This is a genomic window from Neomegalonema perideroedes DSM 15528 (assembly GCF_000374145.1).
GTDB lineage: Bacteria > Pseudomonadota > Alphaproteobacteria > Rhodobacterales > Rhodobacteraceae > Neomegalonema > Neomegalonema perideroedes.
On record NZ_KB893653.1, the window covers coordinates 687439 to 743679 of the forward strand.

The 56241-nt window shown below is 68.4% G+C and carries 49 protein-coding genes and 1 tRNA gene (2 of these 50 cut by a window edge); 37 read left to right on the forward strand and 13 right to left on the reverse strand.

The window, feature by feature from the left end; all coding sequences use genetic code 11:
- From rsmH to B161_RS0103340, 17 genes are all read left to right on the forward strand, one after another.
- A protein-coding gene (gene rsmH / locus B161_RS0103260; RefSeq protein ID WP_018631926.1) for a 16S rRNA (cytosine(1402)-N(4))-methyltransferase RsmH crosses the window boundary here: on the forward strand, positions 1 to 22 show its end. Its footprint begins 1076 nt before the window's first position; 22 of the gene's 1098 nt are visible here — the last part of the coding sequence; the start codon falls outside the window, past its left edge; the stop codon is at positions 20 to 22.
- Complete coding sequence (gene ftsL, locus B161_RS0103265; protein ID WP_018631927.1) at positions 19 to 942, forward strand: cell division protein FtsL; 924 nt, start codon at positions 19 to 21, stop codon at positions 940 to 942. Before rsmH ends, ftsL begins: the two co-directional genes overlap by 4 nt.
- Entirely contained in the window at positions 939 to 2753 is a 1815-nt protein-coding gene (locus B161_RS16495; protein ID WP_018631928.1) for a peptidoglycan D,D-transpeptidase FtsI family protein, read from the forward strand. Before ftsL ends, B161_RS16495 begins: the two co-directional genes overlap by 4 nt.
- Before the next feature lie 10 nt (positions 2754 to 2763).
- Positions 2764 to 4344 (forward strand): UDP-N-acetylmuramoyl-L-alanyl-D-glutamate--2,6-diaminopimelate ligase, encoded by a 1581-nt coding sequence (locus B161_RS0103275; protein WP_018631929.1) that lies wholly within the window; start codon positions 2764 to 2766, stop codon positions 4342 to 4344.
- Positions 4341 to 5771: a UDP-N-acetylmuramoylalanyl-D-glutamyl-2,6-diaminopimelate--D-alanyl-D-alanine ligase gene (locus tag B161_RS0103280; RefSeq protein ID WP_018631930.1), complete on the forward strand. Its 1431-nt coding sequence runs from the start codon at positions 4341 to 4343 to the stop codon at positions 5769 to 5771. Before B161_RS0103275 ends, B161_RS0103280 begins: the two co-directional genes overlap by 4 nt.
- Positions 5772 to 5838: 67 nt before the next feature.
- Positions 5839 to 6918 carry a phospho-N-acetylmuramoyl-pentapeptide-transferase gene (mraY, locus tag B161_RS0103285; protein WP_018631931.1) on the forward strand — a complete coding sequence of 360 codons (1080 nt, stop codon included), beginning with the start codon at positions 5839 to 5841 and terminating at the stop codon, positions 6916 to 6918.
- A 4-nt stretch (positions 6919 to 6922) separates the two neighbouring features.
- On the forward strand, positions 6923 to 8437 hold the full coding sequence (gene murD / locus B161_RS16500) for a UDP-N-acetylmuramoyl-L-alanine--D-glutamate ligase (protein WP_018631932.1): 1515 nt from the start codon (positions 6923 to 6925) through the stop codon (positions 8435 to 8437).
- A complete protein-coding gene (locus B161_RS16505) occupies positions 8434 to 9627 on the forward strand; it encodes a peptidoglycan glycosyltransferase FtsW (protein WP_018631933.1) in 1194 nt (397 codons plus the stop codon). The genes murD and B161_RS16505 overlap by 4 nt, the downstream gene beginning before the upstream one ends.
- Positions 9624 to 10724 carry an undecaprenyldiphospho-muramoylpentapeptide beta-N-acetylglucosaminyltransferase gene (murG, locus tag B161_RS0103300; protein WP_018631934.1) on the forward strand — a complete coding sequence of 367 codons (1101 nt, stop codon included), beginning with the start codon at positions 9624 to 9626 and terminating at the stop codon, positions 10722 to 10724. Before B161_RS16505 ends, murG begins: the two co-directional genes overlap by 4 nt.
- 126 nt (positions 10725 to 10850) lie before the next feature.
- Positions 10851 to 11813, forward strand: coding sequence for a malate dehydrogenase (gene mdh, locus B161_RS0103305; protein ID WP_018631935.1), 963 nt, complete (start codon positions 10851 to 10853; stop codon positions 11811 to 11813).
- 141 nt (positions 11814 to 11954) lie between these two features.
- Complete coding sequence (gene sucC / locus B161_RS0103310) at positions 11955 to 13157, forward strand: ADP-forming succinate--CoA ligase subunit beta (RefSeq protein ID WP_018631936.1); 1203 nt, start codon at positions 11955 to 11957, stop codon at positions 13155 to 13157.
- 119 nt (positions 13158 to 13276) lie between these two features.
- Positions 13277 to 14152 carry a succinate--CoA ligase subunit alpha gene (gene sucD / locus B161_RS0103315; protein ID WP_018631937.1) on the forward strand — a complete coding sequence of 292 codons (876 nt, stop codon included), beginning with the start codon at positions 13277 to 13279 and terminating at the stop codon, positions 14150 to 14152.
- Positions 14153 to 14393: 241 nt separating this feature from the next.
- On the forward strand, positions 14394 to 17381 hold the full coding sequence (locus B161_RS0103320) for a 2-oxoglutarate dehydrogenase E1 component (RefSeq protein ID WP_026310158.1): 2988 nt from the start codon (positions 14394 to 14396) through the stop codon (positions 17379 to 17381).
- A 32-nt stretch (positions 17382 to 17413) separates the two neighbouring features.
- Positions 17414 to 18655, forward strand: coding sequence for a 2-oxoglutarate dehydrogenase complex dihydrolipoyllysine-residue succinyltransferase (gene odhB / locus B161_RS0103325; RefSeq protein WP_018631939.1), 1242 nt, complete (start codon positions 17414 to 17416; stop codon positions 18653 to 18655).
- A gap of 64 nt (positions 18656 to 18719) precedes the next feature.
- Complete coding sequence (gene lpdA, locus B161_RS0103330; RefSeq protein WP_018631940.1) at positions 18720 to 20129, forward strand: dihydrolipoyl dehydrogenase; 1410 nt, start codon at positions 18720 to 18722, stop codon at positions 20127 to 20129.
- 183 nt (positions 20130 to 20312) lie between these two features.
- Positions 20313 to 21371: a tryptophan--tRNA ligase gene (trpS, locus tag B161_RS0103335; RefSeq protein ID WP_018631941.1), complete on the forward strand. Its 1059-nt coding sequence runs from the start codon at positions 20313 to 20315 to the stop codon at positions 21369 to 21371.
- A 162-nt stretch (positions 21372 to 21533) separates the two neighbouring features.
- A complete protein-coding gene (locus B161_RS0103340) occupies positions 21534 to 22037 on the forward strand; it encodes a universal stress protein (protein WP_018631942.1) in 504 nt (167 codons plus the stop codon).
- A gap of 4 nt (positions 22038 to 22041) precedes the next feature.
- Here B161_RS0103340 and B161_RS0103345 read toward each other — a convergent pair whose 3' ends face one another.
- On the reverse strand, positions 22042 to 22965 hold the full coding sequence (locus B161_RS0103345) for a DMT family transporter (protein WP_018631943.1): 924 nt from the start codon (positions 22963 to 22965) through the stop codon (positions 22042 to 22044).
- 103 nt (positions 22966 to 23068) lie between these two features.
- Here B161_RS0103345 and B161_RS0103350 point away from each other — a divergent pair, with 103 nt between their 5' ends.
- Positions 23069 to 24481 carry an aminotransferase-like domain-containing protein gene (locus B161_RS0103350; protein ID WP_018631944.1) on the forward strand — a complete coding sequence of 471 codons (1413 nt, stop codon included), beginning with the start codon at positions 23069 to 23071 and terminating at the stop codon, positions 24479 to 24481.
- A 32-nt stretch (positions 24482 to 24513) separates the two neighbouring features.
- On the opposite strand, the gene B161_RS0103355 is transcribed toward B161_RS0103350, so the two are convergent.
- Complete coding sequence (locus B161_RS0103355; RefSeq protein ID WP_018631945.1) at positions 24514 to 26586, reverse strand: autotransporter domain-containing protein; 2073 nt, start codon at positions 26584 to 26586, stop codon at positions 24514 to 24516.
- Between the two features lie 309 nt (positions 26587 to 26895).
- Between B161_RS0103355 and B161_RS0103360 the strand changes: the two genes are divergently transcribed.
- Positions 26896 to 28110 carry an NADP-dependent isocitrate dehydrogenase gene (locus tag B161_RS0103360; protein WP_018631946.1) on the forward strand — a complete coding sequence of 405 codons (1215 nt, stop codon included), beginning with the start codon at positions 26896 to 26898 and terminating at the stop codon, positions 28108 to 28110.
- Between the two features lie 477 nt (positions 28111 to 28587).
- On the opposite strand, the gene B161_RS0103370 is transcribed toward B161_RS0103360, so the two are convergent.
- Positions 28588 to 30384, reverse strand: a complete 1797-nt coding sequence (locus B161_RS0103370) for a DUF5939 domain-containing protein (RefSeq protein WP_018631948.1) — start codon at positions 30382 to 30384, stop codon at positions 28588 to 28590.
- A gap of 402 nt (positions 30385 to 30786) precedes the next feature.
- On the opposite strand from B161_RS0103370, the gene B161_RS0103375 reads away from it, so the two are divergent.
- Positions 30787 to 32667, forward strand: a complete 1881-nt coding sequence (locus B161_RS0103375; protein WP_018631950.1) for a SurA N-terminal domain-containing protein — start codon at positions 30787 to 30789, stop codon at positions 32665 to 32667.
- A 129-nt stretch (positions 32668 to 32796) separates the two neighbouring features.
- Here B161_RS0103375 and B161_RS0103380 read toward each other — a convergent pair whose 3' ends face one another.
- Positions 32797 to 32994 carry a hypothetical protein gene (locus tag B161_RS0103380; protein WP_157755513.1) on the reverse strand — a complete coding sequence of 66 codons (198 nt, stop codon included), beginning with the start codon at positions 32992 to 32994 and terminating at the stop codon, positions 32797 to 32799.
- A gap of 194 nt (positions 32995 to 33188) precedes the next feature.
- Between B161_RS0103380 and B161_RS0103385 the strand changes: the two genes are divergently transcribed.
- The 8 genes from B161_RS0103385 to B161_RS0103425 all read left to right on the forward strand — a co-directional run bounded on the left by B161_RS0103385 (position 33189) and on the right by B161_RS0103425 (position 40814).
- Positions 33189 to 33692, forward strand: coding sequence for a (2Fe-2S)-binding protein (locus B161_RS0103385; RefSeq protein WP_018631956.1), 504 nt, complete (start codon positions 33189 to 33191; stop codon positions 33690 to 33692).
- 52 nt (positions 33693 to 33744) lie between these two features.
- The gene (locus B161_RS0103390; RefSeq protein WP_018631958.1) at positions 33745 to 34575 is read left to right on the forward strand and encodes an FAD binding domain-containing protein; all 831 of its coding nucleotides are present in this window, start codon (positions 33745 to 33747) and stop codon (positions 34573 to 34575) included.
- Between the two features lie 124 nt (positions 34576 to 34699).
- Positions 34700 to 35116 (forward strand): hypothetical protein, encoded by a 417-nt coding sequence (locus tag B161_RS0103395; protein ID WP_018631959.1) that lies wholly within the window; start codon positions 34700 to 34702, stop codon positions 35114 to 35116.
- 140 nt (positions 35117 to 35256) lie between these two features.
- Positions 35257 to 35811 carry a hypothetical protein gene (locus tag B161_RS18530; protein WP_083922907.1) on the forward strand — a complete coding sequence of 185 codons (555 nt, stop codon included), beginning with the start codon at positions 35257 to 35259 and terminating at the stop codon, positions 35809 to 35811.
- A 412-nt stretch (positions 35812 to 36223) separates the two neighbouring features.
- Positions 36224 to 37564: a hypothetical protein gene (locus B161_RS19775; RefSeq protein ID WP_018631962.1), complete on the forward strand. Its 1341-nt coding sequence runs from the start codon at positions 36224 to 36226 to the stop codon at positions 37562 to 37564.
- Positions 37565 to 37743: 179 nt separating this feature from the next.
- Positions 37744 to 38856: an NUDIX domain-containing protein gene (locus B161_RS0103415; RefSeq protein ID WP_018631964.1), complete on the forward strand. Its 1113-nt coding sequence runs from the start codon at positions 37744 to 37746 to the stop codon at positions 38854 to 38856.
- Between the two features lie 59 nt (positions 38857 to 38915).
- Complete coding sequence (locus B161_RS0103420) at positions 38916 to 40328, forward strand: nicotinate phosphoribosyltransferase (protein ID WP_018631965.1); 1413 nt, start codon at positions 38916 to 38918, stop codon at positions 40326 to 40328.
- Positions 40329 to 40430: 102 nt separating this feature from the next.
- Positions 40431 to 40814: a VOC family protein gene (locus tag B161_RS0103425; protein WP_018631967.1), complete on the forward strand. Its 384-nt coding sequence runs from the start codon at positions 40431 to 40433 to the stop codon at positions 40812 to 40814.
- Positions 40815 to 40822: 8 nt separating this feature from the next.
- On the opposite strand, the gene B161_RS0103430 is transcribed toward B161_RS0103425, so the two are convergent.
- On the reverse strand, positions 40823 to 42721 hold the full coding sequence (locus B161_RS0103430) for a transglycosylase domain-containing protein (protein WP_018631969.1): 1899 nt from the start codon (positions 42719 to 42721) through the stop codon (positions 40823 to 40825).
- A gap of 304 nt (positions 42722 to 43025) precedes the next feature.
- Here B161_RS0103430 and B161_RS0103435 point away from each other — a divergent pair, with 304 nt between their 5' ends.
- The 5 genes from B161_RS0103435 (at position 43026) to B161_RS0103455 (ending at position 46547) form a co-directional block, all read left to right on the forward strand.
- Positions 43026 to 43364, forward strand: coding sequence for a P-II family nitrogen regulator (locus B161_RS0103435; RefSeq protein ID WP_018631971.1), 339 nt, complete (start codon positions 43026 to 43028; stop codon positions 43362 to 43364).
- A gap of 77 nt (positions 43365 to 43441) precedes the next feature.
- Positions 43442 to 44866 carry an ammonium transporter gene (locus B161_RS0103440; RefSeq protein ID WP_083922908.1) on the forward strand — a complete coding sequence of 475 codons (1425 nt, stop codon included), beginning with the start codon at positions 43442 to 43444 and terminating at the stop codon, positions 44864 to 44866.
- Between the two features lie 150 nt (positions 44867 to 45016).
- A complete protein-coding gene (locus B161_RS0103445) occupies positions 45017 to 45748 on the forward strand; it encodes a heme ABC transporter permease (protein WP_026310162.1) in 732 nt (243 codons plus the stop codon).
- On the forward strand, positions 45745 to 45969 hold the full coding sequence (gene ccmD, locus B161_RS16520) for a heme exporter protein CcmD (RefSeq protein WP_018631974.1): 225 nt from the start codon (positions 45745 to 45747) through the stop codon (positions 45967 to 45969). Before B161_RS0103445 ends, ccmD begins: the two co-directional genes overlap by 4 nt.
- A complete protein-coding gene (locus B161_RS0103455) occupies positions 45966 to 46547 on the forward strand; it encodes a DsbE family thiol:disulfide interchange protein (RefSeq protein WP_018631976.1) in 582 nt (193 codons plus the stop codon). The genes ccmD and B161_RS0103455 overlap by 4 nt, the downstream gene beginning before the upstream one ends.
- 148 nt (positions 46548 to 46695) lie before the next feature.
- Here B161_RS0103455 and B161_RS16525 read toward each other — a convergent pair whose 3' ends face one another.
- From B161_RS16525 to B161_RS0103475, 4 genes are all read right to left on the reverse strand, one after another.
- Positions 46696 to 47163, reverse strand: a complete 468-nt coding sequence (locus tag B161_RS16525) for a MarR family winged helix-turn-helix transcriptional regulator (RefSeq protein ID WP_018631978.1) — start codon at positions 47161 to 47163, stop codon at positions 46696 to 46698.
- Between the two features lie 190 nt (positions 47164 to 47353).
- Complete coding sequence (locus B161_RS0103465; protein ID WP_018631979.1) at positions 47354 to 48001, reverse strand: septation protein A; 648 nt, start codon at positions 47999 to 48001, stop codon at positions 47354 to 47356.
- Between the two features lie 108 nt (positions 48002 to 48109).
- Complete coding sequence (ftsY, locus tag B161_RS0103470; protein WP_018631980.1) at positions 48110 to 49030, reverse strand: signal recognition particle-docking protein FtsY; 921 nt, start codon at positions 49028 to 49030, stop codon at positions 48110 to 48112.
- Positions 49031 to 49121: 91 nt separating this feature from the next.
- Complete coding sequence (locus B161_RS0103475; protein WP_018631981.1) at positions 49122 to 50162, reverse strand: HdeD family acid-resistance protein; 1041 nt, start codon at positions 50160 to 50162, stop codon at positions 49122 to 49124.
- A 269-nt stretch (positions 50163 to 50431) separates the two neighbouring features.
- On the opposite strand from B161_RS0103475, the gene B161_RS0103480 reads away from it, so the two are divergent.
- A complete protein-coding gene (locus B161_RS0103480) occupies positions 50432 to 51172 on the forward strand; it encodes a DUF1223 domain-containing protein (protein WP_018631982.1) in 741 nt (246 codons plus the stop codon).
- 95 nt (positions 51173 to 51267) lie between these two features.
- On the opposite strand, the gene B161_RS0103485 is transcribed toward B161_RS0103480, so the two are convergent.
- Positions 51268 to 51343, reverse strand: a tRNA-Val gene (locus B161_RS0103485).
- Between the two features lie 145 nt (positions 51344 to 51488).
- On the opposite strand from B161_RS0103485, the gene B161_RS0103490 reads away from it, so the two are divergent.
- A complete protein-coding gene (locus tag B161_RS0103490) occupies positions 51489 to 52262 on the forward strand; it encodes a DUF3108 domain-containing protein (protein WP_018631983.1) in 774 nt (257 codons plus the stop codon).
- 417 nt (positions 52263 to 52679) lie between these two features.
- Here the strand turns inward: B161_RS0103490 and B161_RS0103495 are convergent, their stop codons facing one another.
- Positions 52680 to 53102: a tellurite resistance TerB family protein gene (locus B161_RS0103495; protein ID WP_026310166.1), complete on the reverse strand. Its 423-nt coding sequence runs from the start codon at positions 53100 to 53102 to the stop codon at positions 52680 to 52682.
- A gap of 200 nt (positions 53103 to 53302) precedes the next feature.
- On the opposite strand from B161_RS0103495, the gene B161_RS0103500 reads away from it, so the two are divergent.
- The gene (locus B161_RS0103500; protein ID WP_018631987.1) at positions 53303 to 54151 is read left to right on the forward strand and encodes an MBL fold metallo-hydrolase; all 849 of its coding nucleotides are present in this window, start codon (positions 53303 to 53305) and stop codon (positions 54149 to 54151) included.
- A 444-nt stretch (positions 54152 to 54595) separates the two neighbouring features.
- Here the strand turns inward: B161_RS0103500 and B161_RS0103505 are convergent, their stop codons facing one another.
- Together B161_RS0103505 and ubiG are read right to left on the reverse strand one after the other, a co-directional pair.
- Complete coding sequence (locus B161_RS0103505) at positions 54596 to 55111, reverse strand: L,D-transpeptidase family protein (RefSeq protein WP_018631988.1); 516 nt, start codon at positions 55109 to 55111, stop codon at positions 54596 to 54598.
- Positions 55108 to 55911 carry a bifunctional 2-polyprenyl-6-hydroxyphenol methylase/3-demethylubiquinol 3-O-methyltransferase UbiG gene (ubiG, locus tag B161_RS0103510; protein WP_018631989.1) on the reverse strand — a complete coding sequence of 268 codons (804 nt, stop codon included), beginning with the start codon at positions 55909 to 55911 and terminating at the stop codon, positions 55108 to 55110. The genes B161_RS0103505 and ubiG overlap by 4 nt, the downstream gene beginning before the upstream one ends.
- 62 nt (positions 55912 to 55973) lie before the next feature.
- Here ubiG and pip point away from each other — a divergent pair, with 62 nt between their 5' ends.
- Positions 55974 to 56241 carry the beginning of a prolyl aminopeptidase gene (gene pip / locus B161_RS0103515; RefSeq protein ID WP_018631990.1) on the forward strand. The gene runs 695 nt beyond the window's last position, so 268 of the gene's 963 nt are visible here — the first part of the coding sequence; its start codon is at positions 55974 to 55976; its stop codon lies beyond the right edge, outside the window.

Below are 56241 nucleotides of genomic sequence, written 5' to 3' on the forward strand. Positions count from 1 at the left end.
TTCGGGCGGGAGGCGCGGATGAGACGGGCTTTGACTCTGGTTTCGGCTCTGGCGCTGATGCTGGCCGCGAGCTACGCCCATCGGGTGAAGATCGAGACGCGCGAGCTTGAAAAGCGCGTCGGGGCGATGACCGCCGAGGTGAAGAAGCGCCGGGCCGCCGTGGCCACGCTCAACGCCGAATGGGCTTATCTCAACCGCCCTGAGCGGCTGCTGCGTCTGGCGGCGGTCTATGGCGAGGAGATGGAGCTGAAGCCCCGCCGCCCGGACGCCTTCGCGCGTCTGGACGAAATCCCGATTCCCGGCGGACGCCTGATCTCGCGCGCGCCGACGCCTCTGGATCTCTCGGATCTCGACGCGCCGATCATGGGCGCGCTGAATCCGGAGGCCGCCGCGCCCGCCGTCGAGGCCCCCCCCGCCGAGCCCGCCTTCCCCGAATATGAAGAGGTCGCGACCGAGCCGGAATTCGTCGGCGAAGGGGTGGGGGAGGCTTGGGCCGAGGGCGCGCTCGATCCCTACGCCGCCGCGCTGGTGGAGAGCCAGCCTTTGCCGCCCCCTTCGCGCAGCGGTCCGGTGGCGGGGGCGGCGCCTCAGGCCGCGCCTTTCGCGCAGACGCCGGGGATTCAGATTCCGGCCGCGCCTCCGGGATACGCCCCGCAGCCCGGCGCGGGCTTCTCGCCGACGCCCGCCTTTTACGCGCCCGCGCCCGCCACGGCCCCCGCCTCGCCGACCGGCTACGCCTTGCCGCCGGGCGCCGTGGTCGTTCCGGCGCCGGGAGGGACGCCCGCCGCCTATCCGTCAGCGCCCGCCGGATTCGCCGCGCCCGCGCCGTATAACGGATCCGCTCCGACGCTCGCCCCGGCCGCGATGAGCGCCCCGCAGCCTGTCTTCGCGCCCAATCCGGCGCCGCCGCCCCGGATCGAGATTTGGGAGCCTTTGCCATGAATCGCCTCTTCGAGGAGAATCCCTTCGGCGCGCCGGATCCCGATTTCCGGCCTCCGGTCGCCGAACAGCCCGCGCCGCGCCGCAAGCCCCGGCGCGGCCCGAGCCGCTCCGCCTTGCTGATGGGCGCCTTCGTCGGCGGCTTTCTGCTGCTCGGCGGACGCATGGCCATGGTGGCCTGGCCCGAGGACGGCGCGGCTCAGGCTTCTCCGGCGGCGACCGGCTCGGGCGGCGGCGGCGCGAGCGTTCTGGCTCAGGCGGCGGCGCGGGACGAGCTGCTGCCCCGGCTGCGCGCCGATCTTCAGGACCGCGCGGGCCGCATCCTCGCGACCTCCCTGCCGATCTACGACATCTACGCCGACCGCGCCCGCATCCTCGATCCGACGGAGACCGCCACCCGCCTCGCCGAGGCGGCCAAGACCGATCCCATCGCGCTGCAGCAGCGTCTGACTCAATCGCCGCGCGGCACGATCACCATCATGCGCTCGGCCACGCCCGCGCAGCTTCAGCAGATCCACGACATGGGCCTGCCGGGAGTCTACGGCGCGGGGCGCCTGACGCGCTTTTATCCCGAGGGGCGTCTGGCGGCGCATATCCTCGGGGGCGTGAACGCCGAACAGCGCGGCGTCAGCGGCGTGGAGGCGGGGCTCGACGCCTATATCCGCGACCCGGCGCAGGTGGACAAACCCATCCCCCTCTCCATCGACGTGCGGGTGCAGGCGGGGCTGGAATCGGCTCTGCGCGAGGCCCGGGCGCGCTTCGCGGCCTATGGCGCGGCGGGAGTCATCATGGACGCCCGCACCGGCGAGATCATCGCCATGGCCTCCATCCCCGATTTCGACCCGAACCACCGCCCTTCGCCCCTCGCGCTGAAGCCCGACGAGGACAGCGCCCTCGATCCGCTCTTCGACCGCGCGGCTCAGGGCTCTTATGAGATGGGTTCGGTCTTCAAGATCTTCACCGCCGCCGCCGCTCTGGAGAGCGGCATGGTGGATCTCTCGACCATCCTCGACGCGCGCAATCCGATCTACCGGGCCGGGCACCGCATCACCGACTACCGCGGCCCCAACCGCATGGTGACGCTCACCGAGGGCGTGATGTTCAGCTCGAACCTCGCGCTGGGGCGTCTGGCCACGCTGATCGGCCATGAGCATATGTCGGAGTTCCTGCGCAAGCTCGGCTTCTACGAGCGCGTTCCGCTGCAATATCCGCAGGGCGTGCTCGCCATGCCCCAGACCCCCCGCAACTGGGGGCCTCTGGAGCTGATCACGGTGGGCTACGGCCATGGAATTTCGGTCTCGCCGCTGCATGTGGCGGCGGCCACGGCGACGCTGGTCAACGGCGGATGCCGCGTGCGCGCGACCCTCGTGCGTCTGGACGCGCCGCCGCCCTGCGAGCGGGTGGTGAATCCCGAGGTCTCGGTGGCGGCGCGCGGGCTGATGCGTCTGGTGGTGCAATACACCACCGGGCGCAACGCCGAGGTCAAAGGCTATGAGATGGGCGGCAAGACCGGCACCGCGCTCAAGGCGGTGAAGGGCGGCTACAGCCAGCGCGAGCGCATCGCGAACTTCCTGACCATCTTCCCCGCCCATGAGCCCAAATACGTCGCCATCGTCAGCCTCGACGACCCGAAGGTCATCGAGGGCAAGGAGCGCAACCTCTCGCCGACGGCGGGCCGGACCGCCGCTCCGGCCATGAAGGACGTGATCGAGCGCGTCGCGCCTTTGCTCGGGCTGGCGCCCGACGTCGCGGGCGAATGGAAGGCGGAGCAGATCGTGGGCGCCCGCTTCGGCGGCCTGAAATACCGGCCTTGAGGAGCGCGGCATGACCTCCCGACCCCTTTCCCTCGCCGAAGCCCTTGCGCGGGCGGGCGCCGATCTTCCGCTGGGCGCTTCGCCCGAGGCGCCCTTCGCGGGCGCCTCCGCCGACACGCGGCGCCTCAAGCCCGGCGCGGTCTTCGTGGCGCTGAAGGGCGCCGCGCGCGACGGAATCGACCTGCTCGGCGAGGCCAAGGCGAAAGGCGCCGTGGCGGCGGTCGCCTCTCTGGAGGGGGCGGCCAGAGCGTTTTCCAGCGCGGCCGGAACGGCTGCGCGTCGCGAAAACGCGACCAGCCAAGAAGCTTTCGCTCAGGGAGAGCCGCCGCTTCCGGTCTTCGTGGCGGCGGATCCGCGCCGGGCGGCGGCGATTCTGGCGGCTCTGGCCCAAGGCGAGTCGCAGCCTCCGGTTCTGGCGGCGGTGACCGGCACCAGCGGCAAAAGCTCCACGGTGGAGTTTCTGCGCCAGATCTGGGGCGGCTTGGGACGCAAGGCGGCGGCGCTCGGCACGGTGGGGGCGGCGGTGGCCAATCTTCCCGCCGAGCTGGCCGAGGCGGGGGGGCTCACCACCCCGGATCCCGAAACCCTCCATGAGATCCTCGCGCGCTTCGCGGCTGCGGGCGCCGAGCGCTTCGCCTTCGAGGCCTCTTCGCATGGGCTGGATCAGCGGCGCCTCGACGGGGCGCGTCTGGCGGGCGGCGCTCTGACCAATCTCGGGCGCGATCATCTGGATTACCATCCGACGACCGAAAATTATCTCGCGGCCAAGCTGCGGCTCTTCTCCGAGCTTCTGCCGCCCGGCGCCCCCGCCGTCCTCAACGCCGACGATCCGACTTACGAGATCGCCGCCCGCATCGCCAAAGCGCGGAGGCTGCGGCTTCTGCCCGTCGGCTTCGCGGCGGAGGCCGAGGCGGGGATCCGCATTCTGGAGGCCGCGCCCGAGGCGGCGGGCCTGCGTCTGCGCTTTCGCCATGAGGGCCGCGAACATGGCGCCTTCCTCGGATTGGTCGGCGGATTTCAGGCCCGCAACGCCCTGACCGCCGCCGCCCTCGCTTTGGGGACCGGAGAGGAGCCCGAAGCCGTCTTCGCGCGGATCGCCGGGCTGAAGGGCGTGCGGGGCCGCATGGAGCCCGTCGCGGCTCTGGCCAACGGCGCGCAGGTCTATGTGGATTACGCCCATAAGCCCGAGGCCCTCGCGGCGGCTCTGGCGGCTCTGCGCCCCCATACTTCGGGCCGGATTCATGTGGTCTTCGGCGCGGGCGGCGACCGCGACCGCGGCAAGCGGCCTTTGATGGGCGCGGCGGCCGCGGCGGGCGCCGGGGTCGTGATCGTGACCGACGACAATCCGCGCTCCGAGGAGCCCGCCGCCATCCGCGCGGCGATTCTGGCGGCGGCGCCTCAGGCCCGCGAGATCGGCGACCGGCGCGCGGCCATTCGGGCGGCCGTGGCGGGGCTCGGGCCGGGCGATTCCCTGCTCGTCGCGGGCAAGGGCCATGAGCCGGGCCAGATCGTCAAAGGCGTGACCCATCCCTTCGACGACGCCGAGGAGGTCCGCCGCGCCCTCGCCGATCCGACCGGAGCCTGCGCATGAATCCGATGAAACTCCCGCTCTGGACTCCTGAGGCGCTCGCCGCCGCGACGGGCGGCGCCTTGCTCGGGCGCTGGCGTTCGGTCGGCGGGATCGTCAACGACACCCGCGAATTGAAATCCTGCGATCTCTTCCTCGCTCTGGCGGGCGAGGCCCGCGACGGACATGACTTCGTGGGCGCGGCGCTGAAGGGAGGCGCGGCGGGAGCCTTGGTCTCGCGGATCCCCGAGGGCCTGCCGGAGGGCGCGCCGCTGCTGCTGGTCCCTGAGGTCATGCCCGCCCTTGAGGCTCTGGGCCGGGCGGGCCGGGCGCGGGCGAGCGGCATGACCGCTCTGGCCGTGACGGGCTCGGTGGGCAAGACCAGCGTCAAGGACGCCCTCGCGACGATCTTCGCGGCCCAAGGCGCGACCCACGCCTCGGAGAAATCCTTCAACAACCACTGGGGCGCGCCGATCACGCTGGCGCGGACTCCCGCCGCGACGCGTTGGGGCGTCTATGAGGCGGGGATGAACCATGCGGGCGAATTGGGCCCCATCTCGCGGCTGATCCGCCCCCATCTGGCGGTCGTCACCACGGTGGAGGCCGCCCATCTGGAGCATTTCGGCGGGCTCGAAGCCATCGCCGAGGCCAAGGCCGAGATCTTCGAGGGTCTGGAGCCCGGCGGCGCGGCGATCCTCAACCGCGACAATCCCTGGTTCGACCTGCTCGCCGAGCGGGCGCGGGCGGCGGGGGCGCGGGCGGTGGGCTTCGGGACTCATCGCGCCGCCGAGGCGCGGCTGATCTCCGTGCGGCTCGGCCCCGATCATGTCGAGGCCGAGGCCGAGATTCAGGGTCTGCGCCTGAGCTGGCGCGTCGGGGCTCCGGGGCGGCATCAGGCGCTGAATTCTCTGGCGGCGATCACGGCGGCGGCTCTGGCGGGCGCCGATCCGGGCAAGGCGGCGGCGGCTCTGGCGCGCTGGAGCCCCGGCGCGGGGCGCGGCGAGCGTCAGCGGGTGGAGTTCGGCCCGGAAGGCTCCGAGGGCGGCTTCCTGCTGATCGACGAAAGTTATAACGCCAATCCCGCCTCGGCGCGGGCGGCGCTGGACGTTTTATCCTCGGCGCCTCTGGGGCCGGGGGGGCGTCGTCTGGCCTTTTTCGGCGACATGCTGGAGCTGGGGCCGGAGGGTCCGGGGCTGCACGCCGCGCTGGCGAAAGAAGCTGCGCATGCGGCGGATCTCGTCTATACGGCGGGCCCTTTGATGCGGAATCTCCATGAGGCGCTTCCCCCGGAGCGCCGGGGCGGCTGGTTCGCCGATTCGACCGCTCTGGCGCAAGCCGCCGGAGCGGCGGTCAGGGCGGGCGACGCCGCCATGGTCAAAGGCTCCAAGGGCAGCCGCATGGGGCCCGTGGTGCGGGCGCTTCAGGCGCGGGGCGCCGCCTCTCCGGGCTGAGCCGAACGGGAACAACATGCAGGACCGGGAGCCGCGCGCTTCTCGGGCGCGAGGAGCGGACGACCGAATGATCTACCACCTGTTGAGCGGCTTCACCGACGGCCCGCTGAACGTGGCGCGCTACGCCACCTTCCGCGCCGGAGCCGCCTTGCTGACCGCGCTCGTCCTCTGCTGGATCTTCGGGCGTCCGCTCATCGACTGGCTGAGGCTCAAGCAGGGACGCGGCCAGCCCATTCGTCAGGACGGGCCTCAGACCCATCTGACCAAGGCGGGCACGCCCACCATGGGCGGGGTGATGATCCTCGGCGCCCTGACCATCTCGACGCTGCTCTGGGCGAATCTTGCGCAGCCCTATGTCTGGCTGGTGCTCTTCGTGACGCTCGGCTTCGGCGCCATCGGCTTCTGGGACGACTTCCTGAAGGTCAGCAAACGCAACCCGAAGGGCGCTTCGGGCAAGCTGCGGCTGGGGGCGGGCTTCGCCATCGCGCTGATCGCGGCGCTTTGGGCGGTCTGGCTGGAGCCGGAGCCTCTGCGCTGGCGTCTGGCGGTGCCGGTCTTCAAGGACGTGCTGATCAATCTGGGCTGGTTCTTCATCCCCTTCGCCATGTGCGTGATCGTCGGGACGGCCAACGCCGTGAACTTCACCGACGGCCTCGACGGCCTCGCCATCGTTCCGGCGATGATCGCGGGCAGCGCCTACGCCGCCATCGCCTATTTCGTGGGACACTCGGTCTTCTCGACTTACCTTCAGGTCCATTACGTGCCGGGGGTGGGCGAATTGACCGTGTTTTTCGCGGCTTTAGCGGGGGCGGGGCTTGGGTTTCTCTGGTATAACGCGCCGCCGGCGATGGTCTTCATGGGCGATACGGGGTCTTTGTCTCTGGGCGGAGGACTCGGCGCGGCGGCGGTGGCCACCAAGCATGAGATCGTCCTGCTGATCGTCGGCGGGCTCTTCGTGGTCGAAACGCTCTCGGTCATCATTCAGGTGGCGAGCTTCAAGCTCACGGGGAAGCGGGTCTTCCGCATGGCGCCGATCCATCACCATTTCGAGCAAAAGGGATGGAAGGAGCCGACCATCGTGATCCGCTTCTGGATCATTTCGGGCGTTCTGGCCCTCTTGGGCTTGGCGACCCTCAAGCTGAGGTGAGTCGATGATTCCCGTCACGGCGGCGGCGGGCCGCAAATTCGGCGTTCTGGGACTCGGGCGCTCCGGGCTGGCTTCGGCGCGGGCGATCCGGGCGGGCGGCGGCGAGGCGCTTTGTTGGGACGATTCCGAGCCCGCCCGCGCGGCGGCGGCGGCGGAAGGCTTCGCGCTGACCGATCTCACGAAGCCCGAATCCTGGATCGGCGTGGAGCGCCTGATCCTCAGCCCCGGCGTTCCGCATCACTGGCCTCATGCGCATCCGGCCGTGACGGCGGCTCTGGAGGCGGGGGCCTTGCTGGACAACGACTTCGGGCTGCTCTTCGGCGAGGCCGAGGCCTGGCGCCTCGCGGGGGATTTCGGCCCCGAAGCCGAGGATCAGGCCGCCCTCGCCGCCGAGATGGGGCTTTACGATCCGACGCCGGGTCCGAAATTCATCCTGATCACCGGCTCCAACGGGAAATCGACCACCACCGCCCTGACGGCCCATATCCTCCGCGCGGGCGGCCGTCCGACGCAGATGGGCGGCAATATCGGACGCGGCGTGCTGGATCTCGATCCGCCCCCGCCCGAGGGCTTCGTGGTGATGGAGATCTCGTCCTATCAGCTCGATTCCGCGCGGCGGCTCGACGCGGATCTGGGCGTCTGGATCAACATCTCGCCGGATCATCTGGATCGTCACGGCGGGATGGGCGGCTATGTGGCGGCCAAACGCCGGCTCTTCGAATTCGGACGCCCCCTCAGCGCGGTGATCGGCGTGGACGAGCCGGAGGGCCGTCTGATCGCCAATCAAACCCGCTATGAGGCGGGCGATTCCGCCCCCGTGCTGGAGGTCTCGGCGCGCAAGGCTCTGAAGGGCTCGGGCTGGTCGGTCTTCCTCGAAGGGGCGGATCTGGTCGAATGGCGCGAGGGCGCCGAGCAATTCCGTCATGACCTTTCCGACGCCAAAACTCTGCGCGGAAACCACAATGGGCAGAACGCCGCCGTGGCTTGGGGGATCTGCCGCCTGCTCGGCCTGACGCCCGAAGAGATCGCGCCGCATCTCGCGACCTATCCCGGCTTGCCGCATCGCATGGAGCTGATCGCGGAGATCGGGGGCGCGGCCTACGTCAACGATTCCAAGGCCACCAACGCCGACGCCGCCGAAAAGGCGCTGCTCTCCTATGACAAGATCCGCTGGATCGCCGGAGGCGCGCCGAAGGCCGGAGGAATCTCGCCTTTGAAGCCGCTCTTCGGGCGGATCGTCAAAAGCTACCTCATCGGCGAGGCGGCGCAGGATTTCGCCGCGACCTTGGGCGATCATCCGCATGAGATCGCCGGAACGCTGGAGGCGGCGCTCCGCCGCGCCCGCGCCGAGGCCCAGCCCGGCGAAACCGTGCTGCTTTCTCCGGCCTGCGCCAGCTTCGACCAGTTCAAAGACTATGAAGCCCGCGGCGCGGCCTTCCGCAAGATCGTGGAGGGCCTGCGCGACTCGGCTGAAGCTGCGGGCGAAGCTCGGGGCGCGGCCGCAGGAGGCCCCTCATGACCGCGACCCTGAACGATTTCCGCGAGGCCGAGGAGCTGGATTCTCGCCCCGGCTGGACTTGGGAGCGCTTGCAGGAGCGTTGGGCGCGAGTGGATCATTGGAGCTTCATGGCCGCGCTGATTCTGATCGGCGTGGGCTTCGTGCTCTCGATGTCGGCGGGCCCGACTCTGGCGGCGCGTCATGGCGTGGATCCGTTCTACTACGTGACCCGTCAGATGATCTATGCGGTTCCGGCTCTGGCGGCCATCGTCTTCTGCTCGGTGCTGAGTCTGCGCGACGCCCGCAGAATCGGCGTGATGATCTTCCTCGCGGCGATCCTCATGCTGATCCTCCTGCCTTTTCTGGGCATCGAGCGCGGCGGCGCGGTGCGCTGGTTCTCTCTGGCGGGGGTGAGCGTCCAGCCTTCGGAGTTCCTCAAGCCGGGGCTGATCGTGGCTTGCGGCTGGATGATGACCGTCAAGCCCGAGCCGGGGGCGCCTCCGGGCATGCCGACGGCGGTGGGTCTGCTGATCCTCTCCTGCGGCCTGCTGGCCAGCCAGCCCGACTGGGGCCAGACGGCTCTGAGCCTCTCGGCCTGGTCGGCGATGTTCTTTCTGACCGGCGCCAGCGTGATCTGGGCCGCCTCGGGCGCCATGGCGGTGGCGGTGGTGGCGATCGGCGCCTACGCCGGGTCCAGCCATTTCCGGGGCCGCATCGACCGCTTCCTCCATTCCGACGGCGAATTGAGCTTTCAGATGGAGATGACCCTCGCCGCCATCAAGCAAGGCGGCGTCTGGGGCATGGGGCCGGGCGAGGGCGTGCGCAAGCTGGCTCTGCCCGACGCCCATTCGGACTTCATCATCGCCGTGGCGGCGGAGGAATACGGCCTCACGCTGACTTTGGCGATCATCGCGCTCTTCGCCTTCATCACGCTGAGATCCCTCCTGCGGGCGGCGGCCTCGAAAGACCCCTTCGTGCGGGTGGCGGGCGGGGGTCTGGCCTGTCTGATCGGGTTTCAGGCGGCGATTCACGTCGGGGTGGCGGTGCATCTGCTGCCGACCAAAGGCATGACTCTGCCTTTCGTCTCCTATGGCGGCAGCTCCATGCTGGCCTCGGGCCTGACCATGGGCCTGCTGCTGGCTCTGACGCGCAAGCCGGACCCCGAGCCGGAGCCGATCCGCGATCCTTGGGACGAAGGGCTTGAAAGATGAGCGGGAGAGGGAAGGGGCGGCTTCTGGTCGTCGCGGCGGGGGGCACGGGCGGACATATGTTCCCCGCTCAGGCCTTCGCCGAGGAGATGCTCGGACGCGGCTGGCGGGCGGTTCTGGCCTCGGACGAACGCGGCCTGCGCTACGCCGGAGGCTTCCCGCCCGAAGTGGAGCGCCGCGAATTGCGCGCGGCGACCTTCGCGCGGGGCGGCCTCGCGGCCAAGGCGCGGGCGCCCTTCGAGATCCTCGCCGGAATCCGCGAGGCGGCGCGCTGGATGAAGGCTGAAAAGCCCGCGCTCGCGGCGGGCTTCGGGGGCTATCCTTCGCTCCCGACCATCGGCGGCGCCCTCCTGACGGGGACGCCCCGGCTGCTGCATGAGCAAAACGCGATCCTCGGCCGGGTGAACCGGCTTTTCGCCAAAAGGGCGGACCTCGTGGCTTTGGGGACGCCCCTCGCGGCCTCCGCGCCCAAGGGGACGCGGACCGAGCTGGTGGGCAATCCGCTGCGGGCGGGGGCTCTGGCCTTCGCCGGGACGCCCTACGCCGCGCCGCGTCCGGAGGGTCCGGTCAAGCTGCTGGTCTTCGGCGGCTCTCAGGGCGCGCGGATCTTCGGGAGTCTGATTCCGGCGGCTCTGGCGCTTCTGCCGGAGGATCTGCGCGGACGTCTGCGCGTGACGCAGCAGATTCCCGAATCCGACCATGCGGCGGCCATGGCGGCCTTCGCGCGGGCGGGCCTGACGCCCGAAGCCGCGCCCTTCTTCGCCGACATGCCCCGACGCATCGCCGAGTCGCATCTCGTGATCGCGCGGGCGGGAGCTTCGTCTCTGGCGGAGCTGGCGGCCATAGGGCGTCCTTCGGTTCTGATTCCCTTGCCTGAAGCCATGTCGGATCATCAGAGCTTCAACGCCCGCGCCTTCTCCGAGGCGGGCGCCGCGCTCCATGCGCCGCAAAAAGATCTGACGCCCGAATCCCTCGCGAAGATTCTGGCGGATCTCCTCGCCGATCCGGCCCGTCTGGAGGCCATGGCCAAGGCGGCGCGGGGGCTTGGACGCCCCGATGCGGCGAAGCGTTTGGCGGATCTGGCCGAAAGTCTCATTTGACAGCCCTCAGCAATTTTTCCGACTTCACAGGACTTCGCTTCTTTCGTCCGTTGCGCCTTGCGGGACACATTCTTTCGCGCTATTCACCGAGCCACTGCGCAAAAACAGCATTGGAGTGAGTGCGCCATGGCGAGAGCGAAAATCGCGCTGATCGGGGCCGGAATGATCGGCGGAACGCTTGCCCACCTCATCGGTCTGAAGGAGCTTGGGGACGTCGTCCTCTTCGACATCGCCGAGGGCACGCCCCAGGGCAAGGCGCTCGACATCGCCCAATCCGCCCCCGTGGAGGGCTTCGACGCCCGCCTCAAGGGCGCGAATTCCTACGCCGACATCGCGGGCGCCGACGTCTGCATCGTCACGGCGGGCGTGCCGCGCAAGCCGGGCATGAGCCGCGACGACCTTTTGGGAATCAACCTCAAGGTGATGAAGGCCGTCGGCGAGGGCATCAAAGCCAACGCTCCGAACGCCTTCGTGATCTGCATCACCAATCCGCTCGACGCCATGGTCTGGGCGCTGCGCCAGTTCTCGGGCCTGCCCGCGAATAAGGTGGTCGGCATGGCGGGCGTGCTGGATTCGGCGCGCTTCCGTCATTTCCTCGCCGAGGAGTTCGACGTCTCGGTCGAGGACGTCACGGCCTTCGTGCTGGGCGGCCATGGCGACACCATGGTTCCCTTGGCGCGCTACTCCACCGTGGCGGGCATTCCGCTGCCGGATCTGGTCAAGATGGGCTGGACCACGCAGGAGAAGCTCGACAGCATCATCCAGCGCACCCGCGACGGCGGCGCCGAGATCGTCGGCCTGCTCAAGACCGGCTCGGCCTATTACGCTCCGGCGGCTTCGGGCGTGCTGATGGCCGAGAGCTATCTCAAGGACAAGAAGCGCGTTCTTCCCTGCGCGGCCCATCTGACCGGCCAATACGGCCAGCCGGATCTCTACGTCGGCGTGCCGACGGTGATCGGCGCGGGCGGCGTGGAGCGCATCGTCGAGATCGAGCTGAGCGCCGAAGAGCAGGCCGCCTTCAATAAATCCGCCGATGCGGTGAAGGGCCTCGTGGCCGCGTGCAAGACCATCGAGCCGAGCCTCGCCTGAGGCCGCCCCTCCGGGTTGCGGCGCGGCGAAGGCTGGTCTAAGGAGGGGGCGCTTTCGGCGCCCTCGTCCGACCGCCTCCCTCCGCGCCGGAGCCCATCCGCGACGCAGGCCGCACCAAGGCGGCGAGCAGGGACATGCGATATGAACATTCATGAATATCAGGCCAAGGCGCTGCTGCGCCAGTATGGGGCGCCGGTCTCCGAGGGGCGCCCGGTGCTGCGGCCCGAAGAGGCGCGGGTGGCCGCGCAGTCGTTGGGCGGCCCGCTTTGGGTCGTGAAGTCCCAGATCCACGCGGGCGGCCGCGGCAAGGGCAAGTTCCTCGGCGCGCCCGCCGACGCCAAGGGCGGCGTGCGTCTCGCGAAATCGGTGGACGAGGTCGAAGAGAACGTCAAGCAGATGCTCGGCGCGACCCTCGTGACCATCCAGACCGGCCCGGCGGGCAAGCAGGTCAACCGCATCTACGTCGAAGCCGGTTCGGACATCAAACGCGAGCTTTACCTCTCGCTGCTGGTCGACCGCGCGACCTCCCGGGTGGCCTTCATCGCCTCCACCGAGGGCGGCATGGACATCGAAGAGGTGGCCCATAACACCCCCGAGAAGATCAAGACCATCACCGTCGATCCGGCTGCGGGCATCCAAGCCCATCACGGCCGCGAGATCGCCTTCGCTCTGGGCCTGAACGGCGCGCAGCAGAAGCAATGCGTCAAGCTGATCAACACGCTCTACAAGTTCTTCATCGAGAAGGACGTGGCGATGCTGGAGATCAATCCGCTGATCATCGACGGCGACGACAACCTGAAATGCCTCGACGCCAAGGTCAGCTTCGACTCCAACGCGCTCTACCGCCATCCTGAGCTGGCCGAGCTGCGCGACGAGACCGAAGAAGACCCGAAAGAGCTGGCCGCCTCGAAGTTCGATCTGAACTACATCGCCCTCGACGGCGAGATCGGCTGCATGGTGAACGGCGCGGGCCTCGCCATGGCGACCATGGACATCATCAAGCTCTATGGCTCCGAGCCGGCGAACTTCCTCGACGTGGGCGGCGGCGCGACCGAAGAGAAGGTCACCGAGGCCTTCAAGATCATCCTCTCCGATCCGAACGTGAAGGGCATCCTCGTCAACATCTTCGGCGGGATCATGCGCTGCGACATCATCGCCAACGGCGTGATCGCGGCGGCCAAGGCGGTGAATCTCAACGTGCCGCTCGTGGTGCGCCTCGAAGGCACCAACGTCGAGCTGGGCAAGGAGATCCTCGCCAATTCCGGCCTGCCGATCGTCTCGGGCGACAATCTCGCCGACGCCGCCGAGAAGATCGTGGCGGCGGTCAAGGCCCGCAAGGCCTGAAGCCCTTGAGGCGCCCCCGACGGGAGGCGCCCCCATCAGGATCGGACGCCGCGCGACGACGCCCCGCTGAAGCGGAGAGCGCCGCGCGGTTCGGGAAATTCCATCAAGGAGAGATCGGCATGGCCGTTCTTGTCGATAAAAACACCAAGGTGATCTGTCAGGGCTTCACCGGCGCGCAGGGCACCTTCCACTCCGAGCAGGCGATCGCCTACGGAACCAAGATGGTCGGCGGCGTGACCCCCGGCAAAGGCGGAACCCAGCATCTGGGCCTGCCGGTCTTCGACACCGTCGCGCAGGCCCGCGAGGCCACCGGCGCCGACGCCACCGTGATCTACGTGCCGCCTCCCTTCGCCGCCGACGCGATTCTGGAAGCCATCTCCGCCGAGGTGCCGCTGATCGTCACCATCACCGAGGGCATTCCGGTCCTCGACATGATGAAGGTCAAGCGCGCGCTTTGCGGCTCGAATTCGCGCCTGATCGGGCCGAACTGCCCCGGCGTCATCACCCCCGACGCCTGCAAGATCGGCATCATGCCCGGCCATATCCATCGGCGCGGCAAGGTGGGCGTGGTCTCGCGCTCGGGCACCCTGACCTATGAGGCCGTGGCTCAGACCACGGCGGCGGGCCTCGGCCAGTCGACTTGCGTCGGCATCGGCGGCGACCCGATCAAGGGCACCGAATTCATCGAAGTGCTGGAGCTCTTCCTCAACGATCCCGAGACCGAGTCGATCATCATGATCGGCGAGATCGGCGGATCGGCCGAAGAAGACGCCGCCGCCTTCTATAAGGCTCAGAAGAACCGCAAGCCCATCGCGGGCTTCATCGCGGGCCGCACGGCGCCTCCGGGCCGCCGCATGGGCCATGCGGGCGCGATCATCTCGGGCGGCAAGGGCGGCGCCGAGGATAAGATCGAAGCCATGCGTTCGGCGGGCTTCGCCATCGCCGACAGCCCCGCCCATCTGGGCGAGGCCGTGCTCAAGGCCATGGGCCGCTAAGGCGGCCTGTCGTCTGAAAGCCGCGCGGCGCGCGGAAGGCGTCTTCAGGGGCTTGCCTTCCGCGCGCCGGACGCATAGGTGCAGGGCGGCGCTTTTCGGCGGATGCGACTCCTCGTCGCGTCGCGGCGCGGCGCCCCGGACCCAGCGGCGTCAGCCGCCTTCCTCAGCGAGGCGAAGCGGTCCCGCGACGCCCATCAACAAACGTCAAGGGAGAGCGTGGGGGCGACCCTGCGAAAGCGCGATGAGCAACCCAAACGGCGGTCAAAACCAGAATTTCGCAAGTTTGTCCTTCCTCCAGGGAGCCAACGCCGTCTACGTCGAACGGCTCTACGGAGAATACGCCAAGGATCCCGCCGCGGTGGATCCGACCTGGCGGGCCTTCTTCGAGGCGCTGGGCGATTCGCCTCAGGCGGTCGAAGCCGAGGTGGAGGGCGCGCCTTGGGGCCGCGCCGACTGGCCGCCCGTCGCTTCGGGCGAATGGGTGTCCGCTTCGGACGGGCAATGGCCCGCTCCGGCGGCTCTGGACCGCTCGCCCAAGGCGATCGCCGATAAGCTGAAGGCCAAGGCGCCCGCGGGATCTCCGGCGGCCGATCCGGCCGCGATCCGCTCGGCGGCGCTGGATTCGATCCGCGCGCTGATGCTCATCCGCGCCTATCGCATCGTGGGGCATCTGGCGGCGAATCTCGACCCGCTGGGCCTCGTGACCCAGCCGCCGCATCCCGAGCTTGAGCCTTCCCATTACGGCTTCGCCGAGGCCGATCTCGACCGCCCGATCTTCATCGACAAGGTTCTGGGCCTTGAGACCGCCAGCATGCGCGAGATCGTCAAGATCCTGAAGCGCACCTATTGCGGCACCTTCGCGCTGCAATACATGCACATCACCAACGGCGAGGAAGTCGCTTGGCTGAAGGACCGCATCGAGGGCCGCGATAAAGAGATCGCCTTCACGCCGGAAGGCCGCAAGGCCATCCTGAACAAGCTCGTCGAGGCCGAGGGCTTCGAGCGCTTCCTCAACGTGAAGTTCACCGGCACCAAGCGTTTCGGTCTGGACGGCGGCGAGGCGCTCATCCCCGCCATGGAGCAGATCATCAAGCGCGGCGGCAATCTGGGCCTGAAGGACATCGTGGTGGGCATGCCCCATCGCGGACGTCTGAACGTGCTCGCCAACGTGCTGGCGAAGCCCTATCGCGCGATCTTCCACGAATTCCAAGGCGGCTCGGTCAATCCCGACGACGTGGGCGGCTCGGGCGACGTGAAATATCACCTCGGCGCCTCCTCCGACCGCAGCTTCGACGGCAACAGCGTCCATCTCTCGCTGACCGCCAACCCCTCGCATCTTGAGGCGGTGAATCCGGTGGTCCTCGGCAAGGTGCGCGCCAAGCAGACCCAGCTCAGCGATAAGGAGCGCACTCAAGCCGCGGCCGTGCTGCTCCATGGCGACGCCGCCTTCGCCGGACAGGGCGTGGTGGCCGAATGCCTCGGCATGTCGGGCCTCGTGGGGCACCGCACCGGCGGCGCGATCCACATCATCGTGAATAATCAGATCGGCTTCACCACGGCGCCGCGCTTCTCGCGCTCTTCGCCTTACCCCTCGGACATCGCCCTGATGGTCGAGCCGCCGATCTTCCACGTCAACGGCGACGACCCCGAAGCGGTGGTCCACGCCGCCAAGGTGGCCATCGAATACCGGCAGAAGTTCCATAAGGACGTCGTTCTGGACATCTTCTGCTACCGGCGCTTCGGGCATAACGAGGGCGACGAGCCCATGTTCACCCAGCCCAAGATGTATAAGCTCATCAAGGGCCACCCGACCACGCTGGAGCTTTACGCCAAGCGGCTCGTCGAGGAAGGCGCGGTCACCGAGGCCGAAGTCGCGCAGATGAAGACGGATTTCCAGAACCGTCTCCAGACCGATTTCGACATGGCGAAAGACTATCTGCCCAATAAGGCCGATTGGCTGGACGGACGCTGGTCGGGCTTCGGCTCCGACCGCGGCGAGGACGAATCCGCCTATCAGCGCGGCGACACGGCGGCCCCGCTGGAGCAGGTGCAGGCCATCGGCAAGGCGCTGACCACGCCGCCCGAAGGCTTCAACATCCACCGCACGCTGGAGCGCTTCGTCGCGGCCCGCAAGAAGATGTTCGAAACCGGCGAGGGCTTCGACTGGGCCACCGGCGAGGCTCTGGCTTTCGGCTCGCTGGTCCAGCAGGGCTATCCGGTGCGTCTGGCGGGTCAGGACTGCATTCGCGGCACCTTCAGCCAGCGCCATTCGGCCTTCATCGACCAAGAGACCGAAGATCGTTATTTCCCGCTGCGCAACCTCTCGCCGGAGCAGGCGGATTTCGAAGTCATCGATTCGATGCTCTCGGAATATGCGGTGCTCGGCTTCGAATACGGCTATTCGCTCAGCGAGCCCAAGGCTCTGACGCTCTGGGAGGCGCAGTTCGGCGACTTCACCAACGGCGCCCAGATCATGATCGATCAGTTCATCTCCTCGGGCGAGAGCAAATGGCTGCGCATGTCGGGCCTCGTGATGCTCCTGCCGCATGGCATGGAGGGCGCCGGGCCGGAGCATAGTTCGGGCCGTCCGGAGCGCTTCCTCCAGAATTCGGCGGAAAACAACTGGATCATCGCCAATTGCTCCACTCCGGCGAATTACTTCCACATCCTGCGCCGCCAGCTGATGCGCAACTTCCGCAAGCCGCTGGTGCTCTTCACGCCGAAGTCGCTGCTGCGTCATAAGCGCTGCGTCTCGAAGATCACGGACTTCACGCAGGGCTCGAGCTTCCACCGTCTGCTCTGGGACGGCGCGCAGGTCGGCGAATCCAGCACCGTGCTGAAGCCCGACGACCAGATCCGGCGCGTGGTCCTCTGCACGGGCAAGGTCTATTACGATCTGCTCGAAACCCGCGAGGCTCAGGGGATCGACGACGTTTATCTGCTGCGCGTCGAGCAGATGTATCCCTTCCCGGCCCAGTCCGTCTTGCGCGAGCTGAAGCGTTTCCCCAACGCCGACGTGGTCTGGTGTCAGGAGGAGCCCAAGAACCAGGGCGCCTGGTTCTTCATGGAGCCGAATCTCGAATGGGCGCTCGGCCGCGTCGAGGGCAAGGCTCAGCGCGCGCGCTACGTCGGCCGCAAGGCCGCCGCCGCTCCGGCGACGGGTCTGGCCTCGCGCCATGCGCAGGAACAGGCGGCGCTGGTCGCCGAAGCCCTAGCCCTTCAGGCTTAAGGCGCGGAACATAGAGAAGAGGGATCAAGAGAATGGCGACTGAAGTCTCCGTGCCGGCGCTGGGCGAATCCGTCAGCGAAGCCACCGTGGCGAAATGGTTCAAGAAGCTCGGCGACCTTGTGAAGGCCGACGAGCCGCTCTGCGAGCTGGAGACCGACAAGGTGTCGGTCGAGGCTCCGGCGCCGGTCTCCGGCGTGCTGGTCGAGATCCGCGTCCCGGAAGGCGACGTGGTTCAGCCCAACGGGATTCTGGCCGTGATCGACGAGACCGCCACGGCCGGCGTCTCCGCGACGCCGCCGGCGCCCAAGGCCGAGCCCGCGCCCAATCCGGCCGCCGGACCTTCCTCCAGCGTCTCCGAGCCGCCCCCGGCGACTCAGCGCCGCGACGTGGCGGACGCGCCTTCGGCTCAGAAGCTCATGGCCGAGGCGGGGCTTGCCGCCGGTCAGGTGCAGGGCTCCGGCCGCGACGGCCGCGTGATGAAGGAGGACGTGCTCAAGGCCGTCCAGAGCGGCGCTGCGGCTCCTGCGGCCGCCCCGGCCCCGGCGCCCCGTCCGGCCTCGGCCCCCGACGACGCCAGCCGCGAGAAGCGCGTGCGCATGACGCGTCTGCGTCAGACCATCGCGCGCCGCCTCAAGGACGCCCAGAACACCGCGGCCATGCTCACCACCTTCAACGAGGTGGACATGACCAATATTCTGGCTCTGCGCGCGGCCCATAAGGACGCCTTCGAGAAGAAGCACGGCGTGAAGCTCGGCTTCATGTCCTTCTTCACCAAGGCGGTGGTCCATGCGCTGAAGGAGATCCCGAGCGTCAACGCCGAGATCGACGGCAATGATCTGGTCTATAAGAACTACTACCACATCGGCGTCGCGGTGGGCACGCCGACGGGTCTGGTGGTTCCGGTGGTCCGCGACGCCGACCAGCTCTCCTTCGCCGAGGTCGAGAAGAAGATCGGCGAATTCGGCCTGCGCGCCCGCGACGGCAAGCTCACCATCGACGAGATGCAGGGCGGCACCTTCACCATCTCCAACGGCGGCGTCTACGGCTCGCTGATGTCGACGCCGATCCTGAATCCGCCGCAGGCGGGCATTCTGGGCATGCATAAGACTCAGGAGCGTCCGATGGTCGTCAACGGCCAGATCGTCATCCGCCCGATGATGTATCTCGCGCTGAGCTACGACCACCGCATCATCGACGGCAAGGAGGCCGTGACCTTCCTCGTCCGCGTCAAGGACGGGCTGGAGGATCCTCAGCGTCTGCTGCTCGACATCTGAGCCAAGAGGACGCGGCCCCTCCCGCGCGGGGAGGGGCCTTTTTCACAAGACAAGCGAGGCGGGGATGTCCGAGACTTATGACGTGGTGTTCATCGGCGGCGGCCCGGGCGGCTACGTCGGCGCGATCAAGGCGGCGCAGCTGGGCCTGAAGGTCGCCTGCGTCGAGGGGCGCGGGGCTCTGGGCGGCACCTGCCTGAACGTGGGCTGCATTCCCTCCAAGGCGCTGCTCCACGCCTCGCATCTGGCCCATGAGGCCGAGACGAATTTCGCCGCCATGGGTCTGAACGCGGGTCCGCTCTCGGTGGACGTGGCGAAGATGCTCGGCTTCAAGGAAAGCGTCATCAAATCCAACACCCAAGGCATCGAGTTCCTCTTCAAGAAGAACAAGGTGGCTTACGTCAAGGGTTGGGGCTCCATCGCGGCGCCGGGCTCGGTGAAGGTCAAGGGCGAAGACGGCTCCGAAACCACCCTTGCGGCGAAGAACATCGTCATCGCGACGGGCTCCGAATCCACGCCGCTGAAGGGCGTGACGGTGGATGAGAAGCGCGTGGTCACCTCCACCGGCGCGCTGGAGCTTCCGGCGGTTCCGAAGCGTCTCGTGGTGATCGGCGCGGGCGTGATCGGGCTGGAGCTGGGTTCGGTCTGGAAGCGCCTCGGTTCGGAAGTCACCGTCGTCGAGTTCCTCGACCACGTCACCCCCGGCATGGACGGCGAGATCCAGAAGCAGTTCCAGCGCTCGCTGGAGAAGCAGGGGATTAAATTCATCCTCGGCGCGGCGGTTTCGGGCGTCGACGCCTCGGGCGCCGATCTGAAGGTGAACTACACGCTCCGCAAGGACAGCTCGACCGCCAGCCTCGACGCCGACGTGGTGCTGCTGGCCGTGGGCCGCCGCCCCTATGTCTCGGGCCTCGGGCTTGAGGCGGTCGGCGTGGCGCTGGACGAGCGCGGCCGCGTCAAGACCGACGGCCATGGCCGCACCAACGTTCCGGGGATCTGGGCCATCGGCGACGTCATCGCCGGGCCGATGCTGGCGCATAAGGCCGAAGAGGAAGGCGTCTCCGTCGCCGAAACCCTCGCCGGACAAAAGGGCCATGTGAATTACGACGTCATCCCCGGCGTGATCTACACGGATCCCGAAGTGGCGACCGTAGGCAAGACCGAGGAGCAGCTTAAGCAAGAGGGCCGCGCCTATAAGGTCGGGAAATTCGCCTATGTCGCGAACGGCCGCGCCAAGGCGATTCTCGCCACGGAAGGCTTCGTGAAGGTTCTCGCCGACGCGACCACCGACCGGATCTTGGGCGTGCATATCCTCGGGCCTCAGGCGGGCGAGACGATCCACGAATATTGCGTCGCCATGGAGTTCGGCGCCGCCGCCGAGGACGTGGCCCGCACCTGCCACGCCCACCCGACGCTTTCGGAGGCTCTGCGCGAGGCCGCCATGGCCGCCGCCTTCGGCAAGCCGATCCACAGCTGATCTCTCCGCGCTTCGGCGCGGAGCGGAGTTCGGGAGGCCCCGTCCGGGTTCGGGCGGGGCCTTTTCGTCTTGACGGCGCCGTCTTGACGCCCCTCTGCGGCGGCGCGATAACCTCCCGCGACTCCTCACGCCCTGCGGCTCTCCGGCCCTTTCGGGCGCATTCCCGCCAGAAGGGCCGCCGCCATGACCGAATCCCCCCAAACCCCCAAAGCCCCGAGCCATCCCCGCCGGATCTTCTCCGGCATGCAGCCGACGGGCTCGCTGCATCTGGGGAATTACCTCGGGGCGCTGCGCTATTTCGTGTCGCTTCAGGAAGGCGAGGGCGAGCGGATTTATTGCGTGGTGGATCTCCATGCGATCACCATGCGTCAGGAGCCGGGCGCCGTCCGCGCCGCGACGCGCCATGTGGCGGCGGCCTATCTGGCGGCGGGAATCGATCCCGCGCGCTCGATTCTCTTCAATCAGAGCCAGGTCTCCGAACACGCCGAACTCGCTTGGATCTTCAATTGCGTCGCGCGGATCGGCTGGATGAACCGCATGACCCAGTTCAAGGACAAGGCGGGCAAGGATCGCGAGGCGGCTTCGGTGGGGCTTTACGTCTATCCGACCCTCATGGCCGCCGACATCCTCGCCTATAAGGCGACGCATGTTCCGGTCGGCGAGGATCAGAAGCAGCATCTCGAACTCACCCGCGACGTGGCGACGAAATTCAACCTCGACTTCAACGCTCCGGATTTCTTCCCTCTGCCCGAGCCGATCATCCCCGCCGAGGCGGCGCGCATCATGAGTCTGCGCGACGGCAAGAAGAAGATGTCCAAATCCGATCCCTCGGATTATTCGCGGATCAACCTCGCCGACGACGCCGACGCCATAGCTCAGAAGATCCGCAAGGCGACCACCGATCCGGCGCCTTTGCCGGAGACGGTCGAGGAGCTGAAGGATCGCCCGGAGGCCGATAATCTCGTGGCGATCTACGCCGCCATCGCCGAAACCGAGAAAGAGGCGGTGCTGCGGGAGTTCGCCGGGCAAGGCTTCGGCGCCTTCAAGCCCAAGCTCGCGGAGCTGGCCGTGGAGCGCTTCGGCAAGATCTCCGCCGAGATGCGCCGCTATGAGGCCGACCCCGCCGAGATCGACCGCATCCTCAGCGCGGGCGCGGATCGGGCGCGGGCGCTCACGGCGCCGGTGCTGGATCAGGTCTACGACGTTCTGGGCTTCGTGCGGGGGCGGGCGCGGCCTTTCTGATTCCTTGCGCCTTTCCCGATCGAATTGGATCGCCAAAGGCGCAAGTCTTTGAGTCGGTCGCGCAATTCATCCGAAAACCCCGGCGAAAAATCCGGCGATTTTTCGGATTGCGCTCCGGGCAAAACTCTTGCGTCGGTCCTCGGGCTGGCGCAGGATTCCGCCATGACCTCGATTGAAGAGACCAGCGCGCCGCCGCCCCGCGAGGCGCGGCGCAAATTCATGGTGGTGGTGGATTCCACCCCCGAATGCCTGACCGCGCTGCGCTACGCCGCGCGTCGCGCCGAGCATACGCGCGGCGGCGTGGCCATGCTCTACGTCATCGAGCCGGAGGACGGCCAGATCTGGCGCAGCGTCGGCGAGCGGATGCGTCAGGAGGCGCGGGCTCAGGCTGAAAAGCGCCTCGGCACGCTGGCCGCCGAGGTGCAGGCTCTGGCGGGGATCACGCCGGAGTTCGCCATCCGCGAGGGCCGCCCCGCTGAGGAGATCCTCGCCTATCTCGGCGAAGATCACGACATCAGCATTCTGGTGCTGGCGGCGGGCGTGGGCGGCGAGGGGCCGGGGCCTCTGGTCTCGACTTTGGCCGGGCAGATGTCGGGCCGGATGCCGGTGCCCATCACGGTGGTGCCGGGCTCTCTGAGCCTCGCGCAGATCGACGCTCTGAGTTGAAGCTTCAGGCGAAGCGCTTGGAGAGCGCCACGCAGACCGCCACCAGCCCCGCCGAAGCGAACATGCTCCAAGGCGTCGGCTCTCCGAGCAGAATCCCCGCCAGCGCGAGGCCGAAAAAGGGCTGAAGCAATTGCAGTTGCCCCACGCGGGCGACTCCGCCCGCCGCCAGACCGCGATACCAGAAGACGAAGCCGATCAGCATCGAAAACACCGAGACATAGGCGAAGCCGAGCCAGGCCGGAGTCCCGATCCCGCTCCATGACTCCGGCGAGGCCGCCAGCGCGAGCGCCAGCATCGGCGGCGCCGAGAGGACCAGCGCCCAGGAGATCGCCTGCCAGCCGCCGAGCCGCCGCGAGAGCTTCGCGCCCTCCGCATAGCCCAATCCGCAGAGCAGCACCGCCGCCAGCATCAGCAGATCGCCCTCTAAAGAGCCGGAGCCGCCCTGCGAAAGCGCGAATCCCGCCACCGTCGCCGCGCCGAGGCCCGAGAAGAGCCAGAACAGGGGCTTGGGGCGCTCTCCGCCGCGCAGAGTCGCGAAAAGGGCGGTGGCCAGCGGCAGAAGTCCGATGAAGATCACGCTATGCGCCGCCGAGACCCTCTGAAGCGCCAGAGCCGTCAGCAGCGGAAAGCCGGCCACCACCCCGAGGGCCGTCACGGCCAGAGCGGGCAGGTCTTTGCGGTCGGGCGCGGGCTGGCGCGTCAGCAGCAGCAGCGCCCCGCCGAGCAGAGCCGCGATGGCCGCCCGCGCCGAGGTCAGAAACAGCGGCGGCAGATCCGCCACCGCCAGCCGCGTCGCCGGAAGCGAGCCGCTGAAGATCAGCATGCCCAGAAAACCGTCGCGCCAAGCCGTCGCCTGTTTGTCGAAGAAGGGGGAGGGGGCTTCGCCGTCTTGGGCCGCAGGCGCGTTCAGAGATGTCTCGCTGGTCATGGCTCCTCGCTTTCCCGCGCAGAATTACGCGCTTCGGGCTGGCGCGGACAGCTACGGATCCATACGATCCCGCCGAACCGTATCGCTCAGGGAGGCCATACGCTTGACCATTCAGGATTTCGCGGCTCCGGAGAAGGCGGGCGGCCGGACTCAGGCCGTCATGCAGGCGATCCGCGCCCGGCTGGCGAGCCGCGCGCTCGGCCCCGGCGACCGCCTGCCCTCCATCCGGGGCTTCGCCCGCAGCCTGAAGCTCTCGCCCTCCACGGTGGTCGAGGCCTATGACCGGCTGGCGGCGGAGGGCCTGATCCGCGCCCGTCCCGGCTCGGGCTTCTACGTCTGCGCGGGAGCGCGCGCGCCTTTGGCTCTGACGCGGGAGACGCCTCCGGCGGATCGGGCGGTGGATCCTTTCTGGGTCTCGCGCCAATCGCTCGACGCCGATCCCGAGGCGCTGCGGCCCGGCTGCGGCTGGCTGCCGCCCGATTGGCTGCCCGGCGAGGCTCTGCGCCGGGCGCTCCGCAATCTCGCGCGGCGGGAGACGGGGCTTCTGACCGATTACGGCGTCACGCGGGGCTCTCCGGCTTTGCGCCGCCTGCTGATGGCTCGTTTCGCGGAGGAGGGCCTTGAGCTGTCGCCGGATCAGATCCTGCTGACCTCCTCGACGACTCAGGCTCTGGATCTGCTGTGCCGCCTTCTGCTGCGCCCCGGCGACGCGGTTCTGGTGGACGATCCCTGTTATTTCAATTTCCGGGCGCTCTTGCGGGCGCATCAGGTGAGGGCGGTCGGGGTTCCCTATGGCCTTTCGGGGCCGGAGCCCGAGGCTTTCGAGGCCGTGGTTCTGGCCGAGCGCCCGCGGCTCTATCTCACGAATTCGGCGCTGCATAATCCCACCGGCGCGACGCTTTCGGCGCCTAAGGCGCATCGCCTGCTGAAGATCGCCGCCGCCCATGGGCTGCTCGTCGTGGAGGACGAGGCTTTCGCCGATTTCGAGCCGGAGCCTTCGGCGCGTCTGGCGGCCCTCGACGGTCTGGAGCGGGTGATCCGGGTGGGGGGCTTCTCCAAGACGCTCTCGGCTTCTCTGCGCTGCGGCTACATCCTCGCGCGGCCCGACTGGATCGCCGATCTGACGGATTTGCAGGTGGCCTCCAATTTCGGCGGCCCGAGCCCCATCGCCGCCGAGGCCCTCGCGGAGCTTTTGGCCGGAAGCGGACGCCGCAAGCATCTGGAGGCTCTGCGCCGCCGTCTGACGCGGGCGCGGCGCGCGGCCTCCGGGCGGCTGCGGGATCTCGGCGTGGAGCCCTGGATCGAGCCGCGCGGGGGCTTTTATCTCTGGGGCCGTCTGCCGGAGGGGCGGGATTCCGCTGAAATCGCGCGGGCGGCTCTGGCGGAGAAGGTGGTCTTCGCCCCCGGCGACGTCTTCAGCCTCTCGCGCTCCGCCGGAGGCTTCATGCGCTTCAACGTGGCGCAATGCGAGGACGCGCGGGTCTATCGGGTCTTGGGCGGGCTTCTGCGGGGCTGACCGAAGCCGCCTCGCAGAAGCCCGGATCAGGCTCAGAAGGGCATGGAGAGGCCGAGCCTCAGCCCATGGCTCTGGTCGTCGCCGTAGCGCCCGGCGTAGCCCGCGCTGAGCAGGCCGAATCCGGCGTCGTAGAGCGCGGTCAGATCGAGCTTCAGCCCGTCGTCCTCCAGAGCATGGCCCGGCGCCGACCAGCCGCCGCCCAACCCCGCCGAAGAGACATGGACGTTGCGGGCGTCGCTGAATTCATGCTCGAAGAGCGCCTCCGCCCGCAGGCCGAGATTCTCGCCGCGCGCCTCGACGAAGCCGCCGAGTCCGCCCCGGAAGCTGCGCGCGTCGAGATCGCCGTAGCTCTGGGCGAGATAGGCCGGGCCGCCCTCCGCATAGCCGCCGAGGCTGGCGCTCCAGCCCTCCAGCCGCGCGAGGGGGCCCGCCGTGAAGCCCGGCCCCTGAATCAGCCGCGCGCCCGCCTGAACCGCGCCGCCGAAGACCCAGCCGTCCGCCGAGCCTTCGTTGCGCAGCTGGGCGGCTCCGACTTTGGAGAGCCGCGCCACGTCGAGATCCGCGTAGCCCGCCGCGAGGGTGGCGGTTCCGAAGAAGCGCCCGTCGTCATGCCGCGCGAAGAGGCCGCCCATGAAGGCGTCGCCGTCGATCTCCACGCCGGAGGAATCGCTCTCCAGCGTGTGATAGCCGAGCCCCGCGCCGATGGTCAGGCTGGGCGAGAGGGCCTTGGCCGCCCCCGCATGGCCGGAGATCGCGCGGGAATCGCCGGAGCCCTCGGCGTCGAAGATCGAGGCGCCGAGCGCGCCGAAGGCCGAGACTCCGCCGATCCGCGCGCCGCGTTCGGCGGCGTCCTCGAAGGCGTCGCCGAGATCGCGCGCCGCCCGCAAGGGCAGCTGCGGCGCCAGAGAGACTTTCGGTCCGGCCTCCAGCGAGGCCCCGATCAGATCCGCGACGGCTCCATGCGCCGTGGTGGTGGGGTGGATGCCGTCGTTGAAGACCATGACCAGCGGATTGCCCGTCTGGCCTGCGGCGAGGTTCTGGCCATAAGTCGGATCGGCGGCGCAGGGGACGCCGGTGAACTCCGAAGCGTTGTAGCAGACTTGGCTATGATTGAGATCGGCGAAGCCGAAGGAGGCCGGATTCGCCAGAGCCGCCGAGAAAAACCCGTCGAGATCCACCCGCATCACGCCGGATTCCTCAGCGAGGGCGGCGTTCAGCGCGCCGTTATAGGCTTGAGTCGCGCCATTGCGGATGGTGGCGAAGGGCGTGGCCATGGCGCCCTCCGTCGGCAAGGTCAGGCCGAGTCCCGCCGCCAGAGCCGGAGCCTGAGAATCCAGCAGGGCGGTTTCAGGCGTCGCGGCGAGATTGGGCACGTTGGGCACGATCACCAGATCCACGCCCGCGGCCCGCAGCGCCCGCACGCCAGCGGCGGTTTCGGCGGCGGCGGCGCCCATCTCCGTGACGATGTTGCTCTGAATGACCGCGAGGTCGCTTTCAAAGACGTTTTGCGCCGCGCCGAGCCGGAAGCCGACGGGCGCGCGGGTCGTGGGATCGAATTGGACGTTGGCCATGTCGCGCACGTCGTTGCCGCCCGCGCTGACCAGCGCGAGGGTCGAGCCCGAGGAGGCCAGCCCGGCGTTCGGCCCGACGAGGAAGCCGGGGCCGCTGGTGGTCGCGGGATAATAGGGCGTGGCGGGCACCGTGACCGTGGATTCGATCTGCGCGCGGACCTCCGCGGCGAGGGCGCCGCCGACGCCGTAATTCAGGCCGGTCCCTTCGGCGGTCAGGCCGGGGGCGGTCTGGGGATTGGAGGGATAGAGCGGGCCGAAGCCGAGATCTTCGGAGAGCCGGCCGGAATAGGGCTGGCCGTATTCCCCGTTCGCCTCGCGATTCGTATAGCGCCAGCGGGCGTCCTCGGGCAGCGTCAGGGGAAAGCCGGGATAGACTTGACCGGGGTCGATCCGCTGGCCTGAATCGACGAGGCTGTCGCCGAAGACGACGAAATTCTGGAAGCTCTGGGCGGCGGCGGGCTTCGCGGCCTGCGCGGCCAGCAGCCCCAGAGCGGCGCCCGCCATCAAGGCGGCGCGGCGATTCCTGAGCGACATGGGTTTCCTCCCTCTGGGGTCTTTGGTCTTGTAAGCCGATGATTGCGCCGGTTCGGCGACGGAAACCAGAGGCGATGCGGTCAGGCGGGGGCGAAGGGCGCCCGGAAGCCTCCGCGCAGGCCCCGCAAAGGCCGCCGACTGGCGCTCCGGAGTCTGGTTTCAGGGGCTGCTTTGGTCGGGCTTGCGAAAGACTCTGACTCCAGCGCCCGCCTGCGGGTTCGGAACTTGCCGACCGCCTCCCCCATCAGTATGGTGCGCGCGGCGCGGCGGCCATGGGGGCGCTCGCCCGTTCAGCGAAGAGGGCTTCAGATGAGCAAGATCAAGGTCGAGAATCCGGTCGTCGAACTGGACGGCGACGAGATGACCCGCATCATTTGGGATTTCATCAAGAAGAAGCTGATTCTGCCCTATCTCGACGTGAAGCTCGAATATTACGACCTCGGCATGGAGCATCGCGACGCCACCGACGATCAGGTGACCATCGACGCCGCGAAAGCCATCCAGCGTCATGGCGTGGGCGTGAAATGCGCCACCATCACCCCCGACGAGGCCCGCGTCGAGGAGTTCAAGCTCAAGAAGATGTGGAAGTCGCCGAACGGCACGATCCGCAACATCCTCGGCGGCGTGATCTTCCGCGAGCCCATCATCTGCTCGAACGTGCCGCGCCTCGTGCCGGGCTGGACTCAGCCGATCATCGTCGGCCGCCACGCCTTCGGCGACCAGTATAAGGCGACCGACTTCCGCACCGAAGGCCCCGGCAAGCTGACCATCAAATTCGAGGGCGCCAACGGCAAGACCATCGAGCACGAGGTCTATCAGTTCACGGATTCGGGCGTGGCCATGGCCATGTACAACACCGACGATTCGATCCGCGACTTCGCCCGCGCCTCGCTGAACTACGGCCTCTCGCGCAAATATCCGGTCTATCTCTCGACCAAGAACACGATCCTCAAGGCCTATGACGGCCGCTTCAAGGATCTCTTCGCCGAGATCTTCGAGACCGAATTCGCCGCCGAGTTCAAAAAGCTCGGCCTGACCTACGAGCATCGCCTCATCGACGACATGGTGGCTTCGGCGCTGAAATGGTCGGGCGGCTACGTCTGGGCCTGCAAGAACTACGACGGCGACGTGCAGTCCGACATCGTGGCGCAGGGCTTCGGCTCGCTGGGCCTGATGACCTCCGTTCTGATGACTCCCGACGGCAAGATCGTCGAGTCCGAGGCCGCCCACGGCACCGTGACCCGCCATTATCGCGAGCATCAGAAGGGCAAGGAGACCTCGACCAACCCCATCGCCTCGATCTTCGCCTGGACCGGCGGCCTCAAGCACCGCGCCAAGCTGGACGACAACGCGGCTCTGGCCAATTTCGCCGCCACGCTGGAGAAGGTCTGCGTCGACACCGTCGAGGCGGGCGACATGACCAAGGATCTGGCGCTGCTCGTCGGGCCGGATCAGGGCTGGCGGACCACCACCGGCTTCCTCGACAAGATCGACTCCAACCTGAACAAGGCTCTGGCGGGCTGAGGCGCGCCACGTCTAAAGCATAGGCTGGAGAATATTGAGGGCGGCCTGCGGGCCGCCCTCTTTTTTTTCGTGGAAAGCCGCTTAGCTCCATAAGAGCGGCGATGTCGCCGCGACGGCCCAAGGCCGCGCGCCGGGGCTGAAACTCGTCATGGATTTCGAATCATGGCTGACAAGAAAGACTCCGGCAAGAAAGCCGCTCCCGCCGCGAAAACCGCCGCCGCCGCGCCGAAAGACGCCAAGGCCGCTCCGCCCAAGAAAGGCAAGTGAGCGGACCCGCTTCCAGAGCGTTTTCCAGAGAAGCCGAAACGGCTTCGCGTCGTGAAAATGCGACCGAACAAAAACCTAGAGCCTTTGAACGATCCAGCATGATCGAAAAACGCTCTAAGGCTCTCCCGCCGATGAGGCGGGGCGATCCGAGGATGTGAGAATGCGGCCCCTCTCCGCAAGGAGGGGGGCCTTATGTTTGGGGAAGGCGCTCTAAACCGCCCCGAGCCGCCAGAAGGGCTGGATCTCGCGGGCGGGGCCGACGGGCCCTTCGTCCGCCTGAGCCGCCACGCTGGCCAGCCGCGTCTGAGCCGAGGGATGGGTCAGCAGCTCCGCCGAGACGCCCGCCTCTCCGGGCCGCGCCATCGCGCAGAGCGCCGCCGCCCGCAGGATGGTGTCTCCGCGGAAGATCACGCCGCCCTCCGGCCCGTCTTCGGCCTGCATGGGGCCCATATGCAGCCCCACCGCCAGATCCGCCACGTCGGGGCGCCGCCCGCTTTCGGGGTCGGGCGCCAGATCCAGCAGCCAGATCGCCGCGCCCAGAGCGTCGGCCGGATCGGCGAAGACGAAGAGCGCCCCGTCCTCGGCGGCCTCGGTCAGAGCGCCCTTGCAGAGCCGCGCCAGCTCGGACAAAGGCTCCACGTCGAGCGCCACCTCCGGCCCGGTGGGCCGCAGCGCCAGAGCCGCCGCCGCCTCGACGCGCGCGGGCGAGGCCCGTCCCAGCCTCATCCCCGGCCAGAAGCGGCGGAAATGATGATTCATCAGCAAAGCCGAGGGCCGCAGCCGCGTCGCGGCGCCTTCGTCCACGCGCTCCAGATTCAGCACGAGCCGGTTGCGGCTGTGGTTCTCGAAGACCAGCGAGCCGTCGGGCGCGGCGCGGCCGCAGCGCGGGAGGTCGTCGGAGGCCACGCAGATCGGCGTGGGATGGCCTGAGGCGATGGCGAAGGGATCGCCCTTGCGCCCGAAATGATCGCGCAGCCGATAGAGCCCCGGCGGGACCAAGGCCGGAAATTCGCGCCGCTCGCCCGCGGCGAGGCATTGGCGCACCGCCACATGCGGCGAATCGGCGGGAGATTCGGCGGCGAAGCGCCCGACCGTCAGAGGCCGGCCCTCAAGGCGCGGCGTGAAGACGGGCTCCACGGTTTCGTCCGGCGTTCCGGACTCGGCCGAGCCGCAGACGGGGCAGGGGGGCGCGAAAAGGGCGTCCTCCAGCTTGGCGTGACGCCCGGCGCGCACGCCGCAGGCCGGACAGATCCGCCGCCACGCCAGATCCAAAGCGCCGCCGCGCGCCGCCGCGAGGCAAAAGGCCAGCGCCTGATCGTCCTCCACGCCGAGCGCCGCCGCCAGAGCCTGAGTCCGCAGCGGCAGAATCGCCGATTCCGGGGCGGAGAGCAGAAAGCGGGCGAAGCCCTCGGATTCGGCGCGCGGGATCTGAGCGGCGCGCAATTGGGCGGCCAGATCGGAGAGCTTCGACTCCGGGGGCGGCTTGACCCCTTGCTTCGGCGGAAAGGCGGGTTTGGAGGGATCGCGCAGATGGGCCGTCGCGGCCTTGACCTGCTTCTCGAAGGCCGAGACCGCCTGATCCAGATAGCCCGCGCTCAGCATGGCCTTGCCGATCACGCCCATGGCCTCGGCCTCGACGGAATAGACCAGCCGCGTCCCCTCCTCGCCGTCGGGCTGGACGTGCAGCGCCGCCTGAGTCCGGGCGAAAGGCCCGGCGGCGTAAGCGCGCTCCGTGCGCCACCAGAGCCCCTGCACCCATTCGCAGGGCTTTTCGCGCCAGCGGGCGGCGGCGCGTCCGTCCGAGCCGGAGCTTTCCATCAGCCGCGCGAGGGAATCGTCGAAAGGGGCCTTCACAGGCCGCATGCGCGGCGCGCCCAGCGCCTCGCCGAGCGTCGCCAGATCGGAGAACAGCGCCCAGACGCGCGCCGGAGCCGCCGGAAGGCGCCATTCGCGCGCCGCGCTGCGGACGGAGCCGCCCGAAGGGGCGGAATGGGTTCTGACCGCCAAAATGCGCGAGTCCTCTCTGAAGAACGTTTCTGAAGGATCCTGAAGGGGATCGCTCTGATTTCCGCGTCGCCACCATAACGAACGCGGAAAGCCGCGCAACCCTTCCGGAGCCGCGCGCCGCGCCTCGGGGCGATCTTCCCCGTCCGAGCCCCCGGCTTGAAGAGCCTGAGGGTCGCGCGCGCCGCTTGCGGAGGCGCCGATTCGGCGCGGCCTCCGCCCTTGCGGAATCTTCGGTCGTGCGCGCGGCCTCCGCCTCTGCGCGTCGCCGCTTGCCGAATCTTCGGTTTTGCGCGCGCCTCCGCCTATGCGGCGTCGCCGCTTGCGCGGGTGGGATCGGGCGCCTATCATCCGCGCCCCAAGAAAGCCCCCCGCTGAAGCCCCGAACTTCCGAAAGACCCCCTGATGCTTGAAGCCCTCCGCAAATCCGCCGGCTCTCTGGTCGGCAAGCTCATCCTCGGCCTTCTGGTGGTCGCCTTCGCGGTCTGGGGGATCACCGACGTGTTGTTGGGCAACGCCGGAACCACGGCGGCGCGGGTCTCGGGCAAAGAGATCACCACCCAGCAATACGCCCGCGAATTCTCGGCTCTGGCCCGCAGCCTGCGCCTGACCGCCGAGGACGCCCGCAACATCGGCGTGGACCGCATGGCGGTGGACCGCCTCGCCGCGGGCGTCGCCGTGGACGCTCAGGCCGAGGCCTTCGGGCTCATGGCGGGCGACGCTCAGGTGACCCGCGAGATTTCGACGGATCCGAGCTTCGCCGGCGCCTCCGGCGTCTTCTCGCAGGAATCCTATCTCCGCACGCTGCGGACCATCGGCATGCAGCCGCAGGATTACGAGGCGGGCGTGCGCTCGCGCCTGACTCAGGAGATGCTGCTTCAGGCCGCCGCCGGAGGCGCCGCGCCGCCGCGCTCGGCGGTCGAGGCGCTGGAGATTCATGAGAACGAGCGCCGCGCCGCGCAATATCTCCTCTTCTCCTACGCCGGGGCTCCTGAGCCCGAAGCGCCCTCCGAGGAGGTTCTGCGGGCCTTCCATGAGGCCGAGGCGCCTTTGTTCACCACGCCCGAGATGCGCGCGGGCGACTGGGTGCGGCTCTCCGCCTCGGCGCTCGCCCGGCCGGACGACCTCTCCGAAGCCGAGATCCGCGCGGCCTACGACGCCGGGATCGCCCGCTTCACCACTCCGGAGACGCGCCGCGTCGAGCAGATCCTCTTCCCGGACGAGGCTTCGGCCCGGGCGGCGGCTCTGCGCGTGAAGGAGGGCGCGAGCCTGATGGAGATCGCGGCGGAGATGGGCCGCGCCCCCGGCGAAGTCCAGCTCGGATGGACCACGCGCGACCGTCTGCCCGCCGATCTCGCCGGGGCCGTCTTCGGCCTTGCGGGGCCCGGCGTGGCCGAGCCCTATGCGGGCGGCTTCGGCTGGACTCTGGCGGGCGCGACCGAGATCCGCCCCGCCATGGTCACGCCCTTCGAGGAGGCCCGCGCGCGGCTCGCCGCCGAGATCGCCGCCGACCGCGCCCGCGTGAAGCTGCCTCAGGCGATCCTCGACATGGAGGACCACATCGCGGGCGGCGCTTCTCTGGCCGAGGTCGCGGAGCGTCTGGGGGTGGAGGACCACCGCATTTCCGAAACCGGCCGCGACGGCTTCGATTCGAAGGGCCTCTCCGCCGAGAACGCGCCGCCGGACTTCCCCGGCTTCCTTGAGGCCTTCTTCGCGGCCCAGCCCGGCGCCGCGCCGACCCGCCTTGAGGGGCCGGGCGGCGAAACCGCCGTCTACTTCCTCCAGGTCTCCGCTTCGACTCCCGCCGCGCTGAAGCCCTTCGAGAGCGTGCGCGAGGAGGTTCTCCGCGCCTGGATCGACCGTCAGAAGCGCGAGGGCGTCGCCGCCCGCGCCAAGGCCGCCGCCGAGCGGATCGCCGCCGGCGAGAGCCTGCTCGCGGTCTCGGCGGATCTTGAGGCTCCCGTGCAGGAGGCGCCGCTCTTCGGGCGCCGCGAGACTCCGCTGGATCTGAGCGCGGAGGCCGTGTCCCGGCTTTTCCTCGCCGCCGAGGGCGCGCCCGTCGAGGCCGCCGCCAAGGACGACGCCGGACGCGTGGCGGCGGTGGTCGTCGAGATCGCGGATCCCTCCGCCGAGGAGGTCGCGGCGAACGTCGAGACCCGCCTGACCCAATACAGCCAGCAGCTTCAGCGCGATCTGGAGCAGGCCCTCATCGCCGAGACCGTGCGTCAGGGCGATCTGCGGATCTATCCGGAGGCCATGGCCGCCGTCTCGCAGACGCTTTACTGAGGCGGCTCCAAAGAAATTTCGGGCGGGAGGCCTTCGCCTCCCGCCCGTTTCTTTTTCGACGAAGGATCTTCGTAAATCTTACGGCCTACGACTCAAAAGCGCGCCAGAGAGGGACGCCGAGCGGGGCGGTCAGGGCCGGTCGGCGGCGCGGCGGCGCTCCTCGACGCCTTCGCTGGGAGCCGGAGGAGCGTTCGGCTCCGGCCGCGCGACGGCGCGGGCCAGAGTTTCGGGCGGCGGGGCCATGTCCAGCCCATAATCCGCCTCTTCCGGCGCCTTCTCGGCGACGGGGGTCAGATCGCTCAGCCACTGCATGAGTTTTTCGCGCATTTCCATCCCCCAGTTGTTCTGGTTTGGAGCATCCTACCCTAAAGAAGCGAACTTGAGAATAACGCCTGCGTGTTTCCCTGAAGATGGAATCCTTGTAGGATTCCCATGACGCGGGCGTGACGCCGAGTCCCTGATCCGCTCGCCCGCGGATCTTGCAGAAACGGCGCCAAGCCCCATCCCTTCCGGAGCCCCGCATGTCCGTCTTCTCTCCCTCCTCTCCGCTTTCCCTTTCTCTCGTCCGCATGACCGTGAACGGCCGCCCCGTGGAGCGCGAGGCGGCGGCCTCGACCACGCTGGCGGAATATCTCGCCGGAGCGCTCAAGGCGGAGACCCCCGAGCGGCGGCGCGCCGAAGGTCTGGAAGGGCCTGCGGTGGTCATGATGAACGGCGAGTCGGTGAAGGCGGGGCTGGTTCTGGCGGTCTCGGCGGCTTCGGCGCAGATTCGCAGCTATGGAGGGCTCGCGCGCCATGACGGCGTGTTGACGCCCCTTCAGCGGGCCTTTCACGAGGCGGGCGCCATGCTCTGCCCCGATTGCGCCCCGAGCCTCGTCATGAGCGCGCTGGATCTGCTGAACCGCAATCCTATTCCCTCCGAGGCGGAGATCCGCGACTGGCTGGAGGATTCGCTCTGCCCCGTCTCCGACGCGGATCGCGCCGTGGCCGCCGTTCTGGCCGCCGCCGCCGCGACGCGCTCCTGAACCCCGCCCGATTCCCCCGCCTGACTCCCTAAGTCCGAAGGAAAGCCGCATCATGGCCGCTCTGGATTATCTGCGCCCCTCCACGCTGCCCGAGGCTCTGGCGGCGCTGAACCGCCCCGGCGCGCGGGCTCTGGCGGGCGGACAGGCGCTGTTGCCCCGTCTGCTTCAGGGGATCGAGGCGGCGGAGAGCCTCGTGGAGATCGGGCATCTCGCCGAATTGCGCGACGTGACCCGCGACGAGGAAAGGCTCTCGGTCGGGGCGGCGACGCGGCCCGTGGACCTCGCCGACACGCCCGCCGTCTGGACGCTGGCGCCGGCCCTCGGCGAGATGGCGGGCGCGATGGGCGATCCGCAATTCCGCAATCGGGCCACGCTCGGGGGGGCCTTCGCCGAGAATCATCCGGCCTCCTGCTGGATGGCGGCGGCTCTGGCTCTGGAGGCCCTGTTTCTGACGGACCGGCGCGAGATCTCCGCCGGGGATTGGGGGCTCGGCCCCTTCTCGACGCCGCTGGAGCCGGGCGAGACTCTGGCGGGGCTGCGCTTTCTGATTCCGCGCCGGGCGGGCTGGGCGCGGATTCGCGGCGCGGCGGGCTCGGGCTCGCCTTTCCCGCTGGCGAGCGTCTTCGCGGCGCAGACCCGCGCGGGCGAGGCGCGTCTGGGCGTGGCGGGCGGCGCGGGCGGCGCCTTCCGCTGGCGCGCGGGCGAGGCGGCTTTGGAGGATCTCGGCTTCGCGCCGGAATCTCTGGCCGGTCTGGAGCCTGAGGAAGCGGAGATGTTCGGCGACGAGCGGGCCGATTCGGCCCATCGGGCGCGGCTGGCGGGACGGGCGGCGGCTCAGGCCGTCGCGCGGGCTTTGGCGATCAAATCCGCGCCGGGGCTCTGACCGGGGCTCTGAAAGGCCGCGGCTCTCGTCCTCTTGTCGGGCTCTTCTCGGGCGGCTTACCTTCCCGAAAGGAATGAAGCCTATCCTTTCGGGAAGACCCTTCGGGTCGGCGGGAGGATAAACGATGAAACGTCTGGTGACGGAGGCTCTGGCGGCCTATGCGCTCTGCGTGGCTCTGGAGCTCCTGATTTTGCGCGACGCGGGCGCGCAGCTTTGGGGCGGTCTGCTGGGGCTGAACGTCTTCGCGGCGTCTTTTCTGGCGGGCTGGGCGCATTTGCGGCGGATCGGCGAGGGCCCGGCGCCGGGCGGCGTCTTTTGGCTGGGCGCCTCCTGCGGGATCGGCTTCGGTCTGGCCCTAGGGGCTCTGGGCGCGGCGAACGCCCTTTACGCGGTGGCGGCCAAGCTGCCCGACGGCCGGATCTCCCTGCTTCTTCTGGCGGGAATCTTCGTCTTCGGGGCTTGCTGCGCGCGCATGGTCTTTTGGGCGCTGGAGACCGGCCGCGCCCTTCCCGAGATGGAGGAGGCGGAGCCCTCCGCTTGAATTTCTTTCGCCTGAGGCGCAAATTCCTTTAGGCGAAGGCGATCAAGGCGGAAACTGGGCGAGGGGCATCATAATATGGTCCGAATCCTGCGCGAGATTGCTCAGCATGACGGCGCCGAGGCGCTCTGGAGGACCCGATGATGAACAACGTCTTTTCCCGGCCGCTGCTGCGCGGCGGCGTTCTGGCCCTTGCGGCCGCGAGCATGGTCGCGGTCTCCTCTGACTCCGCCGAGGCCCGCGGCCGCAACGACAACGCCGGCGCGGCCATCGCGGCGGGCGTGGTCGGCCTCGCGGTGGGCGCGATGATCGGCTCGGCTTCGGCGAGCAGCTCGCCGACCTATTACGCCGCGCCGCCCGCCACCCCCTATTACCCGAGCTATTCGGCCCCGACCTACGTCGCCCCCACTTACGCCGCGCCGACCTACGTCGCCCCCACCTATGTGGCCCCGACCTACGTCGCGCCTCAGCCGACCTACGTCGTGCAGCCCCAGCCGGTCTACGTGCAGCCTGCGCCGGTCTATGTGCAGCCCGCGCCGGTCTATCGGCCCTCGACCTCGATCAGCATCGGTTTCAGCTCGGGTTCGAGCTGGGGCGGCCCCCGCTATGCGCCGCCGCGCGGACATTGGGGCGGCGGGCCTCGCTGGGACGATCGCGGCCGCGGCCATGGCGGCGGCAAGGGCGACTGGCGGCGCTAAGCGCGGTCCCGAGGGCTTCGCGGCCCAAAGGTTCGGGGCCCCAAAATCACGGCCCGAACATCATAGCGGCGTCTTCACGGCGCATGCGGACGGCCCCGAAAGGGGCCGTTTTTTTCACGTCTTTTTGCGCCTCCGGCGCGCGGCGCGATTCGGAGAGGCCGCTTTCCGGTTGCGGTCCTTGGGGGCGCCTTCCGATCCGCATGAAGAGAAAAATCTCTTTCAGGAATGGGCCTTTCCTGATCTTGCGTATTTTGTTTGCAACAATTTCCCGGATTTTCTCTGCTTACGGCGTATCCGAGGGTGGGATTCAAGATTATATCTTGGAGATTGTATTAATTTGAACCATAGTGCGGAGGCATATCTAAACAAATCGAGCCCATTCGGCTCCCGAATCGTTTCAGAGAGGCCCTTCATGCCCGCATTCCGCAAACTCGCCGCGTCCGCCGCCATCGCGGCTCTGCTCGCGGCTACGGCGCAGATCCCCGCCGCCCACGCCGACGGCAAACGCTGGGGCGGCGGTCAGAGCGGCGGCTACGGCGGCCATGGCGGCGGTTACGGCCGTCCCATGCCCCGTCCTTCGGTTCATTACGGCTCCTCGCGGAGCGGCGGCGGCGGCGTGCTTCTGGGCGCGGTCGCCGGTCTGGCGGCGGGCGCGATGCTCGGCGCGGCCAGCAGCGCCTCGGCCGGGACCACCGTGATCCAGAACAACGGCTACGGCTACGGCGGCGGTTATTACGGCGGCGGCCAGGTCATCGGCGGCGGCGGCTATTACGGCGGTCAGGTGATTCAATCCGCGCCGGTGGTCTCCGGCTGGACCACGGTCGTGCAGCCCGCCGTGCGCACCACCACGGCCACGCGCGTCTATTATCCGCAGGCTCAGACCACCTACGCGCAGGTGCCGCGCACCGTCATCGACCGTCAGGCCGTGACCACCATGGAGACCGTGCCGCAGACGACCTACGTGCAGGTTCCGCGCACCGTCACCGAGACCGTGCCGCAGACGACCTACGTGCAGGTTCCGCGCACCGTCACCGAGACCGTGCCGCGCACCACCTACGTGCAGCAGGAGAAGACGGTCTACGAGGAGCAGTCGCGCACCGTGACCGAGACCGTGCCCAAGACCGTCATGCAGAACGTGGACCGCGTGGTCACCGAGACCGTGCCGCGCACCACCTATCAGCAGGTCGAGGAGACCGTCTACGACACCGTGCCGGTGGTGGTCTATAAGCAGGTGCCGCGCACCGTGACCAAGACCGTGCCCCAGACCACCTATGAGGAGGTCCAGCGCACCGTCACCGAGTCCGTGCCCCAGACCGTCTATGAGAACGTCGAGCGCGTCGTGACCGAGACCGTGCCGCGCACCATCACCGAGACCATCCCGCAGACCACCTATGAGCAGGTCGCCCGCACCGTCACCGAGACCGTGCCCCAGACGACCTATCAGCAGGTGGCCCGCACCGTCACCGAGACCGTGCCCCAGACCACCTATCAGCAGGTGCCGCGCACGAGCTATCAGGACGTGGCGCGCACCGTGATCGACACCGTGCCCCAGACCTCCGTCGGCTATGTGGCCGGCCCGACCACCTATTCCCAGAGCATCGCCCCCATCGGCGGCGCGGTTTGGGGCGGCGGCTTCGGCGGAGGTTTCGGCGGCGGCTGCGGCGGCGGAATCGTCGTGGCCTCGCCTTGCGGCGGCGGCTTGGGCGGCTTCGGCGGCGGCGGCTTCATCGGCAAGCCCTGCGGCGGCTGCTGATCCCGCATCCTGACGAATTTCACGAGGTCCAAGCGAAGGCGCGCTCCCGGAGACGGGGGCGCGCCGTTTTCTTTCGCATCAGAGCGTTGATTTTACTTGATGAAATCATGAGAATCGGGCCTGATGCCCTTCGTCGCGGGGAGGCCCCGCGGCGATTAGAGACCGCGGAGGACGCGATCATGCGCGAGAAGCGCCAAAAGCTGGCCGTCGTCGTCGGACGATTCCAGCCCTTCCATGCGGGTCACCTCGACCTGCTGCGCCACGCCGCCCAAGAGGCGGATCATCTGCTGATTCTCGTCGGCGGAGCCTGGCGCCCCCGCAGCTGGCGGAACCCCTTCACCTATGAAGAGCGCCGGAGCTTCATCGAGGCTCATCTCGAAACGGCGGATCTCGGCGTCGGGGCGGCGATCCTGCCTTTGCTCGACACGCTGTATAGCGACCGCGCCTGGACGGCCAATCTGCGGCTCGCGGTGCGGCGGCGGCTTCGGGCCCTCGGGCTGGAGCCCGAGAAGGTCGAGATCCGGCTCTTCGGCCATGAGAAGGATTCCAGCTCGCGCTATCTGCGCTGGTTTCCGGAATGGAGCTGGCGCGACGCCCCGCCTCATCTGCATCAGGGCGAGGTGGTCAGCGCGACCGATTTGCGCGAGGCGGCCTTTCTCGGCGCCCTGACTCCCGCCGACGCCGGGCGCTTCGGCGCCTTGAGCCTCGCCCTGCTGCGAGACTGGACGCGCCGCCATCAGGCCGAGGCCGGGCGTCTGCGGGCGGAAGGCGCTTATCTGCGCGAATATCGGGCGAAGATCCGCGCGGCGGAGGCGGCCTTCGGCTGGCCCATCGCGATCAACACCGTGGATGCGGTGGTGGTGCAGTCGGGCCATGCGCTGCTGGTGCGGCGCGGCGTTGCGCCGGGCGAGGGGCTTTGGGCTCTGCCGGGCGGACATCTTTCGCCGGGCGAGACGGCGCTCGACGCCTGTCTGCGCGAGCTTTACGAGGAATGCCGCCTCGACGCGCCGCGCGGCGCGGTGGCGGCGCGTCTGAAGGGGCGGCGGGTTTTCGACCATCCCGAGCGCTCCGAAAGAGGCTGGGTCCGCACCGAGGCCTTTTTCTTCGAGCTTGAGGACCGCCCCAGGCTGGAGAAGATCAAGGCGGGCGACGACGCGGCGGAAGCCTTCTGGATTCCCCTCGCCGAGATCACCCCCGAGCGCATGTTCGAGGATCATTTCGACATTCTTCAGGCTTTCGCGCCTGAGGCGCCTTTAGCCTATGGGCCTTTGCTGATGGCGCATGGCGTCTAAATCCGGCTTCACGGCCTCCGGGAGGACCGGAGGCTCTCCTTAGTCCCGAGGAGGACTCGATGACTCCGAATTTCTTCCCGCCGCTGGATGCGGCCAATCCCATTCTCGACAGCGACAGCTATAAATATTCCCATCCGCGCCAATATCCCGAAGACGCGACCCATGCGAGCGCCTATGTGGAGCCGCGCAAGGCTTGGGAGGGGATCGAGGAGATCGTCTTTTTCGGTCTTCAGGCCGAATTGCTGAAGCTTCAGGGGCCGGTGGTCACGGCGGCCCATATCGAGGAGGCGGCGCCTTTCCTGAAGGCCCATGGGCTTGAGCTTTACGTTCAGGGCTGGCGCCATATCGTCGAGGCCCATGGCGGACGCCTGCCCATCCGCATCGAGGCTCTGCCGGAGGGGACCATCTCCGGTCCGGGCGCGCCGCAGATGCGGGTGGAGAACACCGACCCCGCCTGTCCATGGCTTCCGGCTTTTCTGGAGACGCGGCTTTTGCGCTCGGTCTGGTATCCCTCGACCGTGGCGAGCCTCTCGCGCCATGTGGTCGGCGAGATCCGCAAGCGCATGCTGATCACCGACGGAACCGACGAAGGCGTGGAGTTCAAGCTCCATGATTTCGGCGCGCGCGGCGCGAGCAGCCATGAATCGGCGGGGCTCGGCGGGGCGGCGCATCTGATCAGCGCGCGGGGAACCGACACGGTTTCCGGGCTGATCCTCGCGCGCAACGTCTATGGCGCGGAGACGGCGGGCTTCTCGATCCCGGCCACCGAGCATTCCACCGTGACCAGCTTCGGGCGCGAGGGCGAACTCGCCTTCATGGATCGGCTGCTGGACCTCTTTCCGACGGGGATCCTCGCCTGCGTCTCGGACAGCTACGACCTGATGCGGGCGGTGCGGGACTATTGGGGCGGGGCTCTGCGCGAGAAGGTCTTGGCCCGCGACGGGGTTCTGGTGGTGCGTCCCGACAGCGGCGATCCGCTGAAGATCGTGCCCGAGGTGATCGAGGCGCTGATGGAGACATTCGGCTTCTCGGAGACTCCGACCGGCTACCGGCTGCTCAATCCGAAAGTCCGGGTGATTCAGGGCGACGGCGTCAACCGCTTCTCCATCGTCGAGATCATGGAGGAGATGATGCGGCGGCGTCTGGCCATCGGCAACATCGCTTTCGGCATGGGCGGCGGGCTGCTTCAGAGCGTCAATCGAGACAACTTCTCCTATTCGATGAAGCTTTCGGCCATCCGCCGGGGCGGCGAATGGCGGGACGTCTTCAAAGACCCGATCACCGCGAGCGGCGGAAGCAAGACCTCCAAACGCGGCCGTCAGGGCGCGGTCTGGGAGGAGGGGCGGCTCGTCGCGCGCCGCAAGGAGGAGATCGCCAAAGGCCGCGACGCCCTCGAGCCGGTCTTCGAGAACGGCGAGATCCTCCGTCGCTGGAGCTTTGAGGAGATCCGCGCGCGGGCCAAGGGCGGCTAAGGCTCGCAAGAAAGATATTCGCGGAATATTCTTCGAATAAACTTAATATGTTCTGGTGTTCGGCTGAAAAACGGCGCTCCTGATCAACCCCGGAGCGCCGCCATGAATCTCTACGTCACCCTCGGAGACCGCGATCCCGCGACCTCCGCCGCCTTTTACGACGCCGTTCTGGCGGTCCTCGGCTGGTCGAAGCTGACGGAGTTCCCCGGCTGGCGCGCCTATTCCGAAGGCGGCCTTCCCGGGGGCTTCATCTTCTGGAGCGTCGAACCCTTCGACGGCGAACCCGCCTCGGTCGGCGACGGGACCATGGTGGGCTTTCCGGCCAAGACCCGCGCTCAGGTGGACGCCTTTCATGCGGCGGCTCTGGCGCATGGCGGATCGGAGGAGGGCGCGCCCGGCCTCCGGCCTCATGACGGGCCGACTTGGCATGCGGCCTATCTGCGCGATCCCTCCGGGAACAAGCTCGCGGTCGTCTGCGATTCCTGAGCCTCGGCTTATTTCTGATCCGCGCCGTAATTCGGCCATTGCGTCGAGGGGCGCCAATCCGGCGAGGCGGCGGCGGTGCGCGCGTCGGGCTCGCGCTGGCCCGGCGCGGGGCGCGGCGGAATCGGCAGGGCGGCGTAGGTCTCGGTGATGATCTCGCGCCAGAGATCGGCGGCGAGGGCGGTCGTGGCGCCTGAGGCGGGAGTCCCGTCGTCGCGGCCGATCCAGATCACGCAGATGAAATCGGCGGTGGCGCCCATGAACCAAACGTCGTCGCCGGTGTCGGCGCCCATCACCAGAGCCTCGCGCCCGGCGGGAATCGCCCGGCGGGCGAGGGGATCGACGCGGCTGCGCGCCTCCAGAGCCTGAAGGGTCAGGCGCGTCGCCTGATCCGGCGCGGCGCGCAGGCGGGTTCCGATGGCGGGCGGCGTGCGCCGGAAGATCGTGCGGCGCGGCGCTTGCGGCGTTTCGCCGGGCGCGAGGGCCTCCACCAAACCGAAGGGCGTCACGGCGAAGCCTCCGTCGACCAGACTGGCCAGAGCCCCCGCCACCTGAAGCGCGGTGGCCCGCACGCCGACGGCGGTCTTGCTATGGGCGGGGGGCTCCACGTCGAAGCCGAAGGCGCGCGTGACTTTGCGCAATTCGGCGTAGGGCAGCGCGAGGGCGGCTTTGTTCACTTCGGCGGCGGCGGCGCCCGGGCGCAGCAAGGCCGCGATGGTGGCCGCGCCGCCGCCGTCCTTGGCGACGGAGGCCGTGGCCGCGAAAGGCGCGAAGAGCAGGCCGATGGGCCGCTTCAAAGAGGTCGCGCGGTTGGGGACGCCGGATTCTCCGGCGCGGCGCCCGCCCGCCATGGCCCGCACGGCGCCGTCGCGCGAGAGCAGCGCGGCCGAGACCTCGGCGCGCGGATCCAGCCCGAGGCGGGCTTCGAGCGCCCGCTCCAGCGCCAGATCCATGGCGTGCTGCAGCCGCAGATCCAGCGTGGTGCGCAGATCCGCGTCGGCGCCGGGAGCGCGGATTTCGGCGGGCGCCTGCTCCAGCGCCCAGGAGATGAAGACCGGATCGGGGCCCGGCGCCGCGGCCGGAGAGATCCGGGCCGGATAGGCGCGGGCGGCGGCGATCTCCTGAGAGGTCGCCAACCCGGCCTCGGCGACCAGATCCAGCGCCCGCCCGGTCCGGGCGCGGAGGGCCTCGGGATCGGCGAAGGGATCGGCGTCGGCCGGGGCCTCCAGCGCGCCCGCGAGGGCCGCCGCCTGCGCGAGGTCGAGCTGATCCGCCGAGCGGTTGAACCAATGGCGTCCGGCGGCGTCGAATCCCTGCACGCCCTCTGCGAAGAGGGCGCGGTTGAGCATGAGCTTCTGGCGCTCCGCGACGCTGTAGCGCCATTGAGCGGCCATGCTGCGGATGAGCCGATAGGGCTGGGCGTCGCCTTCCTGCGGGAGGCGGGCCGCGCCGAAGCCTTGGGCCAGAGCCCGCGAGATTCCGGATTCGACCGAGCCCGCCCAGAGCCTCGGCTCGGCGGCCGCGAGCACCCGCGCCAGATCGGGCGAGGCTTCCTGAAGCCCGAGGATCCGCGCGGCGGGGGCGTCGATCCAGACATATTCCTTGCCGCGCGCGTCCTGCAGCCTCAGCCCCTGCTGCGGAGGCGCCGCCAGAGCCTGAGCGGCGGGCGGCAGATCGGCCCGGTAAGCCGCCACGATTCCGACGCCGATGGCCCCGCCCACCAGAGCCAGACCGAGGATTCCGCGCCCGAAGGCGGCGGCGAAGGAGAGGCGCCTCTGAGGATTCCGCGCCGGGGGCCCCCCGGGAGATCCCGCAGGCGCTCCCCCGGGCGATCCCGCAGGCGCCCCCGCAGGCGCCAAGGGCTCCCGAAGCGTCGGGGAAGAGGGAGAATCGACGGTGATGCGGGACATTCGGGAAGTCTCCTGAGCCGGCGGAGAGGCGCAGATTGAGCGGAACGCGGTCAAGGAATGGTTAACGGAAAGTGACGCTTCAGGGTGATCGGGCGCGCGTGGGGTTTTGTCAACGTGATTGAATTTTAGGCTTCATTGATTATTTAGCCTGAATTTTAATCAATTGTGAAAAGGCGGCCCACAGGGCTTTCCGAAGCCTGCTCTGAATATATAAGCAAAAACAAATCAATATATGCATAAGCCTAAAATGGCGCCGAATTTGTATTGCTCTGCAATATCCACCGCAGAGAAGGGCGCCGACGCCATGAAATTCATCATCGCCATCATCAAACCCTTCAAGCTGGAGGAGACGCGCGAGGCGCTGACCGCCATCGGCGTCACGGGCATGTTCGTGAGCGAGGGCAAGGGTTTCGGCCGCCAGAGCGGGCACACCGAAATCTACCGCGGCGCCGAATACGCCGTGACCTTCGTGCCGAAGCTGCGGCTCGAGCTGATGGTGGCGGACGACCTCGCCGACCGCGCCGTGGAGGCCATCCGCGGCGCCGCTCAGACCGGCCGCATCGGCGACGGCAAGATCTTCGTCCTCGACGCCCTTCAGGCCACGCGCATCCGCACCGGCGAAACCGGAGAGGACGCGCTGTGATCTTCTCCTCCGCTTCGCCAGATCCGAATCCGACCTCTAATCCGCGCTCGCCGACCAGCAAGAAGGAAGGCTTCTCCATGATCCATCGTTCTCCCTCCCGCTGGCGGCTGTCCGGCCTTCCGGCCGCGGCCGCCGCCCTGACCTTGGGGCTGCTCCCCGGACTGGCGCGCGCGCAGGAGCTGTCTCAAGAGGTCTCCGCCGAGATCGCGGCCGCCGTGGCCGCGGCTCTGGCCGCCGCCCAGCCTGCGGCGGAGGTCGTCGCGGCCGAGGCCGCTCCGGTCTCCGGGATCGACAGCGGCGACACGGCCTTCATGGCGATCTCCACGCTGCTCGTGCTGATGATGTCCATTCCGGGCCTCGCGCTGTTCTACGGCGGCATGGTGCGCAGCAAGAACATGCTTTCGGTGCTGACTCAGGTGATGGCCACGGTCTGCATCGCCTGCGTGGTCTGGGTCTTCTGGGGCTACAGCATGGCCTTCACCGACGGCGGCGGTCTGAACGACTACGTCGGCGGCTTCGACAAGCTCTTCCTGCGCGGGGTGGACCTCGCCTCGGAATCCGGGACCATGCCGGAATATATGTTCATCGCCTTCCAGATGACCTTCGCGGCGATCACCCCGGCGCTGGCTTTGGGCTCTTTCGCGGAGCGCATGAAGTTCAAGGCCATCGTGGTCTTCGTGCCGATCTGGCTGACGCTGGTCTATTTCCCCATGGCCCATATGGTCTGGGGCGGCGGCATCCTCGCGCAGTGGGGCGCTCTGGACTTCGCCGGCGGCACCGTGGTGCACATCAACGCGGGCGTGGCCGGTCTGATCGGCGCGCTGATGGTCGGCCCCCGGCTCGGCTTCGGCAAGGAGCATCTCGCGCCGCATAGCCTCACCATGACCATGATCGGCGCCTCGCTGCTCTGGGTGGGCTGGTTCGGCTTCAACGCGGGCTCGGCGGCGGCGGCGAACGGCGTCGCGGCTCTGGCCACCGTGAACACCCTCGTCGCGACGGCGGCGGCGGGCCTCGCCTGGCTCTTCGTCGAATGGACCGTCAAGGGCCATCCCTCGCTGCTGGGTCTGGTCTCCGGCGTGATCGGCGGTCTGGTGGCGATCACTCCGGCGGCGGCCTTCGTCGGCCCGATGGGCGCGGTGGCGCTCGGCCTGATCGCGGGTCCGATCTGCTTCGTCTTCTGCACCACGGTGAAGAACAAGCTGAAATACGACGACTCGCTCGACGTCTTCGGCGTGCATTTCATCGGCGGCGTGATCGGCGCGGTTCTGACGGGCGTCTTCATGGCGCCGGGCCTCGGCGGCCAAGGCGACGAGAGCTTCAACATGGGCGCCCAGCTCTACGCGCAGATCGAGGGCGTGGTCTTCACCATCGTCTGGTCCGGCGTGCTGTCCTTCCTGATCTTCAAGCTGATCGACCTCGTGATCGGGCTGCGCGTCGACGCGGATAAGGAACGCGAGGGCCTCGATCTCACCGAGCACGGCGAGCGCGCTTGGAATCTTTGAGTTCCTCCACCAGTCGGTCTCCGCAGACCGAAACTCGGCGGCCTCCGAAAGGGGGCCGCTCTTTTTTTGGGGATCACAAGACTTAAAGACGAGCCGCCGCGACGGCCCGTCCGCTTGCGCCCGAAGGGCGAGGGCGGCTAAATCGGGCTTATGTGGCGAGCTTTGGCGAATCCGAATCGATTCATGCGCGTCTCAGGGCTGATTCTGCCTTGGGCGTTTCTTTTGGCGACGGCGCTCTTCGCCGTGGGCCTTTATTGGGCGCTTTGGGTCGCGCCGCCCGACTTCAAACAGGGCGACGGGGCGCGGATCATCTTCATCCATGTGCCTGCGGCGGCGCTCTCCATCGGAGTCTACGCCGTGATGGTGGTCGCGAGCGTGACGGCGCTGATCTGGCGCCATCCGGTTTCGGATCTGACGGCCAAATCCTGCGCGCCGGTCGGGGCGGCCTTCACGCTGATCGCGCTGATCACGGGCTCCATCTGGGGCAAGCCCATGTGGGGCGCCTGGTGGGTCTGGGACGCGCGGCTGACGGCGGAATTGATCCTGCTCTTCTTCTATCTCGGCTATATGGCGCTCTGGAACGCCATAGACGACCAGACGACGGCGGCCCGGGCGGCGGCGATCCTCTGTTGCGTGGGGTCGGTTTCGGCGCTGCTCTCGAAATATTCGGTGAACTTCTGGAACACGCTGCATCAGCCCGCGAGCCTCTCCGTGGATAAGGCCGAACATGTCCATAACGCCTTTTATCTGCCGCTTCTGGTCATGATGGGGGCCTTCTACGCCTATTTCATGGCCTTTCTGCTCTTGGGCGTGCGCAAGGAGATCCGGGCGCGCCGGATCCGCAATCTGCGCGGGGCTCTGGCCCGGGAGGCGGGCGCATGAGCTTGATCCCCGTCTATGACAAATACGCGCCCTATGTCTGGAGCGCCTACGGCCTGACGGCTGTGATTTTGATCGGTCTGGCGCTCTGGCTCTGGCTGGAGGCCCGCCGCGCCGCCCGGACCCTCGCCGAGCTGGAGGCGCTTCAGGCCCGCAAGACGCCCGCCGCCTCCGCGGCTTCGGCGCCCTCCGCTTCGGCGGCCAGATTGCGCGAGGCGCCATGAGCGAAATTCCCGAGGCCGCTCCGACGGGACGCGCGCGGCGGCTCTGGCTGAGGTTTCTGCCTTTGGCGGCTTTCGCCTGCCTCGCGGCGGCCTTCTTCATGGCGCTGATGCGCCCGGCCTCCGACGCTTTGCCCTCGCGGCTGATCGGCGTCGCCGCGCCCGCCTTCGCCTTGCCGAGTCTGAAGGAGGAGGGGGCGGAGATCACGTTGGAGAGCTTCAAGGGCGAGGGCCCGGCTCTGGTGAACTTCTTCGCCTCATGGTGTCCGCCCTGCCATGCGGAGCATCCCGAGCTGATGAGGCTGGCGGAATCCGGCGCGGCGCGGGTCTATGGCGTCTCTTACAAGGACGCTCCCGCCGACACGCTGAATTTTCTGGAGAAGCTCGGCGATCCCTTCCTGAAGGTGGCGGTGGATCTGCGCGGGCGCACGGCCATCGACTGGGGCGTCTCAGGCGCCCCCGAGAGCTTCGTGCTCAGTCCGGAAGGGGTGGTGGTCTATAAGCATTTCGGGCCGATCAATCCGGGCGATCTGGATCGTCTGATCCTGCCCAAGCTGCGCGAAGCCGCGCGACGGCCCTGAAGCTGCGCTCCTCCGAGACTCCGCCAGACCGGGGGTTCCTCCGAGCCGCTTTCCCTGCGCGACGTCTCGGAAGGCCCTGAAGGAGGATGCTCGCGAGGCCCTGACTTTCTCTTCCTCCGCGCCCGCCCCGGCGCGTCGGGAAGAAGGCTCAGCGGCGCGAGTCGGCCAAAACTTTGAGATTGGCGAGGAAGCCCTCGCGCTGATCGACGGGCAGCAATTCGACGATGCGCCTTTCGGCGTCCACCACCTTGGGGGCGGCTTCGTCGAGGGTGCGCTGACCTTCGGCGGTGATGCGCACGGCGTTGGCGCGCTGGTCCTGCTCGGTGCGGCGCGTGATGACGAGGCGGCGCTTCGAGAGCCGGGCGAGCATGTCGGCCAGCGTCGAGCGGTCCACGCCGGTGCGGCGGACGAGTTCGGATTGCGTGACGCCCTCATTCTGGCTGAGAGCCATGAGCACCGCGAATTGACGCGGCGTCAGATTCTGCGCCCGCAGCGCCTGAGCGGTCATGTCGGCGGCGCGTTGCTGGGCGCGGTGAAGGAGATGGCCCGGCGAGTCCTCCAGCTGGAAGTCCCCCTCGGCTCCGCCGCCTCCGCGTTTGGTGGATTGTGTCGGCATATGCGCGTTCCCTTGTCTCTCGGAGCGCGCAGGTCCGACCGTGACCGGTCGTCACTTCAAAATTAAACGCGCCCTGACAGATTATTAAGATATTCGGGGCGCGTTTGCAATCTCGTCGTCCCAATATGGCATAAAAGGGGCGAATTGCGGCGAAAGTCGTTCTGTATGCCTACGGATGAAGCGGCGCGGCTTACGGCGCCTCCTCCGTCTCCGGCGCGACGCCGTAACGCTTGAGGATCGGATATTGCAGGGCGCCGAAGATCATGGTGATGGGCAGAATGGCCCAAACCTTGAAATTCACCCAGGCGCCTTCGGAGAAGCTGCGCCAGACCGCTTCGTTCAGAACGGCCATGGTCACGAAGAACAGACCCCAGCGGATGGTCAGCACCCGCCAGCCTTTATCCGTCAGCGAAAAGACCTCGCCGAAGACGCCCTTCAGGAAAAGCCGCCCCGTCGCCAGCCCGCCGAAGAGCGCCGCCGCGAAGAGCGCGTAAACCGCCGTAGGCTTCATCTTCACGAAATCCGGATCTTGCAGCGCCAGCGTGATGCCGCCGAAGACGCCCACCACCAGAAAGGTGATCAGCGGCGCGGCGGGCACCCGCCGGAGCTTGAACCAATAGGCCGCCACCGCCACGAGCGAGGCGAAGATCGCCGAGCCGGTCGCCCAGTAGATGCCGACCTTGTCGCCGTTGGCGTCGAGGCCGCCGTAGCGGTTGCCGAGGTAATAGGCGGCGAAGAACAGCAAAAGCGGACCCGCTTCGAGGATCGCCTTCCACAACGGGCTCATCTGCGGCGCCGGCGCGGAGGCGACGACGATTTGAGGCGGGGCTTGGTCCACGTGGCGATCTCCATTTGGCGCGCCCCGGGGGGCGGCTGGTCTTTCAGAGGCGGTCTTGAGTCTTCGGCCGGCTCAAGTCTTCAGGGGGCGCGTCTTGCGGATGATGCGTCAGAGCGCTTTCGCGCCCGTCAACGCGCGGGCGAATTCCTGCGCCTCGAAGGGCTGCAGGTCGTCGATGGCTTCGCCGACCCCGACGGCGTGGATGGGCAGGCCGAATTTCTCGGCCAGAGCCACCAGCACGCCGCCTTTGGCGGTTCCGTCCAGCTTGGTCATGATTAGCCCGGAGACTTTGGCGATTTTTTGGAAGATCTCGACCTGACTCAGGGCGTTTTGTCCCACCGTGGCGTCCAGAACGAGCAAAACGTTGTGAGGCGCGGTCGGATCGAGCTTCTGAAGGACGCGAAGGATCTTATCCAGCTCGGCCATGAGGTCGCCGCGATTCTGGAGCCGCCCCGCCGTGTCGATGAGCAGCACGTCCGCGCCGCGCTCCTGAGCCTCGCGCAGGGCGTCGTAGGCGACGCCCGCCGCGTCGGCGCCTTCGGTCTTGGCGATCACCGGCACGCCCGCGCGCTGACCCCAGATCTTGAGCTGCTCGACGGCGGCGGCGCGGAAGGTGTCGGCGGCGGCCACCACCACCGATTTCCCCGCGCTTTTCAGCTGAGAGGCCAGCTTGCCGACCGTGGTGGTCTTGCCGCCTCCGTTCACCCCGACGACGAGAATCACCTGCGGCCTTTTGGCGTAAAGGGGCAGGGGCCGCGCCACCGGGGCCAGAGTCCGGGCGACTTCGGCGGCGAGCAGGCGCTTGACCTCTTCGGCGGGGACGCTCTTGCCGAAGCGGCCTTCGGCCACGGCGGCGCTGGCGCGCTGCGCCACGTTGACGCCGAAATCCGCCTGAACGAGCAGATCCTCCAGCTCCTCCAGCAAGGCGTCGTCGACCACGCGCTCCTCGACGAGGATCGCGTCCACGCCTTGCTCGATTCGGGCGTTGGATTTGAACAGGCGCTCTTTGAGCTTTTCGAAAAACCGCATGGGGCCTCGCTGGGAAGGGCTTTTCCCAAATAGGGCTTCGCGCGGCGCTTGGGAAGCGCCGCGCGAATGAAGGAGCGTTCATTTGGGGCCTTCAGCCCTTCGCGGGAGGCTCGGGGGGCGTCTTCGCGGCGGTCGGCGCGGGGGCGGCGAAATTTTCAGGCGCCCGCGCGGGGCGGTTCTGCGGCGGCGGAAGAGGCTTGGCGGGCGGCGTCGCCGCGACGGAGGATGAGGCGGGCGCGGCGGCGGGCGGGGGCTCCGCGGCGACGGGACGGACCGGATCGGGGCGGGCGGGCTCGGAACGGGCGGGCGTCGGGCGCGCGGGCTCCGGTTCGGGCGTCGCGGCCGCCGGAGCCGGAGCGGGCGGCGGGGCGAGGGGCGCGAGAGGCGCGGCGGGCGGAGTCCGGGGCGCGGGCGCGAAATCCTCGTCGAGGTCGGTCTCCGGGGGCGCCTTGGGCAGAGCCAGAGCGAGCAGGAGATAGCTCCAGCCCTCGAAGATCATCGAGATCCCGACCATCAGCCCGAGCAGGCTGAACAATCCGAGGACGCGCGCCGCCGCGGCCGCCTCGCCGCCTTCCTGCGTCAGGGCTTCGGCGGTCAGGGCCTCGGGCGTGGAGAAATAGAGGCTCATGAGATAGGCGCCGAGGCCCAAGGAGATCAGGCCGCTGAGCAGCAGCCAGCCCCAGCCCTTTTGCGGCCGCGCCGCCAGAGCCATGGCGACGCGCGCCCCCCCGCCGAGCAGAATCATGACGATCAGCAGCGCCGTGAGGGTCAACACGCCCTCCAGCGGATTCCACACCAGCAGCGCGCCGCCGATCAGCGCGATCAGCCCGGTGACGAAATGCCAGAGCCTCGGGCGCCAGCCGGGGACGTTCAGCGCGTCCCAGAACTGCACGGCGCCCTGAACCATCAGAGCCGCGCCGACGACCGCCGTCACCGCCACGCTGGCGAGCGCGGGCCAGAGGATCGCCGCCGTTCCGCCGAGCAGCGTCAGCAGACCCAGCGCGATCAGCAAGCCTTTATGCGGACGCAAAAGAGCGTAAGCGTCCGGCGGCGGGGCGGAGGAGGAGGGAAAGGTCATGATGAAGGTCGCCTGTCCAAAGCCTGAGGCCGAGACGCGCGTCAAGACGCGCATGCGGATGCCGCTCAGGAAAGCATGGGGCGGCGCGCCCGCGCAAGCATGGAATGCGCGGGGGTCCGATCAGCCTTTCCGGGGCGGGCGAAGGCCGCTTCCGGCCTCGCCTCGCGGCGGGCGGAGCGCGCGGGGGAGAGCACGGGCTTGTGAAAAACGGGTTTTCCATTTGAACGAATTTGGCGCTATCTCCGATGGGTCCGTTCGAAGAGGGCGGACGAAAAACGCGGAGCGCGTCGGCCTCCGGAGGCGCGGCGAAGGGGGCCTGAATCATGAGATTCGTCCGAATCGATCTGGCGGCGGCCGTTTTGGCTCTGGGCTGCGCGGCTGCGGCGCCCGCCTCGGCGGAGATGGCGCTGGTGGAGCTTTTCACCAGTCAGGGATGCAGCGCCTGTCCGCCCGCGGACGCCCTCCTCGCCGAATTGAGCGAGAAGGAGGACGTGATCGCCCTCGCCTTCCATGTGGATTATTGGGACGCCTTCGGCTGGAGCGACCCCTTCGCCTCGCCGGATTTCTCGCGGCGGCAGGAGGATTACGGCCGCCGATTCGGCGTGCGGCGCTATACGCCCCAGATGATCGTGAACGCCTCCGCCGAGATGGTCGGGCATGAGCGGCGCGCGGTGGGCAAGGCCCTGCGGACGGCTCTGCGCGATTGGCGGCCCGCCGTGCGGGTGGTCCTCTCGCCGCCGGAGGAGGAGGGAGCGGGCGGGCGCGTGAGCCTCACGGCTCTGGCGCCGTCCTCCGGCTCCTTCGGCGAGGCGACGGTCTGGCTGGCGGGCTACGACGCCTCGAACGAGGTGCTGGTCGCGGGCGGGCAGAACGCGGATCGCCGCCTCTCCTATTGCAACACCGTGCGGGAATGGCGGCCTCTGGCGGTCTGGAGCGGCGAGGCCCCGCTCTCTCTGGAGTTCGAGCGCCCCATGGGCGACGGCGGATTCGCGGTGATCGTGCAGGAGGAGGGCGTGGGCCGCATTCTCGGCGCGGCGCAATGGCGCGAGGGCGCCCACCCCTGAAATCGGGCCTTCGGCCGGGCCTGAAACCGGTCGAGCGGACATGAAAAAACCCGCCTGAATCTCAGGTCGGGCGCTTCGCCGTTCTGTGAAGACCATGGTGGGCGGTACTGGACTCGAACCAGTGACCCCAGCGGTGTGAACACTGTGCTCTACCAACTGAGCTAACCGCCCTCCCGGGTGCCGCGTTGATAGCGGGGCCGCGCATGGGGGTCAAGGGGATTTCTCACGAAGAAGCTCACGGATTCGTCAAAAGCCTGCGGCGAAAGCTCCGGCTTCGGCCATAAGCTCGCCGCGATCCTCGGCGAGAAGGCGCCCCATGAGCTTGATGAAACGGCGCGCCGCGGCCTTGACGGCGGCTTTGACCCTCGGCCTGAGCGCCGCTTCGGGTCTGGCCCAGACTCCTCCGGCGGGGGCTCCTCCTCCTGCGGAGGGCTTTTCCTATGAGTTCCGCGTCTATCTCGGCGGGATTCCGCTGGGGACTCTGACGACTCAGGGGCGCGGCGGCGGCGGCGCCTACGCCGCGCAGGGCGAGTTCCGCATGGCCTCGCTTCTGGCCATAGTGATCGATTCCGACGCCTCCGCCGAGGCTTCGGGCCGGATCGGGACGGAGGGCCGCGTGATTCCGGAAAGCTTCTTCTATCGGCTCCGCGACCGCAAGGAGAGCTCGGAGCTGATCCTCAGCTATGACCCGCAAGGGCGTCCCCTTTCGATCCGGCGCATCCCGGACGTTCCGAAAAGAGACAGGGAGCCCGATCCCTCGGAGGTTCCGGAGGCCATTGACCCGGCCACGGCGATTTATCTGCTCGGGGCGCCCCGGACCGACGCTTGCGCCTTCGATCATCAGGTCTTCGACGGGCGCAAGCTCCATGGGGTGAGGCTCTCGGGCCCGGCCCGCCCGGAGCCGGAGGGCTCGGTGGTCTGCTCAGGGATTTATGAGCGTCTGAAGGGGTTTAGAGATAAGGACATGACCCCGGAGCGCGCGCGCCACCTCTTTCAGGCCCGCCTGACGCCCCTGCCGGACGGCGGCTGGCGGCCGGAGCGGATTTGGGCGGACACGACTTGGGGCCAAGCCTCGGTGGTGCGGCGCTGAAGGGCGCCGCGCGGGAGATTTCAGGCGGGCGGGGGGCTCTGGCGCCGGACTTGCTCTCCTTCGTCCCCGACAGTTTCGCATTTTGTCTTCGACCCTCGACCTTCAAAGCCCGGCGCCCGCAGCGCCGGGCTCTTTTTTCGGCTCGCGCCGGAGGCTTAGGGGCGGGCGGGGGGCTCTGGCGCCGGACTTGCTCTCCTTCGTCCCCGACAGTTTCGCATTTTGTCTTCGACCCTCGACCCTCGACCTTGAGCCCGGCGCCCGCAGCGCCGGGCTCTTTTTTCGGCCCGCGCCGGAGGCTTAAGGGAGGGCGGGGGCTCTGGCGCCGGATTTGCTCTCCTTCGCCTCCGACAATTTCGCATTTTGTCTTCGACCCTCGACCTTGAGCCCGGCGCTGCGAGCGCCGGGCTCTTTTTTCGTTCAGGCGCGGGTGTGGCGGGCGCGCGATCCGCGCTCGATGGCGGCGGCGTTCAGGCGGTCGATGCCCAGCTCATGGCGCAGCATCTCCAGAAAGCGCATCTCCGGAGCGTCCACCTTCTGATCGGCGGCGGCCACGTCGCAGGCGAGGGCGTAGGCCGTTTCAAAGAGATGCGGCGGCAAAGCCTTGCGCACCAGCCCCACCAGCGAATCGAGCCCGTCCTCGCGCTGAAGATGCTTCAGCGTCAGATCGGTCAGAGAGGGCAGCCGCCCCCCGTCGTAGCCCTCGAAGACGGGCAGCAGCCCGACGATGGATTGAATCTCCCGCCGCTCGCTTTCGCGCATCTCGCCGCTGGCGGCGGAGGTGACGAGCATGACGGCGATCAGCGCGTCTTGCGCCGACATGGCGCGACCGGACAACGGCATGATGGCTTTCCCCTTTTAGGCTCCGGCTTCGAGTCTGGACCGACGCGGCGGGGCTTGGCAAGAGGCGCCGCGGGCGCATGGGAATCCCTTGGGGCGCTTGCGCCGGAGCCCCGGATCTGCGACCCCGACCCAACGGAGGCCCGGCCGATTCGCAAAGGCCCGGCCGAAGCGGAAGGCCGAAGCGGAAGGATGGAGGGGGAATGACCGGCGACCTCTGGCGGACCACCATCATGGGCTGCGGCTCTTCGGGGGGCTCGCCGCGCCTCGGCGGCCCGGACGGACGCGGGAACTGGGGCCTCTGCGATCCGGCGGAGCCGCGCAACCGGCGCCGTCGCTGCGCGCTGATGGTCGAGCGGATCGGCGCGGCGGGCCGCACGCGGCTGCTGATCGACATGGGGCAGGATCTGCGCATGCAGCTGCTCGACGCGGGCGTGGGCGAACTCGACGCGGCGGCGGCGACCCATCCCCACGCCGACCATATCCACGGGCTCGACGATCTGCGGGCGGCGGCTCTGAACATGAAGCGGCGGATTCCGCTCTGGGCCGACGCGCCCACGCGGGAGGTTCTGCTGCGGAGCTTCAATTACTGCTTCACGACGCCGCCGGGCTCCAGCTATCCGCCGATCTTCGAATTGCGCGACATGAACGGCGAGGCCCGGATCGAGGGCGCGGGCGGCGAGATCCTTTTGCGCGGCTTTCAGGTGGGCCACGGCGCCATCGAGGCTCTAGGCTATCGCTTCGGCGACGTGGCTTATACGCCGGACGCGAACCGCATGCCCGAAGAGGCTTGGGAGGCTCTGGCCGGAACGCGGGTCTGGATCGTGGATTGCCTTCAGCGCCGCCCGCATGGCAGCCACGCCCATCTTGAAATGACTCTCGGCTGGATCGAGCGGCTCAAGCCCGAGCGGGCGATTCTGACCAACCTCAACGTGGATCTCGATTACCGCGCGCTTCTGGCGGAGGTTCCGCCCGGCGTGGTCCCCGCCTATGACGGCATGACCGTCGAGCTTCCGGCCGCGCCGGGGGGCGAGATTCGAATTTCGTCTTGACCGGGCGCGCGGCGCCGTTTAGGCAGAACCCCGCCCGCGAGCCTCAGGCTTCGGGCCGCATCGGTTTGTGAGCTCGTAGCTCAGTCGGTAGAGCAACTGACTTTTGTCTATGGGAGCCCGCTTCGGAAACGGGGCGGTGAACAGGCGTCAAATTCGGGGAACCCCTCCGCGTCACGGCGAAGGCGATCCCGAGCCAAGCCCAGACCCTCATCAGGTTTGGGAAGGTGTAGAGGCCAGACGGCGCCCGCCTTCAATCCCTCAGGGGATCAGGCGAAGGGATGGTCCAGACCACGAACCCCGGAAGACTCCGGGGGCGGCGAAAGCCGAAGTGGGAGGTAATCAGTGGGTCCCGGGTTCGAGTCCCGGCGAGCTCACCAAACCGAAGCTTTCTTCTGAGGACGACGACGCGCGGAGCTCCCTTCCCCGCGGGGGAAAGGGCGGGGCTCATTCCCGGATCACGATTCGTCCGCGCGGCGACCAGCGCCGCAAAATCCATTCGAGATCCGCCCTTTTGAAGGCGAGACATCCCGCCGTGGGGCGCCTCGGGCGCCGATGCAGATGCAGAAACACCGCGCTGCCCGCGCCCGGCTCGACGGGATCGCGGTTATGGTCGAGGACGCCGACCAGATCATACATCCGGTCTCCGCGCCGCATCCGCTCCGCCGAGAAGCGGTTTTCGCGGCGCAGATCGTTATAAGCGGGGTCTCGCGGATCGTCGGACCAGCGCATCCACGGCAGAATCGGGAGCCAGCCCTTGAGCGGCTTGGGGCCGGGGCGGTCGGGACGCCGGCGAACCGCCTCCAGCCGCCAGATTCCCGCCGGAGTCGCGCCGTCGCCTTCGCGCTTTTGGGCGGCGGGCTTGATTCCGCCGCGCCCGACGGAGCAAGTCAGCCGCCGCCCCCGGAAGCGCGCCACGCCGCGCCGGTCCACGACGAGATCCGCGAAGCCGGGGGATTTCACGGCGCGAGGGCTCCGGGGGCGTCCTCGATGAGCAAGGCCGCCGCGGGCTTCACGGCGGCGGCGGCGTAATTGCAGCTCAGATCGCGCGGATCGCGCCGCCAGGAATCGCGGAAGGGCGAATAGACGAAGCCCGAAACATCCGCCGTCTCCAGACCCGCGACGATGAAGGCGGCGTCCAGCTCGACGGGATTGACGAATTTGCGCCAGTCGTGAGTCCCGCGCGGCAGCCAGCGCAGCAGATATTCCGCCCCCACGATGGCCATGGCGAAGCTCTGCGGCGTGCGGGCGAGCGTCGAGGCGACGAGAATCCCGCCGGGCCTGACGACCTCGGCGCAGGATTTCACGAAATCCGCGAGATGCGCCACATGCTCGACCACCTCAAGGCAGACCACGGCGTCGAAAAGCTCGCCCGCTTCGGCCAGAGCCTCCACCGTCCCGGCGCGGTAGTCGATCTCCAGCCCCATGCGCTCGGCGTGGAGTCTGGCCACGGGGATGTTGCGCTCGGCGGCGTCCACGCCCACGACCTGAGCGCCCATCCGCGCCAGAGGCTCCGAGAGCAGCCCGCCGCCGCAGCCCACGTCGAGGATCCGCAGGCCCTCCAGAGCGCGCGGCGCTTGGGGATCGCGGTCGAACTGGCCGCAGATCTGGTCCCGGACGTAATCCAGCCGCACCGGATTCATCTTATGCAGAGGCCGGAAAGGCCCCGTCGGATCCCACCAGCTTTCGGCCATGCGCGAGAATTTTTCGATCTCCTGCGGATCGGCGCTGGAGGCGTCCTGAGGGTGTCGCAGGGCCGTCATGAGGCTGTCCTTCCGTGGTTCGGTCGGTATAAGGGGGCTTCCGCCCCCTGCCGGAGAGCGCGATGATCCTCGCCCGTTCGCTGCACCCGCCCGTCGAGCCCTACGCCGTCCATCGGCTGAAGGTCTCGGATCTGCATGAGATATATGTCGAGGAATGCGGCGACCCGCAAGCGCCCGCCGTCCTGACTCTGCATGGCGGGCCGGGGGCGGGGACCAATCCGCTGATGCGGCGCTTCTTCGATCCGCGCAAACATCGCGTTGTGCTCTTCGACCAGCGCGGCTGCGGGCGCTCGACGCCTCTGGCGGAGGTGCGCGAAAACACCACCTGGG

Coding starts and splice junctions, on each gene's coding strand:
- ftsL (WP_018631927.1), top strand. CDS start 19: ATGAGACGGGCTTTGACTCTGGTTTCGGCTCTGGCGCTGATGCTGGCC.
- B161_RS16495 (WP_018631928.1), top strand. CDS start 939: ATGAATCGCCTCTTCGAGGAGAATCCCTTCGGCGCGCCGGATCCCGAT.
- B161_RS0103275 (WP_018631929.1), top strand. CDS start 2,764: ATGACCTCCCGACCCCTTTCCCTCGCCGAAGCCCTTGCGCGGGCGGGC.
- B161_RS0103280 (WP_018631930.1), top strand. CDS start 4,341: ATGAATCCGATGAAACTCCCGCTCTGGACTCCTGAGGCGCTCGCCGCC.
- mraY (WP_018631931.1), top strand. CDS start 5,839: ATGATCTACCACCTGTTGAGCGGCTTCACCGACGGCCCGCTGAACGTG.
- murD (WP_018631932.1), top strand. CDS start 6,923: ATGATTCCCGTCACGGCGGCGGCGGGCCGCAAATTCGGCGTTCTGGGA.
- B161_RS16505 (WP_018631933.1), top strand. CDS start 8,434: ATGACCGCGACCCTGAACGATTTCCGCGAGGCCGAGGAGCTGGATTCT.
- murG (WP_018631934.1), top strand. CDS start 9,624: ATGAGCGGGAGAGGGAAGGGGCGGCTTCTGGTCGTCGCGGCGGGGGGC.
- mdh (WP_018631935.1), top strand. CDS start 10,851: ATGGCGAGAGCGAAAATCGCGCTGATCGGGGCCGGAATGATCGGCGGA.
- sucC (WP_018631936.1), top strand. CDS start 11,955: ATGAACATTCATGAATATCAGGCCAAGGCGCTGCTGCGCCAGTATGGG.
- sucD (WP_018631937.1), top strand. CDS start 13,277: ATGGCCGTTCTTGTCGATAAAAACACCAAGGTGATCTGTCAGGGCTTC.
- B161_RS0103320 (WP_026310158.1), top strand. CDS start 14,394: ATGAGCAACCCAAACGGCGGTCAAAACCAGAATTTCGCAAGTTTGTCC.
- odhB (WP_018631939.1), top strand. CDS start 17,414: ATGGCGACTGAAGTCTCCGTGCCGGCGCTGGGCGAATCCGTCAGCGAA.
- lpdA (WP_018631940.1), top strand. CDS start 18,720: ATGTCCGAGACTTATGACGTGGTGTTCATCGGCGGCGGCCCGGGCGGC.
- trpS (WP_018631941.1), top strand. CDS start 20,313: ATGACCGAATCCCCCCAAACCCCCAAAGCCCCGAGCCATCCCCGCCGG.
- B161_RS0103340 (WP_018631942.1), top strand. CDS start 21,534: ATGACCTCGATTGAAGAGACCAGCGCGCCGCCGCCCCGCGAGGCGCGG.
- B161_RS0103345 (WP_018631943.1), bottom strand. CDS start 22,965: ATGACCAGCGAGACATCTCTGAACGCGCCTGCGGCCCAAGACGGCGAA.
- B161_RS0103355 (WP_018631945.1), bottom strand. CDS start 26,586: ATGTCGCTCAGGAATCGCCGCGCCGCCTTGATGGCGGGCGCCGCTCTG.
- B161_RS0103360 (WP_018631946.1), top strand. CDS start 26,896: ATGAGCAAGATCAAGGTCGAGAATCCGGTCGTCGAACTGGACGGCGAC.
- B161_RS0103375 (WP_018631950.1), top strand. CDS start 30,787: ATGCTTGAAGCCCTCCGCAAATCCGCCGGCTCTCTGGTCGGCAAGCTC.
- B161_RS0103380 (WP_157755513.1), bottom strand. CDS start 32,994: ATGCGCGAAAAACTCATGCAGTGGCTGAGCGATCTGACCCCCGTCGCC.
- B161_RS0103385 (WP_018631956.1), top strand. CDS start 33,189: ATGTCCGTCTTCTCTCCCTCCTCTCCGCTTTCCCTTTCTCTCGTCCGC.
- B161_RS0103390 (WP_018631958.1), top strand. CDS start 33,745: ATGGCCGCTCTGGATTATCTGCGCCCCTCCACGCTGCCCGAGGCTCTG.
- B161_RS0103395 (WP_018631959.1), top strand. CDS start 34,700: ATGAAACGTCTGGTGACGGAGGCTCTGGCGGCCTATGCGCTCTGCGTG.
- B161_RS18530 (WP_083922907.1), top strand. CDS start 35,257: ATGAACAACGTCTTTTCCCGGCCGCTGCTGCGCGGCGGCGTTCTGGCC.
- B161_RS19775 (WP_018631962.1), top strand. CDS start 36,224: ATGCCCGCATTCCGCAAACTCGCCGCGTCCGCCGCCATCGCGGCTCTG.
- B161_RS0103415 (WP_018631964.1), top strand. CDS start 37,744: ATGCGCGAGAAGCGCCAAAAGCTGGCCGTCGTCGTCGGACGATTCCAG.
- B161_RS0103420 (WP_018631965.1), top strand. CDS start 38,916: ATGACTCCGAATTTCTTCCCGCCGCTGGATGCGGCCAATCCCATTCTC.
- B161_RS0103425 (WP_018631967.1), top strand. CDS start 40,431: ATGAATCTCTACGTCACCCTCGGAGACCGCGATCCCGCGACCTCCGCC.
- B161_RS0103430 (WP_018631969.1), bottom strand. CDS start 42,721: ATGTCCCGCATCACCGTCGATTCTCCCTCTTCCCCGACGCTTCGGGAG.
- B161_RS0103435 (WP_018631971.1), top strand. CDS start 43,026: ATGAAATTCATCATCGCCATCATCAAACCCTTCAAGCTGGAGGAGACG.
- B161_RS0103440 (WP_083922908.1), top strand. CDS start 43,442: ATGATCCATCGTTCTCCCTCCCGCTGGCGGCTGTCCGGCCTTCCGGCC.
- B161_RS0103445 (WP_026310162.1), top strand. CDS start 45,017: ATGTGGCGAGCTTTGGCGAATCCGAATCGATTCATGCGCGTCTCAGGG.
- ccmD (WP_018631974.1), top strand. CDS start 45,745: ATGAGCTTGATCCCCGTCTATGACAAATACGCGCCCTATGTCTGGAGC.
- B161_RS0103455 (WP_018631976.1), top strand. CDS start 45,966: ATGAGCGAAATTCCCGAGGCCGCTCCGACGGGACGCGCGCGGCGGCTC.
- B161_RS16525 (WP_018631978.1), bottom strand. CDS start 47,163: ATGCCGACACAATCCACCAAACGCGGAGGCGGCGGAGCCGAGGGGGAC.
- ftsY (WP_018631980.1), bottom strand. CDS start 49,030: ATGCGGTTTTTCGAAAAGCTCAAAGAGCGCCTGTTCAAATCCAACGCC.
- B161_RS0103475 (WP_018631981.1), bottom strand. CDS start 50,162: ATGCGCGTCTTGACGCGCGTCTCGGCCTCAGGCTTTGGACAGGCGACC.
- B161_RS0103480 (WP_018631982.1), top strand. CDS start 50,432: ATGAGATTCGTCCGAATCGATCTGGCGGCGGCCGTTTTGGCTCTGGGC.
- B161_RS0103490 (WP_018631983.1), top strand. CDS start 51,489: ATGAGCTTGATGAAACGGCGCGCCGCGGCCTTGACGGCGGCTTTGACC.
- B161_RS0103495 (WP_026310166.1), bottom strand. CDS start 53,102: ATGCCGTTGTCCGGTCGCGCCATGTCGGCGCAAGACGCGCTGATCGCC.
- B161_RS0103500 (WP_018631987.1), top strand. CDS start 53,303: ATGACCGGCGACCTCTGGCGGACCACCATCATGGGCTGCGGCTCTTCG.
- ubiG (WP_018631989.1), bottom strand. CDS start 55,911: ATGACGGCCCTGCGACACCCTCAGGACGCCTCCAGCGCCGATCCGCAG.